At 63.7% G+C, this 52,401-nt stretch carries 54 protein-coding genes, 1 tRNA gene and 1 pseudogene; 27 read left to right on the top strand and 29 right to left on the bottom strand.

All coding sequences use genetic code 11. The features are described from left to right. The 5 genes and pseudogenes from ACFPWW_RS11330 to ACFPWW_RS11310 form a co-directional block, all read left to right on the top strand. Positions 1 to 178: pseudogene (locus ACFPWW_RS11330) on the top strand (gfo/Idh/MocA family oxidoreductase); the annotation flags it as partial. A gap of 207 nt (positions 179 to 385) precedes the next feature. After that, positions 386 to 1,225, top strand: a complete 840-nt coding sequence (locus tag ACFPWW_RS11325; protein WP_377311688.1) for an aspartyl/asparaginyl beta-hydroxylase domain-containing protein — start codon at positions 386 to 388, stop codon at positions 1,223 to 1,225. A 220-nt stretch (positions 1,226 to 1,445) separates the two neighbouring features. After that, positions 1,446 to 1,958: an RrF2 family transcriptional regulator gene (locus ACFPWW_RS11320; protein ID WP_112706004.1), complete on the top strand. Its 513-nt coding sequence runs from the start codon at positions 1,446 to 1,448 to the stop codon at positions 1,956 to 1,958. 12 nt (positions 1,959 to 1,970) lie between these two features. Continuing rightward, positions 1,971 to 2,753, top strand: coding sequence for an SDR family oxidoreductase (locus ACFPWW_RS11315; RefSeq protein WP_112757194.1), 783 nt, complete (start codon positions 1,971 to 1,973; stop codon positions 2,751 to 2,753). Then, the gene (locus ACFPWW_RS11310) at positions 2,750 to 3,190 is read left to right on the top strand and encodes a cupin domain-containing protein (protein ID WP_377311689.1); all 441 of its coding nucleotides are present in this window, start codon (positions 2,750 to 2,752) and stop codon (positions 3,188 to 3,190) included. The genes ACFPWW_RS11315 and ACFPWW_RS11310 overlap by 4 nt, the downstream gene beginning before the upstream one ends. A 61-nt stretch (positions 3,191 to 3,251) precedes the next feature. On the opposite strand, the gene ACFPWW_RS11305 is transcribed toward ACFPWW_RS11310, so the two are convergent. From ACFPWW_RS11305 to ACFPWW_RS11280, 6 genes are all read right to left on the bottom strand, one after another. Beyond that, positions 3,252 to 3,647 (bottom strand): DUF1236 domain-containing protein, encoded by a 396-nt coding sequence (locus ACFPWW_RS11305; RefSeq protein WP_112706065.1) that lies wholly within the window; start codon positions 3,645 to 3,647, stop codon positions 3,252 to 3,254. 215 nt (positions 3,648 to 3,862) lie between these two features. Further along, complete coding sequence (locus tag ACFPWW_RS11300) at positions 3,863 to 4,975, bottom strand: ABC transporter permease (protein ID WP_112572760.1); 1,113 nt, start codon at positions 4,973 to 4,975, stop codon at positions 3,863 to 3,865. A 1-nt stretch (position 4,976) separates the two neighbouring features. Further along, a complete protein-coding gene (locus tag ACFPWW_RS11295) occupies positions 4,977 to 6,101 on the bottom strand; it encodes an ABC transporter permease (protein ID WP_112572758.1) in 1,125 nt (374 codons plus the stop codon). After that, positions 6,098 to 7,840 (bottom strand): ATP-binding cassette domain-containing protein, encoded by a 1,743-nt coding sequence (locus tag ACFPWW_RS11290; protein WP_377311687.1) that lies wholly within the window; start codon positions 7,838 to 7,840, stop codon positions 6,098 to 6,100. Before ACFPWW_RS11290 ends, ACFPWW_RS11295 begins: the two co-directional genes overlap by 4 nt. Further along, positions 7,837 to 8,844 carry a secretion protein HlyD gene (hlyD, locus tag ACFPWW_RS11285; protein ID WP_112758992.1) on the bottom strand — a complete coding sequence of 336 codons (1,008 nt, stop codon included), beginning with the start codon at positions 8,842 to 8,844 and terminating at the stop codon, positions 7,837 to 7,839. The genes ACFPWW_RS11290 and hlyD overlap by 4 nt, the downstream gene beginning before the upstream one ends. Then, positions 8,841 to 9,530 carry a CerR family C-terminal domain-containing protein gene (locus tag ACFPWW_RS11280; RefSeq protein WP_112758991.1) on the bottom strand — a complete coding sequence of 230 codons (690 nt, stop codon included), beginning with the start codon at positions 9,528 to 9,530 and terminating at the stop codon, positions 8,841 to 8,843. The genes hlyD and ACFPWW_RS11280 overlap by 4 nt, the downstream gene beginning before the upstream one ends. Before the next feature lie 131 nt (positions 9,531 to 9,661). Here ACFPWW_RS11280 and ACFPWW_RS11275 point away from each other — a divergent pair, with 131 nt between their 5' ends. Further along, entirely contained in the window at positions 9,662 to 9,943 is a 282-nt protein-coding gene (locus ACFPWW_RS11275) for a hypothetical protein (RefSeq protein WP_377311686.1), read from the top strand. A 12-nt stretch (positions 9,944 to 9,955) separates the two neighbouring features. On the opposite strand, the gene ACFPWW_RS11270 is transcribed toward ACFPWW_RS11275, so the two are convergent. The 6 genes from ACFPWW_RS11270 to ACFPWW_RS11245 form a co-directional block, all read right to left on the bottom strand. Then, complete coding sequence (locus ACFPWW_RS11270; RefSeq protein ID WP_377311685.1) at positions 9,956 to 10,789, bottom strand: SDR family NAD(P)-dependent oxidoreductase; 834 nt, start codon at positions 10,787 to 10,789, stop codon at positions 9,956 to 9,958. Continuing rightward, positions 10,786 to 11,571: a hypothetical protein gene (locus ACFPWW_RS11265; protein WP_112572745.1), complete on the bottom strand. Its 786-nt coding sequence runs from the start codon at positions 11,569 to 11,571 to the stop codon at positions 10,786 to 10,788. The genes ACFPWW_RS11270 and ACFPWW_RS11265 overlap by 4 nt, the downstream gene beginning before the upstream one ends. 10 nt (positions 11,572 to 11,581) lie before the next feature. Next, positions 11,582 to 12,169: a protein-S-isoprenylcysteine O-methyltransferase gene (locus ACFPWW_RS11260; RefSeq protein ID WP_112572743.1), complete on the bottom strand. Its 588-nt coding sequence runs from the start codon at positions 12,167 to 12,169 to the stop codon at positions 11,582 to 11,584. Between the two features lie 58 nt (positions 12,170 to 12,227). Beyond that, complete coding sequence (locus tag ACFPWW_RS11255; protein WP_112757181.1) at positions 12,228 to 12,812, bottom strand: hypothetical protein; 585 nt, start codon at positions 12,810 to 12,812, stop codon at positions 12,228 to 12,230. A 153-nt stretch (positions 12,813 to 12,965) separates the two neighbouring features. Beyond that, complete coding sequence (locus ACFPWW_RS11250; protein ID WP_112572739.1) at positions 12,966 to 13,088, bottom strand: ABC transporter; 123 nt, start codon at positions 13,086 to 13,088, stop codon at positions 12,966 to 12,968. A 223-nt stretch (positions 13,089 to 13,311) separates the two neighbouring features. Next, a complete protein-coding gene (locus ACFPWW_RS11245) occupies positions 13,312 to 13,908 on the bottom strand; it encodes a L,D-transpeptidase (protein WP_112706066.1) in 597 nt (198 codons plus the stop codon). A 186-nt stretch (positions 13,909 to 14,094) separates the two neighbouring features. Here ACFPWW_RS11245 and ACFPWW_RS11240 point away from each other — a divergent pair, with 186 nt between their 5' ends. The 6 genes from ACFPWW_RS11240 (at position 14,095) to ACFPWW_RS11215 (ending at position 22,044) form a co-directional block, all read left to right on the top strand. Continuing rightward, positions 14,095 to 14,850 (top strand): SDR family NAD(P)-dependent oxidoreductase, encoded by a 756-nt coding sequence (locus ACFPWW_RS11240; RefSeq protein WP_112572737.1) that lies wholly within the window; start codon positions 14,095 to 14,097, stop codon positions 14,848 to 14,850. A gap of 201 nt (positions 14,851 to 15,051) precedes the next feature. After that, positions 15,052 to 16,251: a succinylglutamate desuccinylase/aspartoacylase domain-containing protein gene (locus ACFPWW_RS11235; protein WP_377311684.1), complete on the top strand. Its 1,200-nt coding sequence runs from the start codon at positions 15,052 to 15,054 to the stop codon at positions 16,249 to 16,251. A gap of 176 nt (positions 16,252 to 16,427) precedes the next feature. After that, positions 16,428 to 17,510, top strand: coding sequence for a substrate-binding domain-containing protein (locus tag ACFPWW_RS11230; RefSeq protein WP_112706013.1), 1,083 nt, complete (start codon positions 16,428 to 16,430; stop codon positions 17,508 to 17,510). Between the two features lie 91 nt (positions 17,511 to 17,601). Continuing rightward, positions 17,602 to 19,857: an ABC transporter permease gene (locus tag ACFPWW_RS11225; protein WP_112706014.1), complete on the top strand. Its 2,256-nt coding sequence runs from the start codon at positions 17,602 to 17,604 to the stop codon at positions 19,855 to 19,857. After that, positions 19,850 to 20,632, top strand: a complete 783-nt coding sequence (locus ACFPWW_RS11220) for an ATP-binding cassette domain-containing protein (RefSeq protein WP_112572729.1) — start codon at positions 19,850 to 19,852, stop codon at positions 20,630 to 20,632. The genes ACFPWW_RS11225 and ACFPWW_RS11220 overlap by 8 nt, the downstream gene beginning before the upstream one ends. Positions 20,633 to 20,721: 89 nt before the next feature. Beyond that, positions 20,722 to 22,044, top strand: coding sequence for a VapE domain-containing protein (locus ACFPWW_RS11215; protein WP_377311683.1), 1,323 nt, complete (start codon positions 20,722 to 20,724; stop codon positions 22,042 to 22,044). Positions 22,045 to 22,415: 371 nt separating this feature from the next. Here ACFPWW_RS11215 and ACFPWW_RS11210 read toward each other — a convergent pair whose 3' ends face one another. The 3 genes from ACFPWW_RS11210 to ACFPWW_RS11200 form a co-directional block, all read right to left on the bottom strand. Continuing rightward, the gene (locus ACFPWW_RS11210; RefSeq protein WP_112572725.1) at positions 22,416 to 22,679 is read right to left on the bottom strand and encodes a DUF982 domain-containing protein; all 264 of its coding nucleotides are present in this window, start codon (positions 22,677 to 22,679) and stop codon (positions 22,416 to 22,418) included. Between the two features lie 310 nt (positions 22,680 to 22,989). Beyond that, positions 22,990 to 23,241 carry a type II toxin-antitoxin system ParD family antitoxin gene (locus tag ACFPWW_RS11205; RefSeq protein ID WP_112757164.1) on the bottom strand — a complete coding sequence of 84 codons (252 nt, stop codon included), beginning with the start codon at positions 23,239 to 23,241 and terminating at the stop codon, positions 22,990 to 22,992. A 61-nt stretch (positions 23,242 to 23,302) separates the two neighbouring features. After that, the gene (locus tag ACFPWW_RS11200; protein ID WP_377311682.1) at positions 23,303 to 23,704 is read right to left on the bottom strand and encodes a winged helix-turn-helix transcriptional regulator; all 402 of its coding nucleotides are present in this window, start codon (positions 23,702 to 23,704) and stop codon (positions 23,303 to 23,305) included. Between the two features lie 87 nt (positions 23,705 to 23,791). Between ACFPWW_RS11200 and ACFPWW_RS11195 the strand changes: the two genes are divergently transcribed. The 4 genes from ACFPWW_RS11195 (at position 23,792) to ACFPWW_RS11180 (ending at position 26,404) form a co-directional block, all read left to right on the top strand. Further along, entirely contained in the window at positions 23,792 to 24,526 is a 735-nt protein-coding gene (locus ACFPWW_RS11195) for an SDR family NAD(P)-dependent oxidoreductase (protein WP_377311681.1), read from the top strand. Between the two features lie 61 nt (positions 24,527 to 24,587). Then, a complete protein-coding gene (locus ACFPWW_RS11190; protein WP_377311680.1) occupies positions 24,588 to 24,740 on the top strand; it encodes a hypothetical protein in 153 nt (50 codons plus the stop codon). 239 nt (positions 24,741 to 24,979) lie between these two features. After that, positions 24,980 to 25,993, top strand: a complete 1,014-nt coding sequence (locus ACFPWW_RS11185) for a hypothetical protein (protein WP_377311679.1) — start codon at positions 24,980 to 24,982, stop codon at positions 25,991 to 25,993. A gap of 60 nt (positions 25,994 to 26,053) precedes the next feature. Next, positions 26,054 to 26,404 (top strand): GIY-YIG nuclease family protein, encoded by a 351-nt coding sequence (locus ACFPWW_RS11180; RefSeq protein ID WP_377311678.1) that lies wholly within the window; start codon positions 26,054 to 26,056, stop codon positions 26,402 to 26,404. Positions 26,405 to 27,081: 677 nt separating this feature from the next. On the opposite strand, the gene ACFPWW_RS11175 is transcribed toward ACFPWW_RS11180, so the two are convergent. Further along, a tRNA-Arg gene (locus tag ACFPWW_RS11175) sits at positions 27,082 to 27,158 on the bottom strand. 169 nt (positions 27,159 to 27,327) lie between these two features. Between ACFPWW_RS11175 and ACFPWW_RS11170 the strand changes: the two genes are divergently transcribed. Further along, positions 27,328 to 28,098, top strand: a complete 771-nt coding sequence (locus tag ACFPWW_RS11170; protein ID WP_377311676.1) for a tetratricopeptide repeat protein — start codon at positions 27,328 to 27,330, stop codon at positions 28,096 to 28,098. A 66-nt stretch (positions 28,099 to 28,164) separates the two neighbouring features. Here ACFPWW_RS11170 and ACFPWW_RS11165 read toward each other — a convergent pair whose 3' ends face one another. The 3 genes from ACFPWW_RS11165 to xylF all read right to left on the bottom strand — a co-directional run bounded on the left by ACFPWW_RS11165 (position 28,165) and on the right by xylF (position 31,564). Continuing rightward, complete coding sequence (locus ACFPWW_RS11165) at positions 28,165 to 28,947, bottom strand: ATP-binding cassette domain-containing protein (protein WP_112572712.1); 783 nt, start codon at positions 28,945 to 28,947, stop codon at positions 28,165 to 28,167. 14 nt (positions 28,948 to 28,961) lie between these two features. Further along, on the bottom strand, positions 28,962 to 30,272 hold the full coding sequence (locus ACFPWW_RS11160; RefSeq protein WP_112572775.1) for a sugar ABC transporter permease: 1,311 nt from the start codon (positions 30,270 to 30,272) through the stop codon (positions 28,962 to 28,964). Positions 30,273 to 30,523: 251 nt separating this feature from the next. After that, entirely contained in the window at positions 30,524 to 31,564 is a 1,041-nt protein-coding gene (gene xylF / locus ACFPWW_RS11155; RefSeq protein WP_112572773.1) for a D-xylose ABC transporter substrate-binding protein, read from the bottom strand. A gap of 228 nt (positions 31,565 to 31,792) precedes the next feature. On the opposite strand from xylF, the gene ACFPWW_RS11150 reads away from it, so the two are divergent. Beyond that, positions 31,793 to 33,016 carry an ROK family transcriptional regulator gene (locus ACFPWW_RS11150; RefSeq protein ID WP_112706021.1) on the top strand — a complete coding sequence of 408 codons (1,224 nt, stop codon included), beginning with the start codon at positions 31,793 to 31,795 and terminating at the stop codon, positions 33,014 to 33,016. Positions 33,017 to 33,285: 269 nt separating this feature from the next. Here ACFPWW_RS11150 and iolG read toward each other — a convergent pair whose 3' ends face one another. Further along, on the bottom strand, positions 33,286 to 34,278 hold the full coding sequence (gene iolG / locus ACFPWW_RS11145) for an inositol 2-dehydrogenase (protein ID WP_377311674.1): 993 nt from the start codon (positions 34,276 to 34,278) through the stop codon (positions 33,286 to 33,288). A 154-nt stretch (positions 34,279 to 34,432) separates the two neighbouring features. Between iolG and ACFPWW_RS11140 the strand changes: the two genes are divergently transcribed. Then, the gene (locus tag ACFPWW_RS11140; protein WP_377311673.1) at positions 34,433 to 34,699 is read left to right on the top strand and encodes a hypothetical protein; all 267 of its coding nucleotides are present in this window, start codon (positions 34,433 to 34,435) and stop codon (positions 34,697 to 34,699) included. A 93-nt stretch (positions 34,700 to 34,792) separates the two neighbouring features. On the opposite strand, the gene ACFPWW_RS11135 is transcribed toward ACFPWW_RS11140, so the two are convergent. The 3 genes from ACFPWW_RS11135 to ACFPWW_RS11125 form a co-directional block, all read right to left on the bottom strand. Next, positions 34,793 to 35,671: a Hint domain-containing protein gene (locus ACFPWW_RS11135; protein ID WP_377311672.1), complete on the bottom strand. Its 879-nt coding sequence runs from the start codon at positions 35,669 to 35,671 to the stop codon at positions 34,793 to 34,795. A 246-nt stretch (positions 35,672 to 35,917) separates the two neighbouring features. After that, the gene (locus ACFPWW_RS11130; protein WP_112706025.1) at positions 35,918 to 36,385 is read right to left on the bottom strand and encodes a hypothetical protein; all 468 of its coding nucleotides are present in this window, start codon (positions 36,383 to 36,385) and stop codon (positions 35,918 to 35,920) included. A gap of 57 nt (positions 36,386 to 36,442) precedes the next feature. Further along, positions 36,443 to 37,453, bottom strand: a complete 1,011-nt coding sequence (locus ACFPWW_RS11125) for a LysR family transcriptional regulator (RefSeq protein ID WP_112572699.1) — start codon at positions 37,451 to 37,453, stop codon at positions 36,443 to 36,445. Between the two features lie 270 nt (positions 37,454 to 37,723). Between ACFPWW_RS11125 and chvE the strand changes: the two genes are divergently transcribed. From chvE to ACFPWW_RS11085, 8 genes are all read left to right on the top strand, one after another. Further along, on the top strand, positions 37,724 to 38,788 hold the full coding sequence (gene chvE / locus ACFPWW_RS11120; protein WP_377311671.1) for a multiple monosaccharide ABC transporter substrate-binding protein: 1,065 nt from the start codon (positions 37,724 to 37,726) through the stop codon (positions 38,786 to 38,788). A gap of 93 nt (positions 38,789 to 38,881) precedes the next feature. Beyond that, positions 38,882 to 40,420 carry a multiple monosaccharide ABC transporter ATP-binding protein gene (gene mmsA, locus ACFPWW_RS11115; RefSeq protein WP_377311669.1) on the top strand — a complete coding sequence of 513 codons (1,539 nt, stop codon included), beginning with the start codon at positions 38,882 to 38,884 and terminating at the stop codon, positions 40,418 to 40,420. Next, positions 40,417 to 41,625: a multiple monosaccharide ABC transporter permease gene (gene mmsB, locus ACFPWW_RS11110; RefSeq protein WP_112572695.1), complete on the top strand. Its 1,209-nt coding sequence runs from the start codon at positions 40,417 to 40,419 to the stop codon at positions 41,623 to 41,625. Before mmsA ends, mmsB begins: the two co-directional genes overlap by 4 nt. Positions 41,626 to 41,731: 106 nt before the next feature. Continuing rightward, positions 41,732 to 42,727 carry an AraD1 family protein gene (gene araD1 / locus ACFPWW_RS11105; protein ID WP_377311668.1) on the top strand — a complete coding sequence of 332 codons (996 nt, stop codon included), beginning with the start codon at positions 41,732 to 41,734 and terminating at the stop codon, positions 42,725 to 42,727. Positions 42,728 to 42,800: 73 nt separating this feature from the next. Continuing rightward, complete coding sequence (locus ACFPWW_RS11100) at positions 42,801 to 44,234, top strand: aldehyde dehydrogenase family protein (RefSeq protein WP_377311667.1); 1,434 nt, start codon at positions 42,801 to 42,803, stop codon at positions 44,232 to 44,234. A 62-nt stretch (positions 44,235 to 44,296) separates the two neighbouring features. After that, positions 44,297 to 46,036: an L-arabinonate dehydratase gene (gene araD / locus ACFPWW_RS11095; RefSeq protein ID WP_112572689.1), complete on the top strand. Its 1,740-nt coding sequence runs from the start codon at positions 44,297 to 44,299 to the stop codon at positions 46,034 to 46,036. 141 nt (positions 46,037 to 46,177) lie between these two features. Beyond that, a complete protein-coding gene (locus tag ACFPWW_RS11090; protein ID WP_112755772.1) occupies positions 46,178 to 46,420 on the top strand; it encodes a type II toxin-antitoxin system Phd/YefM family antitoxin in 243 nt (80 codons plus the stop codon). Next, entirely contained in the window at positions 46,417 to 46,854 is a 438-nt protein-coding gene (locus tag ACFPWW_RS11085) for a type II toxin-antitoxin system VapC family toxin (protein ID WP_377311665.1), read from the top strand. The genes ACFPWW_RS11090 and ACFPWW_RS11085 overlap by 4 nt, the downstream gene beginning before the upstream one ends. Here the strand turns inward: ACFPWW_RS11085 and ACFPWW_RS11080 are convergent. The 6 genes from ACFPWW_RS11080 to ACFPWW_RS11055 all read right to left on the bottom strand — a co-directional run. Then, positions 46,851 to 47,327 (bottom strand): cupin domain-containing protein, encoded by a 477-nt coding sequence (locus tag ACFPWW_RS11080; protein ID WP_377311663.1) that lies wholly within the window; start codon positions 47,325 to 47,327, stop codon positions 46,851 to 46,853. The genes ACFPWW_RS11085 and ACFPWW_RS11080 overlap by 4 nt on opposite strands. 224 nt (positions 47,328 to 47,551) lie before the next feature. Then, on the bottom strand, positions 47,552 to 48,610 hold the full coding sequence (locus ACFPWW_RS11075; RefSeq protein WP_377311661.1) for an HD domain-containing phosphohydrolase: 1,059 nt from the start codon (positions 48,608 to 48,610) through the stop codon (positions 47,552 to 47,554). Between the two features lie 195 nt (positions 48,611 to 48,805). Then, complete coding sequence (locus ACFPWW_RS11070; RefSeq protein WP_112572678.1) at positions 48,806 to 49,630, bottom strand: transglutaminase family protein; 825 nt, start codon at positions 49,628 to 49,630, stop codon at positions 48,806 to 48,808. 12 nt (positions 49,631 to 49,642) lie between these two features. Then, positions 49,643 to 50,584, bottom strand: coding sequence for an alpha-E domain-containing protein (locus ACFPWW_RS11065; RefSeq protein ID WP_112572676.1), 942 nt, complete (start codon positions 50,582 to 50,584; stop codon positions 49,643 to 49,645). Further along, positions 50,584 to 51,993, bottom strand: a complete 1,410-nt coding sequence (locus ACFPWW_RS11060) for a circularly permuted type 2 ATP-grasp protein (protein WP_112572674.1) — start codon at positions 51,991 to 51,993, stop codon at positions 50,584 to 50,586. The genes ACFPWW_RS11065 and ACFPWW_RS11060 overlap by 1 nt, the downstream gene beginning before the upstream one ends. A gap of 174 nt (positions 51,994 to 52,167) precedes the next feature. After that, a partial coding sequence (locus ACFPWW_RS11055) for a hypothetical protein (RefSeq protein WP_377311659.1) occupies positions 52,168 to 52,401 on the bottom strand: 234 nt, incomplete at its 5' end.

Below are 52,401 nucleotides of genomic sequence, written 5' to 3'. Positions count from 1 at the left end.
AAGCGCCACCTGGCGCGACATCGCGGTGCCGGCCGTGCCGACCAACTACCAGCGCTTTGCCGAAGCGGTCAGGACCGGCAAGCAGGACGACCCCACTTTCCGCCATGCCGCCAACCTGCAGAAGGTGCTCGACCTTGCCATGGTGACGGAGCGCGACCGCCGCGAACTGGAGATCTGATCTTCCTCCCGATAGCTTTCGAGATCGTTGCCGCCGCCCGGCAAGGCGGCGGTAACATGCGGCAATTCATCGCTAAAACCTGTACTTAAGTGTACTTGAGCGACGCCCGGCACTATCCATATTTGCTCAATGGTCAACGCGTAACCCTCGTGTCGGCTCTTGCGCGGCAGGCCATGCAATTTCCTTGAGCCCCCCAATGGAAAGCCCATGACTGACGTTATCTCCAACTCCACCCTTCCCGAAAAACCAGTCGCCACAGCCCAGACGCAGGAGTTCGCCACGGCCGGCATTGCCCCGATGGACCGGCCGAGCGCGATCACGCGCTTCTTCATGAGCATTGTTGCCTGGGCGGAGGGCCTGAATTTCAAATATGCCAAGCTCGGCAATCCGCCTGTTTACGACAATGCGGTGTTTCCCTGGGCGAAGGAGGTCGAAAAGGCCTGGCCGCAGATCCGCGCCGAGCTCGACCGCGTGCTCCTGCGCCAGAGCGAGCTGCCGAGCTTCCAGGACATCTCCACCGACGTGCAGACGATTTCCAAGGACAACCGCTGGAAGACCTTCTTCCTCCTCGGCTTCGGGGTGAAATCGGAGCAGAATATCCAGGCCTGCCCGGAGACCTGGAAGGCGGTGCAGAAGATCCCCGGCCTGAAGACGGCGATGTTTTCGATCTTCGAGCCCGGCAAACACCTGCCGGCCCATCGCGGCCCCTATAACGGCGTGCTGCGCCTGCATCTCGGCATGATCGTTCCGGAACCGGCCGACAAGCTCGCCATCCGCGTCAAGGACCAGATCTGCCACTGGCAGGAGGGCAAGGCGCTGATCTTCGACGATGCCTACGAGCACGAGGCCTGGAACCACACGGACAAGACGCGCGTCGTCCTCTTCGTCGATTTCGTCAAGCCGCTGAAATTCCCGGCGCGGCTGATCAACTGGACCCTGCTCAACCTTGCGATTTTCACGCCGTTCATCCGCGAAGGGCTCGACAATCACAAGGAGTGGGAGAAGAAGTTTTATGCGCAGGCCGAAGCGCTGCGCAATCGCGGCTGAGGCGGGGCTGCGCCGCCCCAGCCCCAGCATAATCCTCCGAACAGGCCGCACACGAGGGAAGAGAGGTTGAGGCTCCGCAATCGCGGGGCCTTTTCTTTATGCGGCGCGCCGAACTGCACGGCGGACCTGCGTGGAACGATCGCTGAACGCATCGTTCACCGAAGCGATATTGACCGCTGCGATAATCACGGATAAAGTTTATCCATGATTGGAGACGGCGATGAAACTCAGCGAAGGCGTGGAACAGGCAATTCATTGCATGACCTTCCTCAGCGGATTGTCCGAGCAGGGCGTGCTATCGGCGGCGGCCCTTGCCGAGCTTCACGGCGTTTCGGCAAGCTACTTGCTGAAGCACCTGCAGGCTCTTTCCGGCGCGGGGCTTCTTCTCACGGTGCCGGGGCCGAAGGGCGGCTACAGGCTGGCGAAGGCGCCTCACGAGATCAGCCTGCTCGATATCGTGCTTGCGGTGGAGGGACCGGCGCCGGCCTTCCGCTGCGCCGAGATCCGCCGGCGCGGTCCCAATCCCCTGCCGGCACGCTATTTCACCAGACCATGCCAGATCAACGCCGCGATGCTGAGGGCCGAGAAGGCCTACCGCGCCGAACTGGCCAAGGTGACGATCGCCGATCTTGCGGCGGAGGTCGCTGCAGACGACGACGGCAGCATCGCCGCGCGCGGCTGCGCTTTTCTTGAACGCAACGAACGGAAGACGGGCAACCGCGCCGCGTCATAGGAGAAGGATAACATGAGCACATCAAAGAAGGTCGTCGTCATCGGCGGCACGGGCCTCGTCGGTTCGAAAGCAGTCGCCATTCTGCGCAATGCCGGTCACGAGGCCGTCGCCGCCAGTTCGCGAAACGGGATCAACGCCTTCACCGGCGAGGGCCTGCAGGCCGCGCTTGCCGGGGCCGATGCGGTGATCGACGTTTCCAACCTCATGTCCTTCGACGAACCGGTGATCCGCAATTTCTTCGCGACGTCCAGCCGCAACCTGACCGAAGCGGAAAAATCCGCCGGCGTGCGCCATCACGTCGTTCTTTCCATCGTCGGGACCAGCGGGCTTTCGGGCAATCCCTATGTCGGCGGCAAGCAGGCGCAGGAGGAGGCGGTGAAGGCGTCCGGGCAGGACTATACGATCGTGCGCGCCACGCAGTTCTATGAATTCCTGGATGCGCTGGCCGATGCCTATGCCGATGGCGCCGGGCTGAAGGTTCCCGATATCGCCTTTCAACCGATCGCCGCCGCCGATGTCGCCGCTGCCCTGGTCAAGGTGGCGCTCGAAAATCCGCGTAACGGCATCGTCGATCTTGCCGGTCCCGATCGCGGCGCGTTCGCGCAGGTAATGCGCAGCTATCTCGCCGCAAAGGGCGACGGGCGCGCCGTGGGGGTGGATGCCTCGCTCGGCTATTTCGGGGCGCCGGTCACGGCCACCTCGCTCGTTCCGACCGGTGATTTCATCCAGGGCCGGATCACGCTGGCGGACTGGCTCCGTCAACAGAACAATGAAACGAAAGTGGAGAAATCCTGATGAAGACCATGCTTTATGCCCTGGCTGCGCTCGTGCTTCCGGTCACAACCGCCTCGGCGCACGACGTCGCCAAGGGTGAACTCGTCTATGAGACGAAGGGCGCCAGGGTGACGGAAGTCTATGCTCACGTGTTGCCGGACAATCCGGGCAAGAGCGTCAAGGGCGTGCTCGTCGAATATGAGCCCGGCGGCTACAGCTCTGCGCATACCCATGCCAAGTCGGCTCTCATCTACGCGACCGTTCTCGAAGGAGCGATCCTGAGCGGGGTGAACGGCGGGGAGGTGAAGACCTTCACCAAGGGAATGAATTTCACCGAGCTTCCCGGCGACCGGCACGATGTCAGCGCCAATGCCAGCAAGACGGAACCGGCAAAACTGCTCGCCGTGTTCGTGGTCGATACCGACGACAAGGTGCTGACGACGCCGCGCAAGCCCTGATTCCCGGCAGGACGCATGGAAACGGCCCCGGGAGCGGGGCCGTTTGCCGTTGTTCGATATCTTATTCGATCACCTGGACCACGCGATGGGTCTGCGGCTCGACGATCACATGGCGGTCGTTGACGACCGTATAGGCGTAGCGCGGATTATCCGGCACGGGGATCACCTGCACGTCGGCCGGAAGCGGCTTGCCGACGACGATCGGCTGCTGCACGACGACGGCGGACGGCGGGGCCGGCTGTTGCTGCACGTAGGTGACGACCTCGCGCGGCGGCGGATCGATCACGGCGCCGGTGACGGCACCGGCCACGCCGCCGATGGCAGCGCCCACAGGGCCGCCGACGATCGCGCCGGTGATGGCGCCGCCGGCCGCGCCGGTTACGGCGCCGTCGGCCAGCGCATTGGTGGCGACAGAGGAGAGCGCCAGCGCGCCGGATACGAGAATGATCTTGTACATGTCGTTTTCTCCTTCGCTATAGAGCATTTGCGTTTTTCGAAGGAAAGACGGAAATGCTCTATCTCATTGTTTAAACGCGCAATTCCGGACGCAAAACCGTTTCACACTTTTGCTGGAATTGCTCTGGTTTGCGCTGAGGAAACGGGCCGGGCATTTCGTTGTTCCGGCCTGCCGGAGTCACGGATCGGCAATGGCGGTTACAGTGCGTGAGGCCGTCATTCCAGCCGACGGCGGAACAGCCAGGCGGCGGCGCTGAGGGTCGCGGTCGCGATCAGCGCCAGCGGAACCGTCTGGTTCAGCACTTCCTCGGCGGGGATATCCTTGAGGAAAACGCCTTTGACGATGATGAGGAAATAGCGCAGCGGGTTGACCGTCGTCACCGGCTGCAGCCAGTCCGGCATGTTCTCGATCGGGGTGGCGAAACCCGACAGCAGCATGGCCGGCACCATGAAGAGGAAGGCGCCGAGGATTGCCTGCTGCTGGGTCATCGACAGCGCCGAGATGAACAGGCCGAGGCCGGCGACGGAGCCGAGATAGAAGATCGAGCTGCCGTAGAGCAGGAGAAGCGAGCCGCGCAGCGGCACGCCGAAGATGAAGATCGCCGCCAGCAGATAGAGCGTCATGTGGAAGAGGCCGATCATGACAGGCGGAATGAGCTTGCCGATCAGGATTTCGTGGACGCGCAGCGGCGAGACCATCAGCTGGTCGAAGGTGCCGAGTTCCCTCTCGCGGGCAATCGACAGCGCGGTCACGATGAGGCCGATCAGCAGCGCGATGCTGGCGATCAGGTTCGGCACCATGAACCATTGGTAGGTGAGGTTGGCGTTGAACCAGTTGCGCGGCACGGTCGCGACGGTGCGCGCCACCATGCGCCGTCCGGCCGGCGTTTCGGCCGAAAGCGTCATGCCGATCTCGGTGAGATAGCCGGAGACGATCTGCGAGGCGTTGGAGCGGCGCCCGTCGAGCACGATCTGCAGGTCGGCCGGGATGCCGGCCTCGATATTACGGGAGAAATCCGGGCCGATCTCGATGGCGGCGATCACCGACTGGTCGTCGATGCCCTGGCGGATGTCGGCCTGGTTTTCGGCTGTTTCGATGCGCCGGAAGGTGGGCGAGCCCTGGATGCGCTGGACCAGCTCCTGTCCCCAATGGCCGCTGTCGCGGTTCAGCACCATGACATCGACATTGCGCACTTCGAGCGTGGCCGCATAGGAGAAGACGAGGAGCTGCATGACGGGCGGCACGATGAGCACGAAACGGCCCTTCGGGTCGCGCAGCACGGCCAGCAGTTCCTTCACGATCAGCGCTTTCAGCCGCGTCCACCACATCTCAGCCGATCCTCTTTCTGGTGCTGCGGGCGGCAAGCACGAACATGACGGCGCCGATCAGGAGCATGACGGCGATGGCGCGGGCAAACATCGGCCAGATATCCCCGGCAAGGAACACCGTCTGCAGGCTGGGGATGAGATAGCGGGCGGGCACGATGATGGTGATCCACTGGATGATCTCAGGCATGGAATTGATCTCGAAGAGGAAACCCGAGAGCAGGAAGGCCGGCAGGAAGGCGGTGATGAGCGCGATCTGCGAGGCGAGGAACTGGTTCTTGGTCGCCGTCGAGATCAGCAGGCCCTGGCCGAGTGCGGGGATCAGGAAGGCGGAGGAGAGCGCATAGAGCGCTGCGACCGAGCCGCGGAACGGCACGCCGAAGAGGAAGACGGCCAGCAGCACGCAGAGCGTCATCGAGGCAAGGCCGAGCAGGAAATAGGGCAGGATCTTGCCGGCCAGCAGTTCGGCCGAGGTCACGGGTGTCGCCATCATCGCCTCCATCGTGCCGCGCTCCCATTCGCGGGCGACGACCAGCGAGGTGAGCAGCGTGCCGACCAGCGTCATGACGATGGCGATCGAGCCGGGGACGAGGAAGTTGCGGCTGGTCAGCTCCGGATTGAACCAGAAGCGCTGTTCGATGGCGATGGGCGGGCCGGCGGCGACCGTTTCGGACTGGCGCTGCCGCTCCCAGTTGGCGACGGTGCCCTGCACGTAGTTCTGCACGAAATTGGCGGTGTTCGGGTCGGAACCGTCGACGAGGACCTGCACCTGCGGATGGTTGCCGGCGGCGTAATCGGTGGCGAAATCGGCTGAAATCACCACGATGCCGCGCACCTTGCCGCGCACGAGATCCTCTTCGAACATGCGCCGGTCCCGCCCGAGCGTGACGGAGAAATAACGCGACGCCTGGAAGCTTGCCGCAAGGTCCTGCGTCAGCGGCGTTGCCTGTTCCAGCACGAGGCCGATGCGGGTGCGGGTGGCATCCAGCGACACGCCGTAGCCGAAGAGGAAAAGCAGGATGAGCGGCAGGACGAAGGCGATGAGGATGCTGCTCGGGTCGCGGATCGCCTGATAGCTTTCCTTGCGCACGAGGGCGGCAAAGCGGCGCATGCGGGAGGAGGTGCTCATGCGGCCTCCTCCTTTTCCGACTCTTGAACGAGCGCGATGAAGGCATCCTCCATCGTCGGGTCCGGCTGTTCCCTGGTCGCCACCTGCGCCTTCAGCGCGTCGGGCGAGCCGAGCGCGATCGAGCGGCCGCGATAGATGAGCGAGATGCGGTCGCAATATTCGGCCTCGTCCATGAAATGCGTCGTCACCAGCACGGTGACGCCTTTTTCGACGAGCGCGTTGATATGCGTCCAGAATTCGCGCCGGGTGATCGGGTCGACGCCCGAGGTCGGCTCGTCGAGGAAGAGGGCGCGCGGCTCGTGCATGACGGCGCAGGCAAGCGCCAGGCGCTGTTTCAGGCCGAGCGGCAGGTCTTTGGCCGAATAGCGGGCATGGCGGCCGAAATCGAAGATCTCGCTCATCAGCTCGATGCGCTCGCGCTTGCGGCTGCCGGAAAGGCCGTAGACGCCGGCGAAGAATTCGAGGTTCTGCATGACGGTGAGATCGCCGTAGAGCGAGAATTTCTGCGCCATGTAGCCGAGCTGGTTGCGGGCTTCGGCGGCGTCCCTGCGCAGGTCGAAGCCGGCCACGCGGCCTTGCCCGCCCGTCGGCTTCAGCAGGCCGCAGAGCATCTTGAAAGTGGTGGATTTGCCGGCGCCGTTCGGCCCGAGCAGGCCGAAGATTTCGCCGCGGCCGATATCGAAGGTGATGTTGTCGGCGGCGGTGAAATCGCCGAAACGCTTGGTCAGGCCGTGCGCCTCGATGACCGGGCGGTCGTCCGTGCGGCTGGGCGCGCCCTGGGCTTCGGCCAGTTTCGAGCGGCCGCCGGGGCCGCCGCCCAGCATGTCGATGAAGGCGTCCTCGAAGCGGGCAGGGGTGGGGCTGAGCTTGGCCCCGCCGGCGGCGGCGGCGATATCGGGCGTGCCGTCCCTGCCGGTGACGAGGCGGATGGCATCGCCCTGGATGACGCCGTCGATCACGCCTTTGGTCTGCAGCAGTTCGGCCAGCACCCTGCGCCTGCGGCCGGAAACGCCGGAGACCTTGAAGACGCGGTCCTCGACGCGGCCGGTCAGGTCGTGCGGACGGCCGGAAAAGAGCAGCTTGCCCTGGTTGAGCAGCAGAACGTGGTCGCAGGCTTCGGCCTCGTCCAGATAGGCGGTGGACCAGAGCACGCCGATGCCTTCCTGCGTCAGGTTCTCCACCATCTTCCAGAGGTCGCGGCGCGAGATCGGATCGACGCCGACGCCGGGCTCGTCGAGCAGCAGCAGGCGCGGCTTCTTCAGGAGCGCGCAGGCAAGGCCGAGCTTCTGCTTCATGCCGCCCGAAAGTTTGCCGGCAAGGCGCGTGGTGAAGCGCTTGAGGTCGGTGAAGGTCAGGAGTTCCTCGAACGTGCTCGTGCGCTCGGCCTTCGGCAGGCCGCGCAGATCGGCATAGAGATCGAGATTTTCCTGGACCGAGAGGTCTTCGTAGAGGCCGAAGCGCTGCGGCATGTAGCCGATCGAGGCCTGGATGGCGGCCGGGTTCCGGTGCGTGTCGAAGCCCAGCACCTCGACCGTGCCGCCGTCGGGCAGCATCAGGCCGGTCATCAGCCGGATCAGCGTCGTCTTGCCGGCACCGTCGGGGCCGACAAGGCCGGTGATGGCGCCGCCGCGGATCTCGCCGGAGACGGCATCGAGGGCAGGCGGGCCGTCGCCGAAGCGCCTGGTGACGTCGCTCAGCCGCACCAGCACGTCGCCGGTTCTGTAAGGGGAGGCGCTCATTGGCCGGCCAGCGCGGGAAAGCGCACGGTGACCGGCATGCCCTGGCGCAGGTCCGGGCCGGGCTTGTCGATGACGATGCGCAGGCGATAGACGAGATCGGTGCGCAGCTCGGGCGTCTCGACCGATTTCGGGGTGAATTCGGCGACCGGCGAAATGAAGCCGATCGTGCCGTCATAGGGCTTGTCGGGCCGGGTATCGGAAGAGACCTGAACCTTCATGCCGGGATGCAGGCGGCCGAGATCGCCTTCCGCCACGTAGCTTCGCACCCAGACCGGCTCGGTCAGCGACAGGACATAGACGGTATCGGCGGGCGAGACGATGGCGCCGGGTTCACGCACGCGCGAGAGGATGACGCCGTCATTGGGCGCGCGCAGTTCGGTATCGGCAAGCGAGATGCGGGCGGTGGCGAGCGCGGATTGCGCGGCCTGCAGCTGGGCCTCGGCATTGGCGATATCCTCCACGCGGCTGCCTTCCTGCAGCAGTTTCAGCGCTTCGTTGGCGGATTCGGCGCGTGCGGCGGCCATTGCCCGGTTGGCGGTCGCCAGGTCGAGATTGGCTTCGGAAATCGTGCCCTGCGGGCGCAGCTGGCGGGCGCGCTCATAGCTGAGATTGGCGTTGTTGAGCGAGGCGAGGCTTTCGTCATAGGCGGCGCGGGCCTGGGCGATTTCCGTCTGGCGCGGGCCGGCCCGCAGCTTGTCGAGCGTGGCCTGCAGGGCGGCGACATTGGCTTCGGCGGAGGCGACGGCGGCCTCGAAGGGGGCGGCGTCGAGCCTGCCCAGCACGTCGCCGGTCCTGACCATGTCGCCCTCGTCGACGGCAAGCGCGGCCAGCCGTCCGTCGACCCGGAAGCCGAGCGAGACCTGGCGGATATCGACATTGCCGTAGAGCGCGAATTCCTTCGCGCGCCCCGGCAGCCAGCCGAGCTGCTGCGGCAGGCCGTACCACCAGGCGGCCGCGCCGGCGGCAACGAGGATGACGATGGCAAGGGGGAGGATGCGTTTCATCTTGTGTTTCCTTTCGCCGGCTGAAGCTGGCCGACAAGTTCCGCGGCGAGGTTGTGCAGGGTCTGGAGCTGTTCCGGGCCGACCGACTGCCATTCCATCTGGGCGAGAACGGCCGCATGGGCGACACGGAAGATCATGATGTTGCCGACGAAGGAGAGCGTGCGCAGCCGCACGTGCTCGCTGGCCGGGTCTTCCCGCAGGATGGCGCCGATCAGCCGCCGCGCCATCTCGATCATCGGCCCCATCAGGCCCTGATAGACGCGGGCGAAGGCTTCGGTCGGCTCCATCTGCTCGCGGATGATGAAGCGCGCCCAGGGCTCGGATTCCTTGCTGACGAACAGGCCGACCATGGTCGTGGCCACATCCGTCAGGAAGGAGCGCGCCTCCTCTTCGCCCAGTGCCTCGCCGGCAGCGGCGAGCGCCATCAGGCGGCCGCCGATCCGCTGCCGGAGCGTGCCGACATGGCGCTCGATGCGCGACACCAGATATTCGGCGGTTGCGACATAGAGGCCTTCCTTGCCGCCGAAATAATAGGGAATGGCCTGCAGGTTGACGCCGGCCGCCTCGCTCAGCTGCCGCGTCGAGGTGCCGTCGAAACCGTAGCGGCCGAAGACGTCGAGCGCTGCGGACAACAATTTTTCCCGCGTGATCTCGGCGCGGTTCGGCTGGGATTGTTCATCAGTCATGGCTCACATATAACCCCAACGAAAGTTTCAGTCAATCGAATGAATATATTTTCGTGGCGGCGGTCGCAGTTTCTGCACCTGCGGGCGAAATTGCACTTTCGCAAAGTCTAATATTCTGGCTGAATAGGGGCATGGGAAACGAGCGGGTCATCGCAGGACATGCCCTTAGAGCGCTTGCCGGCGGCGCCGCGTTCTGTCTTTTGGCGAGCGCGGTCTGCGCCGACGATACGGTGCTGGCAAAGGGCAGCCGCCTGCAGCCGAGCGAGGTTCTGAAACCCGCGCCGCACGAGGGGCGCTTGGCGCCGCCGCATCTGAGCTCCGACTGGTGGCTGCGCCTGACGCATGAGGAGGCCTCGGCCGGCACGCCGGACGGTTCCCGGCAGGGTTTCGTGCGCGAAGACGCCGAGCGGTGACGGCCGCTCCGGCTATTTCACGCCGGTTTGCGACGGGTAGGGGCGCGGGTCCTTGCTCCTGCGCTGGACGAGGCCGATCAGCGAGAGGGCGGCCGCAGTCGGCAACAGCCGGGCGACGATGGCGGTCAGTTTCGACGACAGGCCGGGAATGACGAGGCGGCGGCCGGACTTGAAGCCGCGCCACGCCTGCTCGGCCACGTAATCGGCATCGAGCTTCGGCAGGACCTTGAAGAGCGCTGCCCGGTCGGCGCCGGATTTTTCCAGGAAATCGGTCGAGACCGGGCCGGGTGCCACGCAGGTGACGGTGACGCCGAAGCCGCGGACCTCCTTGTGAAGGGCGGCCGAGAAGGAGCGCACGAAATTCTTGCTGGCATAGTAGAAGGTCATGTACGGCCCCGGCGTGAAACCGGCGATGGAGCCGAGATTGATGATGCCGCCGCTGCGGCGCGCCACCATGCCCGGCAGGAAACGGAGCGTCATATCGGCGAGCGCGCGGATATTGACGTCGATGATGCCGAGCTGGTCCTCGGCGGAAAGCGCGGTCACGGCGCCGCGCAGGCCGTAGCCGGCGCTGTTGACGAGAATGCCGCAGGCAAGGCCGCTTTCCGCCAGGAACGCTTCCAGCCGCAAGGAGGCTTCCGGCGCGGCAAGGTCGAGCGCCATCGTCAGGGCCTTTCCGCCGCTTGCGGTGATTTCGGCCGCCGCCGCGGCAAGATCGTCGGCGGAGCGGGCGACCAGCACGACCGGATAACCGTCGCGCGCCGCCACCCTGGCAATGGCCCGTCCGATGCCGCGCGAGGCGCCCAGTACGACGACGGCGAGAGAGGGCTCGGCGGCTGATGTCATGGCGTGGCTCCTGCGATCGGCATGCCGGCAGGTCTTGCGCCCTGCGCCAGCGCTGCTGTTTCGGCTGCGACCTCGCCGTTCAGGATGCGCTCGAAACGCTCCAGGGCGCGGGCAACGCTTGCCCCGTCCATGACCCGGTGGTCGTAATGGATGCGCACCAGCACCGATCCCTGCGCATCGATCGGGCCGTAGTTCAGAAGCGTGGTCAGCGGCGTCAGCGGGTTGAGGGATTCGGCGCCGAGGCCGGAATAGACCGACAGCTGGAACGTGCCGAAATAGCGCGCCCGCTTGCGCCCGAGATTGAGCCCCAGCCACATCAGCGACCAGCGCAGCAGGGCCGGCGCGCGGGCAAGCTTGAGCGAGCGGCGGAATTCCTTGATCTCGGCAATCGGCAGCGAGCGCGCCTCGCGGATCAGCGCTTCCAGCTGCGGGATGGGGCGCTGTTCGGGGCCCTTGATGGTGCTGAGCAGCACGATCCGCTCGCCCTCGTGCTCGCGCTCATGGGCAATGGAGGCCACGCTTTCGGGATATTCGTAGAGCTGGTGGCGCGGAAACTTGACATAGGCGCGCCTGAGATCCGGGATCTCCTTCGACAGAAGCGCATAGCCTTTCAGAAACAGCACGGTCCATGACGGGCGCGGATCGCAGCCGCCTCTCGCATCGAGCAGCGGCCGCAGGTTCATCTGCCGCTGCACGGTGACGCGCGGAATGCCGATCGAAAACCGCATGAGGTCTCCGACGAGCCGCCTTGCCGGCGATAGCCTGACCGTTTTTCCCCTCATCCTGCTCCCCCTAATACAGATAAGGGATGATCCGCTTGGTTTTGTCCATATAGGCGCGGTATTCAGGGCCGAAAACGTCGAGCATCATGCGCTCCTCCTTGTCCACCCGCAGGAAGAACAGCACGGCAAAACCGGCGAGCCCGGCCAGCCCCGCCACCCAGTTGGCGAGCAGGAAGGCCTGCGCCAGCCCCATCAGCATGAAGGAGGTGTACATGGGGTGGCGCACCAGCGCGTAAGGCCCGGCGCAGATCAGCTCGTGCTTCTGGCGGATTTCCAGCGTGATGGACCAGTTGCGCCCGAGCTGCTTGTGCGTGCGCCGGAAGACCCACATGGCGAGGCAGAAGAGGATGGCGCCGACGATCACGGCCCAGAGCCTGGCCGGGTAATCGGCGGCCTGCGGAAAACCCGTCGCGACGTAAAGGCCCGGCAGGATGGCAAGCCCGGCAAAACCGGCGGCCAGCGCCACGCGCTCGGAGAGCGTGCGCCGGCTGCTGACCACGGGCACGCGCTTGCCGCGGCGCTCGAACGGATATCGAATGACGTACCATGCGATAATCCCGACGACCCAGACGATCTCGCCAATTGCACCCACCGACATGTTCAAACCGGCACCAGAACCTTTCCCCGATCCGGCTCCGCGGATCGCCCTCTTTGTCTCAACCCGTATTCATCTCCCGCAGGCTGGTGATGAACTGCTGCGGGCGCAGCCAGATGCCCGGCGTCTTGTAGCCCATGTGCCGGGCGATATCCGCCACGAAGGCGTTGCAATTGTAGACCGTCGCCTCCCAGAGCCGGCTTCGCGCCTGCAGGCCCCTGATATAGGCCACCGTGTCGTTATATTCGTCGTCCGTCAACATCACCCGCCAGCTTGCCGAGCGGTATTCCTCTTCCAGGTCGCCGTCCGTGGCGCCCGTCGTGGCGGGCACGGGGATGAAATGGCCGAGCACGTAGGGGGCGGCATCGTTGGAGGCCGGGGCAAGGCCGGCGACCTCGGGATTGATCATGCGCCCGTTCCTGTCGGCGCGGCCGAAGACGACATAGGTGTGGCCGTAGGTCAGCGCGTAACGCGAGCGGAATTCGATGAAATGGCGGTTGGACTGGTCCTGGGCGGTGGCCGGCCTTTTCAGGTCACGCGCGTCGGATGTGTAATGCGGCTGGGGGGCCTTGTCTTCCGTCTGGCAGGAGGAGGCCAGGGCCGCCACAATAGCGAGCAGGAACAAGCGGCTTCTCAGAGGCGCCATCAGCAAGCTCCATGTGCAAGCTCCCGAAAATGCGAGCTTGATGCCGGATAACCAACCGCGCCCGCCTTATGAACGGCAGCGGATCGATCCTGGCCGGTTTCGGATGTCGGGGAGGGGAAGGGCTGCGCGAGCCCTTCCTAGTCATTGCGAATTTTACTTGTAGACGGCCGTTGCCGCCGGCGGCGGAGCTTTCCCCTTGCCTTTGCCAACCGACCCGCAGGCACTCAGATTGGCCACCGCAAGCGTTGCGAGGATCACGAATAAAATTCTGCTCATCAAGAAGTCCTCTCCTCATCCTGGCCCAGGCCGTGACGGCCTGCACCTTAAAGTTTGACGATATCGGCACTTTGAACAGTGCGGGTATGATGCAACGTGCAACGAATCTACATTAGCAGATACTAACCATTGTGACCAACCCCGCAATTTCGCTTGGTAAACGGGATCGACGAATGGTTTTGCCGCTGTTGCAAAACCGCCTCACACCGATACGCAGCCGGCTTCAGATCACAACCACGCGCGTTCCGATGCGCGTGCGCGCGTAAAGATCGACGATATTGGCGTTGGTGAGCCGGATACAGCCGTTCGAAACGGCATGGCCGATCGACCAGGGGGCGTTGGTTCCGTGCAGCCGGAAGAGCGTGTCGCGGCCGCCCTGGTAGAGATAGAGGGCGGCGGCCCCCAGCGGGTTGTCCGGCCCGCCCGGCACGCCGTCGGCATATTGGGCAAGCCGCGGTTTGCGCGCGATCATGTCGTCTGTGGGCTTCCAGGAGGGCCATTCCGCCTTGCGGCCGATCGTGGCCTCGCCCTTGAAGCTCAGGCCTTCCTCGCCGACGGCGACGCCGTAGCGGGTGGCAATGCCGCCGGATTCGACGAAATAGAGGTAACGCGCGCCGGTATCGACGACGATGGTTCCCGGCGGCTCGCCGCCGTCATAGGCCACTTCCTGGCGCCGGTAGCGCGGATCGGAATCCGGGTCCCGTCCCAGAACCCGGTAGCCCAGCGGCGGGCCGTCCGAGGTCGTCGTGCATGCCTGAAGCGTCAGTGCCAGGCTACCCAGAACGAAAGCCCGGCGTGTCACAGCTGCCCGTTTGCGCATCTTCACCGGCCCACCCTTTCGACCGGCTTGGACATTGCGGCCCTCGATCGCTCCTGTGGACCGATTTGCCTGACGGGCGGACAAGCTGCGCAACTTGCAATAGTATGCATTTCGACCATTCACGAATCTCCTTGCCTCAACCACTCGTTTTGAAAGAATATTAGAAGACAAGAATGGAAGGAAGCGATGAAACTTGGCCTGGAAGGAAAAGTCGCAATCGTGACGGGGGCGGGCTCGGGGATCGGGGCGGCCGTTGCCCGGCAGCTGGCCGGCGAGGGGGTCGAGGTCGTCATTGCCGATCTCAACGAGCAGGCGGCGCATGAGACCGTGGCGGCGATCCGCGCCGATGGCGGGCGGGCGCGCGCCTTCGTCGTCGACGTGGCCGATTTCGAGGGCGTGCAGCGGCTGGTCGATTTCACCGTGGAGCGCTGCGGCAGCCTCGATCTCGCGGTCAACAATGCCGGCATAGACGGGGTGAGGGCGGCGGTGGCCGACTATCCGCTCGACGACTGGCACCGGCTGATGAACGTCAACCTCAACAGCGTCTTCTACTGCATGAAATGCGAGCTCGGGGCGATGCTGAAGGCCGGCGGCGGCGCCATCGTCAACATGTCCTCCGCACTCGGCGAGGTCGGCCTGCCGACGGCGGCCGCCTATACGACGGCCAAGCACGGGCTCGTCGGGCTGACGAAAGTGGCGGCGATCGAATATGCGCGCTACGGCATCCGCATCAACGCGGTCGGCCCCGGCTGGATCGACACGCCGCTTCTGTCGGAGCATCAGGAGGCGGCAAGCACCCGGCGCATGGCCGCCCTGCAGCCGATGTGCCGGCGCGGCACGCCAGACGAGGTCGCCAATCTCGTCTCTTTCCTCTTGTCCGGGCAGGCGAGTTTCATCACCGGCGCGCACTATCTGGTGGACGGGGCCTATACGGCCCATTGAGGGCGGCGGGAGGCTGCCGCCCGCGGAACCGAAACGGAGCGGCCGGATAGGCCCGAGCGGCACCGCGCTTTCGCGCGCCCGGCAAGGGCCTGCGCACACCGGGCAACCTTGCCGGTTTGCCGTCATACCCTAGATTGAAGCTGGGCGGATTTTTCGCGCCCGACGTCCATGCCGTTGTTGCGGATGCGGAGGGCTTCCATCATGTCGGACAAGTCGAAGACGGGTATCGATCGCCGCGACCTGCTGATTGCGTCGCTTGCGACGGTCGGCGCCTCGGCCGCCCTTGCCGCCGGCACGGGGCCTGCGCAGGCGCAGGCGCAGGCGACAACGGCAGCCGCAGCCGATCCGACGCCGGGAACGGTCTATACCGGCGATGTCATCCAGGGAAAAAAGGTCGTCAGCGCGCTCGACGTCGACGACCTGGAGCCGGGGCAGAAGCACCATCTCTATTTCCAGGGCGTGCAGATGCCCACGGGGCAGCACTGGTATGCGTCCGTCATCGTCGCCAAGGGGGCGAGGCCCGGCAAGCGCGGCGTGCTGACCAGCGGTGTGCATGGCGACGAAATGAGCAATATCCACACGGTCCAGACCGTGATGAACCAGCTCGATCCGGCGCAGATGTCGGGCACTGTCATGGCGGTCACCGACGTGGCGCGGCCGGCCGTCGAAAGCATGCAGCGCCGGTGGCCCAACCAGGGCAGGGGCGCAGACCTGATCGACATGAACCGGGAATGGCCGGGCAACGAGAACGGTCTAACCGCGCCCAGCCGCCACGCCGGGCTGATGTTCAACCGGCTGCTGCGGCCGAACGCCGACTTCGCGATCGATTTCCACACCGGAACGACCGGGTTCGAAGTCACCGCATTCAATATCGGCGGCATGGATGTGCCCGAGGTCAAGGCCATGCTGGAGCTCTATCCCGTCGGCCAGATCTTCGACAACCATGTCTATCCCGGTGTGCTGCACAACGCCTTCATGGACGTGGGCATCCCCTCCTTCACGCCGGAGATCGGCGCTGCCCGCGTTCTGGATATCGAGATGATCTCGCTGTTCGTGGAAGGCACGATGAACGTCCTCAAGCATTACGGCATCGTTGCCGGGCCGATGGGCCGGACCGGCAAGGACGTGAACGTCTTCGTCGGCAACAGCGCCTTTCCGATCCTGGCAACCGAGGGCGGGATCGTCGAGCATCTGGTCAGGCTCAACGACAAGGTCGAGGCCGGACAGAAGGTGGCCATCCAGCGCAACAGTTTCGGCGAAGTGGTCGCGGAATATACAAGCGGCGTGGCCGGAGAGATAACGGGCCAGCGCAGCGACGCAATGGCCGAGCCCGGCAACCCTCTGGTCTTCATCCTCTTCCACAAGGCGGCGCCTGGCGGTGGCGAGGCCTATCCCGAGTAAGAACCGGTTATCGGTGCCTCGAAAACGAACAAATTCACAGAGATCGTCAACTTATCCGTTTACTTGGCCCGGAATTGCGCAGAATATTAGCAAGTGGGAGAATAAGCCTCCGGCCCCACTCTCGTTACATTGCGCCCGCTAGGCTTTTCTCCCCTGGTTGCAAGGGAGGACCAATCATGAGGCGTGTATTGTTCTATGCGGCTTCGGCCGCAATACTGTCGATCGGTGTCCCGCAGGCATTCGCGCAGTCGGGCAGCGTCGAAAAGGCGGTCGGCGGCTATAATTTCGAGGAGGCGGCCAAGGAAGCCCCCGGCACGAAGGATTTCCATTCGGCCGACGGTCATCTGACGTTTGCGATCGTCACGCACACGGCAGGCAACGGTTTCTTCGATCCTGTCTATGTCGGCGCCACCGTGGCCGGCAACATGATCGGCGCCAAGATATTGCTGCTCGGTTCGGAATCGCCGGTGGACGACCCGGCCCGCGAGATCGAGATCCTGAACCAGATCGTGCAGGACCCGACGATCGACGGCATCATCATGACGACGCCGCAGGTCGGCGCCTATAACGATATCGTCAAGGCGGCCGAGGCGGCGGGCATTCCGGTGGCGACGACCAATTCGTTCGACGGCACTATCCTGCACCGCAGCGCCATCAGCCATACCGGCCAGGATGCCTCGGCTGCGGCGATCGGCGGCGAGGCGCTGGCCAATTGCGTGCTGGCGAGCGGGGCCACCGGCGGCTCGATCCTGCTGCCGTCCTCCACCGCGATGGGCAATATCGAGGTGAACAACCGTGTCACCGCCGCCTTCAACGCCATCGTCAAGACGCTGAAGGATGCCGGCAAGCTCGATGCCTTCAAGGTTGACGCCGGCCCGGAAAACGTCGGCATCGACACGAACCCGAACGACCCCGTCAACGCGCTGGTTTCGCTCTTCGAATCCCGCGGCGACGTGGTGGGCGCCTTCACGGCCAACAACGTCTTCACGCCGCCGCTCGTCAAGGCGGTTGCGCAGATGGGCAAGACCGGCAAGTTCTGCGCCTTCGGCTTCGATCTCGGCCCGGCACAGCAGGAAGGCATTGCGGCGGGCAACCTGACCGGCTCGCTCGGCCAGCAGCCCTTCCTGCAGGGGTTCTGGCCGGTCATGCAGCTCTACCTGCAGATCGACCGCGGCATTGCTGCGGCCAATCTCGATACGCGCGCCCAGCTGGTGACGAAGGACACGGTCGCCAATGTCGGCAAGCGCTTCGAGAACTGATTGCGGCTCGAAACGCCTGAAACAGCGGCGGGAGGGCGCAGGCCGTCCCGCCGCGCCAAAGCCAAAGCCAGGGACCGCTCGGTAGAAATTCATGGAGCCCGCCACGACGACATCGCTCGGCCGTGCGCCGCCCCAGCTCGTCGGCGGCTGGGAGGCGGGGCTCGTGCTGTTCCTTGCGCTGCTCTATCTCGGCGGGGCCGTCGTCAACCCGGCCTTCTTCGGATCGACGGAGGCCCTCCACGCGCTGCTGCGCGATACGTCGCGCGTCGGCATCATCGCGGTCGGCATGACCTTCGTCATCGTCAACCGGGATCTCGACCTTTCGGTCGGCTCGACCTACGGCCTCGTCGCCGTGGTCTTCGCCAGGCTTTTCGCCGCGAGCTTCCTCGATTTCGGCGTGGTCGCGTCGGCGCTGCTCTGCCTGCTGCTCGGCACGGCGATCGGCCTGACCAACGGCGTGCTCGTCACCCTCCTGAAAGTGCCGGCCTTCATCGCCACGCTGACGATGCTCTTCATCGGCCGCGGCTTCGTGCTGGCGCTGACGCACGGGCAGGCGATCTACTATTCCGACAAGGCGAGGGACTATCCGCTGTTCTTCCATCTCGGCGAGACGAACCTCTTCGGCTTCAACAACCAGATCGCGATCTTCTTCCTCGTCGCCGTCGCGGGCGCCGTCGTGCTTGCCAAGACGCGCTGGGGCTACGAGACCTTTTCCACCGGCGGCAACGAGCAGGCGGCCGTCTATGCCGGCATCCGCACGCGCTGGGTGCGCATCCGCGCCTATCTCATCTCCTCGCTCGCGGCCACGCTTGCGGCCCTGCTCTCGGCCGCGCAGGACAAGGGTGTGACGCCGCTTTACGGCGTCAGCTGGGAACTCACCGTCATCGCCTCCGTCGTCATCGGCGGCGCGTCGATCCTCGGCGGGCGCGGGCGGGTGATCGGCTCGTGCCTGGGGGCCGCGGTCGTGGTGCTGATCGACAAGGTGCTTCGCGAGGGCTGGCCGATCACGCGCATCGTCGTCATCGACGGCGAGAATGTCGCCGTCGGCGCCAAGTTCACCCTGCCGGCAGGGGCGGTGCTGGTCTTCCTCGGCCTGCTTCTCGTCGCCGCGGTGCTGATCGAGCCGGTGCTCATCCGCCGCCAGCTCGCCGCCCGGTTCTGGGCGTGGCTCCGCGGCCGGCCGCCGCCGCCGGCCTACGAGACGGGCGGCGTGGCGATCGAGGGCGTGCAGACCAAGGGGGCCGCGGCGGCGGACGCGGCGCTGTCGGCCGGCGGGCTCGGCCGGTTTCTCGCCCGGCGCGACGCGCTCGCCATCATCCTGACCGCGCTCCTGTGGCTGACGGGCCTGGCGCTCAGGCCGGACTACTGGTGGAACCTGCCCAACACCTTTGCCATCCTGCTCAACTATACGGAGCTTGCCCTCATCGCCGTCGGGCTCACCTATGTCATCGCGGCCGGCGATATCGACCTTTCGGTCGGCGCCGTGCTTGCCCTTGCCGGCAGCACGGCGGCCTATTGCCTGAAAGTGCTCGGGGCCGACCCGCTGACCGCCGTGGCGATGGGCCTGCTGGCCGGCATGGCGGCCGGTGCCGTCAACGCCACGGTCGTCGTCGGCTTCAGGCTGCCGGCCTTCATCGCCACGCTCGGCATGTTCTACATCGCCCGCGGGCTTGCCGCCTGGTTCGTGGCGGGCCAGCAGCTGACCGGCTGGCCGGAAGCCTATAACCTGCTCGGGCGCAAGGTGAACGACGTTCTTCTGCATTTCGGCCTCGCATTGCCGCCCGGCATGTTGCGCACCGTGGCCGAGGCCGTCAGCGTGCAGACGATCTGGATGTTCCTTGTCGCCCTCATTGCCGGCATCATGCTGGCCTATACGCCGTTCGGGCTGAAAGTGTGCGCGGCCGGCGGCAACGTGCGCGCGGCCGCCTATGCCGGCATCGACACCAACCGCGTGCGCTTCCTCTCGCTCATGCTGTCGGCGCTCTGCGCCACGATGGCCGGGATCATCAACGTCGCCTATTTCCGCAGCTTCAACCCGGTGGCCGGCCAGTTCCGCGAGCTGGACGCCATCGCCTCCGTCATCATCGGCGGCGGTTCGATCTTCGGCGGCTACGGCACGATGATCGGCTCGCTGGCGGGGGCGGCGGTCATCACGCTCGTGCGCGCGCTGCTGCAGCTCAACGTGCAGGGCTTCAGCATGCCGCAGCACTGGATCAACGTCTTCGTCGGCGTCATCCTCATCGTCGCGGTGCTGATCGACATCTGGGTGCGCCAGGCCAATATTTTCGGGCGGCTGCGGGCGCGGCTGAGGCCGGCGGCGCCGGCAGGGGAGAGCGGTCATGGCTGAGGCGGCACCATCCGTCCCGATCGTGGAAATGCGCGGCATCGAAAAGGCCTTCGGGGCGGTGCAGGCGCTGCGCAAGGTGGATCTGACGCTCTATCCCGGCGAGATCCTCGGCCTTGTCGGCGACAATTCGGCCGGCAAATCGACGCTGATGAAGATCCTGACCGGCGCCTACCAGCGCGATGCCGGCGATATTCTCGTGGCCGGCCGGCCGGTGCGCTTCAGGAGCCCGCACGAGAGCCGCGATGCCGGCATCGAGATGATCTACCAGGATTTCGCGCTCTGCGGCAACATGGATGTCGGCCAGAACATCTTCCTCGGCCGCTGGCCGCTGATCGGCCCCTTCGTCAACCGGCGCAAGATGTATGCGCAGGCCGACAGCGTGCTGAAACGGCTGAAGGTGGACGTCAACTCCGTCTACCAGAAGGTGGAGAGCCTGTCGGGCGGGCGCCAGCAATCCGTGGCGATCGCCCGCGCCATCTCCTTCGATCCGCGCGTCGTCATCCTCGACGAGCCGACCGCCAACCTTTCGGTCATGGCGACCGAACGGCTGCTCGAAACCATGCTGGAACTGAAGCGGCAGGGTGTTGCCCAGATCATCATCTCGCACCGGCTGGTCGATATTTTCGCCGTCGGCGACCGTGTGATGGTGCTCAAGCGCGGCGAATATGTCGGCGACCGCTATATCCGCAATACCGACGAGCACGAGGTGCTGGAGATCATCGTGTCCGGCACGCGCGAGAGCGCGCGGACCGCCGACGAGGCGCGGCGGGGCTGAGCGGGCGGGGCGATTCCATCCGCCAACCTTTTTCCGGATAGGCCTGGCGGGGTCCGAAGCCTCTTCCTCCACCCCGCACGGAAAATCCCATGCCGCCTGTGACCGCCCAAGCCCCGCAAAACGACTGGCTCGCCATGCTCATGACGAACGACAAGGGCAATCCGCTTCCTGCCCTCACGCTCAACTGGACGGTGATGCTGGAACAGCATCCCGACGCGCAGGGAATGCTCGCGCTCGACGAATTCAGCGGCCAGACGATGCTGCTGCGCCGGCCGCCGTGGGATCTGCGGCAGGGCGCCTGGAGCCCGCGGCCCGTCGGCAACAACGACCTTGCCGAAGCGGTGGAATGGCTGGAAGGCTTCGGCCTGACGCCGAAGGTTTCCAGCATCAATTCCGTCATCGACAAGGTCGCCGGCCGGCATCCCTATCATCCGGTGCGGGGCTGGCTGTCGTCGCTGCCGGCATGGGACGGGCTGCGGCGCGTCGATACGTTCCTGACCTATTATCTCGGCGCCGAGGACACGGCGCTGAACCGCGCCTTTGCGCGCAAGTGGCTCTCGGCGCTCGCCCGGCGCGTCTTCCAGCCGGGCTGCCAGTTCGACCATGTGCTGACCCTGCAGGGCCGGCAGGGGCTTGGAAAATCGTCGTTCGGCCGGGCGCTGGTGCCGATCGAGGAATGGGTGACGGACGGCGTGACGGTGGGCGACGGGGCGCGCGAGGTGATCGAGAACACGCGCGGGCGCTGGATCGTCGAGCTTGCGGAACTTGCCGGCCGGACGAACCGGGAGGTGGAGGCGATCAAGAAATTCATCACGGTCCGCGAGGATACGGCACGCGGCGCCTACCAGCAGCGGGTCGAGGCCGTGCCGCGCCAGTTCGTGTTCTACGCCACGACCAATGCCGACGAATTCCTGACCGATACGACCGGCAACCGCCGCTGGTGGCCGGTCAAGCCGACCTCGATCGACATCGAGGCCATCCGCGCCGACCGCGACCAGATCTGGGCCGAGGTCATGACCATCTACAAGCACGAGCCGCTGTGGCTGGAGGACGAGGCCCTGCAGGCCGATCTTGAAGCGCTGCACAAGGGTGTGACGGATTTCGGCCCCACCTACGAGATCATCCGCGACCTCATCCCTGCCGGCAACATGATGGTGCCCTGCGCCGACATCCGCCGGCTGCTGACCGGCGGCAGCGCCGATGCCAGCCGCCTGCCGGCAGGATGGCGCGCCAACCTGCACAGGGCGCTTGTCGGGCTCGGCTTCGAACCGCAGGCGGTGGTTTCCAATCGCGGCCGCGATTCCGTGCGCGCCTATATTCGCGGCGATATCAGCGGCAAGCCCTGGGCGCGCTGGGAGGACGGCCGCATCGCATTCGAGTCCGGCTGGCAAAGGCGCGGGCGCGACTATTAGATTTTTCAGCCGCACCGCCGCCGGGCCGCCTGCCTGCTTACGGCGCTTACGATTGCACACGCAAACTTCGTAAGCGCATTTGCCTAACGGTTTCAACGGTTTGTCGAAGCGCTTACGCACTTACGAAGATATGGCGAAACACAGGTGGAGATCTGTTATTCCTATGGGAGTGGGGAGACGGGGCGCAATTTCGTAAGTTCGTAAGCGCGAGCGTCAAGATGCTGAATTCGTTCGGCAAACGCGCTTACGAAACGGGCGGGCGAAGGCCGGCGCTTACGAAATCCGGGCGTTGGGCCGCAGCGGGCGCGGAGACCAAGGCCCGGCAAGGGGGCGGTTCCCGCCCCCGGTGGTCCGGGGACCGGCCGGGCAGATCAATGAAGCACGGCGATGGCGGTAATGCCGGCCTCGGCGGCGGCGCGAATGATCGCCGCTCTCAGGTCTTCCGGGTCGGCCTTGCCCTGCACGACATCCAGGCAGATCTTGATCGCCGCCAGAAACTCCTCCCCGTCATCGCAGGGGAATTCCGTCATCAGCACATTGGCCGCCCCGATCGCCGTGCGCACGGACAGGACCCTGTCCGGATTGTGAAACATCAGGATCACGGGATCGAATTCGATTGGAGTGTCCCATTCCATGACACAATACTCCCGAGGGGATGGCGTATTGTTAACCACGCAAGAGGCGTGCCACGGGGAGGGTGGGGCGCGGAATGGGTGTGGTGCTTGCCGGGCGGGGGTGGAGAGGGATCGCCGGCGCCCGGATTGTTCGGCCAGTGGCCGGGGGCATCGAGGAAGGCGTTCACGCTGTCAGCCGTGCCGAACAGAAGCTTCGCTGAAATCACATGCCTTCGCCGCGCGGCGAGCGGCTGGGAGCGGACTTGCAAGATCGCGCCGGTCCTAGCCGAAAAGACTTTGCCAGGCCTGCCGGCGTGCTGGACGCGGGCGATCAGGATGCCCGGCCGGCGGCCAGGCGTTCACGCGCGGCCTGGAGAATATCTTCCTTCGAGCGGTCGCTGACGCCGCTCGCCAGACCTTCCGCGACAAGCCGCTGCAGGTCCGCCAGCTTGTCCGCGCGCTCCTGATCGCGCCGGATCAGATCGCGGACATAATCGCTTGCGTTGCTGTAACGCCCGGTCTTCGTCTGGGCTTCCACCCATTCCTTCATCGGGTCGGGCAGGGAGACGTTCATGGTTGCCATATCGATCACCTCATGTGGAAAGTATGGCATAAATTGGCAAAGATTGGCAATAACCCCGCGCTCATCCGGCATCCTGCGCAAGCTGGGCGTCGCGCCCGGCAAAGATGAGCTGCACTTGCGCCATGTTCTGGGTTCCCCAGGTGCAGAGCGGCACGATCGCGGCGGCCAGGCTGCGGCCGAGCGGGGTCAGCGTGTAGTCCACGCGCGGCGGCACTTCGTGATAGTCGGTGCGCATCAGCACGCAGTCGGCCTCCAGCTCCTTCAGCTGCTGGATCAGCACCTTGTCGCTGACGCCCTCGATCGCGCGCTTCAGCTCGCCGTACCGCTTCGGACCGTCGAGAAGGAAATAGAGGATCAGCGGCTTCCACTTGCCGGCGATGATGCGAAGCGTGACGGCGAGGCCGTGGGAATAGCCGAGGCCGCAGTTGGGAGAGGTTTCGCAGTTGTCCGAGGATTCGCTCATTTTTTTCCATACTTACCAAATGGTGCATACTTGTGGCTAGGTAATCACCCTCTTAGGTCAGTGCAACCCCAACAGAGGAAGCACAGCATGACCAGACTGAATGGAAAGACAGCCGTGATTACTGGCGGCGCGACCGGCATCGGCCGCGCGGCGGCGAAGCGTTTCATCGAGGAGGGCGCCTTCGTCTATATTTTCGGCCGGCGGCAGGAAGCGCTCGATGCCGCTGTCGCCGAACTCGGGCCGAAAGCCCGCGCGGTGAAGGGTTCGGTCTCCGATCCTGATGACCTCGACCGGCTCTATGCGGCGGTGAAGGCCGAGCGCGGAACGCTCGACATCGTCTTTGCCAATGCCGGGGCGGGAAGCCCGCTGCCGCTCGGCCAGATCACCGCCGAGCATATCGACGAGACCTTCGACACCAATGTGAAGGGTACGATCTTCACCGTCCAGAAGGCGTTGCCGCTGATGGGTGCTGGCGGTTCCGTCATCCTGACGGGATCGAGCGCCGGCACCACGGGCGCGCCGGCGTTCAGCGCCTATAGCGCGAGCAAGGCGGCGGTGCGCAACCTCGCGCGAAGCTGGGCGGAGGACCTGAAGGGCACCGGCATCCGCGTCAACGTGCTGTCGCCCGGAGCGACGGCGACCGAACTCGCCAAGGAGGCGCTGGGCGAGGAGGGCCAGAAGGTCTTCGCCGCGATGACGCCGCTCCAGCGCATGGCCGATCCGGCCGAGATCGGCGCGGCGGCCGCCTTTCTCGCCTCGCCGGACAGCAGCTTCATGACCGCCAGCGAAGTCGCCGTCGACGGCGGCCTTGCCCAGCTCTGAGGCGCTGCGCCCTGCCGCACCTGGCGGCGCGGCAGGGCTGGCGGACTGAAGGAGAAAATCGATGCGCTACGCAATTATCGGCTTCGGCAGGATCGGCCACGCCATTGCCGGGGCCAGCCTTGGCGCACGCGCTTGGCCGTTTCGACCAGCAATCATCTTTTCCCGCGCACGCTGCACGGATCGACGGTTGCGCGAACTGGAACTGTGGAGGTGAGCTTGAGAGCCTTGAGGTGAGACATGCTGTGATCCTTCCCGAAACCGTTGAAGGTAAGTCCCGCATACAGCCAGCCACCAAAAGTGCAAGCGCAATTTTTGATTGGTCTGGGCCTTGATCTACACAGAGCGGTTACGAGAAACTACTGCAACAAGATTCGTTCAAGGTCATCGAGAACAATCTTCGAACGAATAATGGAATTGCTAGGCCCGAAAAGTGGCCGCAAATGAGATGGCTCAATGTCGAGAGTGTCCTATTTTCAGCGTTTCTCCCAACGGGAGAACCATGCCACCAACAACACGTTACTGCTACTGCGGTATTTTTATGAAGAGAGCCCTAGAAAGCTTCAGCAAGTCCTGAACACCTGGTTGGACGAAGCGCCGGTAGAAATAGGATTGACGTTTGAGCAGCAGATTAGAATGTCAGACAGCGTGCCTGATGGCTTTATAAAGCAGGCGCCGCTTCAGATTTACTTCGAAAGCAAGCATGGTGGCGGCCTTTGGGAAGACCAAATCGAGCGTCACATGAACAGCATCACCAATGATATCGGTGGTGCCGCAACTCGACTTTTGATAGGTCTTACGCGAGAACCTTCCCCCGAGGCGCTCAATGCAAAGTTGATCGCAAAGGCAGCGGACAAGAAAATAATCTATCGTGGGCTTACCTATTCCAGAATAATCAACGATCTGCGGCAAACGTGCGAACGTCACGATGAAAGCCTGCATCGCATATTGGACGACTACCAAGATTTTCTCGCGCATGACGGGCTTCTTGATAACCGAGACAACCGCATGGTGGTTTTCCGGTGTGGCACGTCCCTGACGGAAAACCTGAAATTTGGCCTGTACTATGAGCCTCCCTCACGCTCTTGTCGTAGCAGCGCGGGGTTCCTTGGTGTCTACAAAAGCAAGCAAGTTCATGCAATTGGCAGGCTGCAAACGATCGCTGTTTTTTCGTTCAACAACGGCCAGGTTGCCGTGGTTGAAAACGAGTTTGGAACCGCTTCGCAAGAGCAGATTGATCGCGTGAGGGAAGTTGTGAAGGAGACCAGCTACTATGCGTTGGGGCAGGATGATTTGAGGGTGTATTTTGTCGAAAAGTTTGTCCCAACACTGATAACGAAAACCTCCCCGGGTGGGATGATGGGAACGAGGTATCTCAATCTCGGTGAGTTGTCGCCAAAGCTGCTTTCGCCATCAACGCAAACCACTGATGAAATCGCTGCGAGGCTGCACGGAACCAATTTCATATGAACCCGTGTCACGCATGGTTCGCGGTGTAGTTTGCGGCAGCGATATTGAAATTGAGAGCATATGCACGAAAAATCCCGACACTACACCGAAGCTCTTCACCCAAAGTTCGAAGCCCTTGTGAGCCAGCCGTCCGTAACGACCGGGATTCTCCCTCCTGAAATTAAGGGATCGGGCGTATACATGTTCAGCGAGGGAGGGACAAACCTTTATGTGGGACGAACGCGCAATATTCGCGCTCGCTACGGTCAACATACCCGGCTTTCCAGTGGTCACAACAGCGCGTCATTCGCTTTCAAGCTAGCGCGTCAGATGACAGGCTACATCAAAGCAGAATACAAGGCCGGTGAAATGTTGCTTGCTCTTGAACGCCGAATTCGCGGCGGCCTTCCAGCAGTCGCTCGAACGCATTAAGCGCATAGACTTTCGCTTTGTGGAGGAGGCCGGTCCCACACGGCAATGCTTGCTCGAGGCCTATGCTAGCGTCGTTTGCGGCTCGCCATACAACGATTTCAGCACTACCTAAGGCCGACGGTCTTACACATCTGACAAGAAAGGCCGCCGATCTATACAGCAAGATCGATTACCGGCGCACCGCTTTACGATTTGTCGCTCCGTGGACCCGTCCTTGCTGCCACGCTTCAACTCTTCGATGCGCTTTTCGAGAAGCTTGATTTCAGCGTAGGCATCATCATCGAGCAGAACAGGCTCATTGGCATACTCCTCCTATCCGGGCCGGAGGAAGTCCTTGATCTGCTCTGTATTCATCTGCGCATAGTGCTTGTCGATCATCGCAAGCGACGTGCGGGTACTGGGGGCAACGTGGTGGACAGAGACGTTGTTTGCGAGCATCTGCGAAATGTAGAAGTGTTCGGAACGAATAGGACGTGCGACGAACGCCGCGATTGTCCTTTTCCAGCCCAGCGGCGATTAGCAGCGCGTTGAGGCTTTTCTTGAACGAGAGGATTCGATTGGCCTCGTCCGCGAAGTAGGCGACGGGAAAGCGGCGAGTTATAGGGGGCTAGAAAGTCGGGTGATAATGGCTGTGTTCGCCGCGCTCGGCTTCCGCGCACAATGCATTAGGAAATCGGTGGCGCACCCGACAGGATTCGAACCTGTGACCTTTGGAATCGGAATCCAACACTCTATCCAGCTGAGCTACGGGTGCATGCCTGACGATGTGACTCGTCGTCCGATGTCGTGGTTCTTAGCCTAGCTTTGGCTCTGCTTCAATCGCCAAGTTGGCGAAATTCGGCCTTGCGGCGTGCTGCGGTGTTTTCATGGGGATGGGCCGGGGGTAAAGCTTCCTCGTTTGGTTTAGTTTTATCGGGGGATTCGTGGGCGAGGCGGTTTTCGATCTGGCGCGGCGGGCGCGGTTTGCGGGGCTTTCGGGGAATTTTGCCCTGGGGCATGAGATTTTGGACGGGGCGGTTGCCGAGGCCGGGGCGGAGGAGGGGGCGCGGGCCTGGATTGCGATCGAGCGGGGGCGGCTTTTCAACAGTGCCGGGGAGGCTTCACGGGCGCTGCCGTTTTTCGGCGAGGCATGGGAGCTGGCGCAGCGGGCGGGGGATCACAATCTGGCGGTCGATGCGGCGCATATGCTGGCGATCGCTTCCGATGTCGAGGCGGCCGAGCGCTGGGTGGCCGTGGCGCTCGACTATATCGACGCGCATGGGGCGAGCCCGCATTGGCGGGGCATGCTGCACCACAATCTCGGCTGGACCTATTTCGAGGCGGGGCGGTTCGACGATGCGCTCGGCGCCTTCCGGCGCGACGAGGCGATCCGCGAGGCTTCCGGCAATGCGCAGACGCTGAAGGTGGCGCGTTATGCCGTCGTGCGCACGCTCCGGGCGCTGGGGCGGCTGGACGAGGCGATTGCGCTCGCGGAGGAGGTCGTGCGGCTTGCGGATGCGGCCAATGACGGCGCGCCCTACGTCTGTGAGGAACTGGCGGAATGCCATGCGCTCAAGGGCGCGATGGCGCAGGCGCGGCACTTTGCGGCGCGGGCGCATGGCATCCTGTCCGGCAATGCGGCCTTCGTGAAGGAGGAGCCTGCGCGGCTGGCGCGGCTTGCCGCCCTTGCCGGTGATGCGGCGGGCGCGGGCTGAGGCGGACATGAAAACTCCGCCGGCCCTTGCGGGCGGCGGAGCTTCCTGCCGGACAGCTGCCGGATATCAGAGCTGCATGGCGCCGGGGCCGGGAATGGCTTTCGGCGGCACCTTGCCGAGGATGATCATGCCGAGCACCTCGTCCTTGGTCACGTCCTCGGTGCGGGCGTGGCCGACGACCTGGCCGTTCTTCATCACCGAGACGCGGTCGGCGAGGTCGAAGACGTCGTGGATGTCGTGGCTGATCAAGAAGATGCCGATGCCTTCCTTCTTCAGCTGCTTGATGAGCTCGCCCACCTGCGCCGTTTCCTGCGGGCCGAGCGCTGCCGTCGGCTCGTCCATGATGAGGATGCGGGCGTTGAACAGGATGGCGCGGGCAATGGCCACAGACTGGCGCTGGCCGCCGGACAATGCTTTGACCGGCTCCTTGAAGCGCTTGAAGTTGGGGTTCAGGCGGCCCATCACCTCGCGCGCGGAGGCTTCCATCGCCACGTCGTCGAGCGTGCCCCAGCGGGTCTTCAGCTCGCGGCCGAGATAGAGGTTGGCGGCGGCATCGACATTATCGGCGACGGCGAGCGTCTGGTAGATCGTCTCGATGCCGAATTTCTTGGCGTCGCGCGGATTGCGGATGTCGGCCGGTTCGCCGTTGATCAGGATTTCGCCCGAGTCGCGCTTGTAGGCGCCGGAGAGGATCTTGATCAGCGTCGACTTGCCGGCGCCGTTATGGCCGAGAAGGGCCACGACTTCGCCGGGATAGAGATCGACCGAGGCATTGTCGACCGCGTGGATGCCGCCGAAGGAGATCGAGATGTTTTTCAGTTCCACAAGGGGAGTGCGTTGTTCAGCCATGGTTCGTACTCCTCTTACTTCGCACGGGAGCGATAGACGGTGTCGAGCCAGACGGCAATGACGAGCACCGCGCCGACGACGACGTTCTGGATGGGTGTGTCGACATTGGCGAGACCCATGCCCGACTGCAGCGACTGCATGACGAGCGCGCCGAGCATGGCGCCGGCGATCGTGCCGGTGCCGCCGGCAAGCGACGTGCCGCCGATGACGGCTGCCGCGATCGTGTAGAGTTCGTAGGTCGTGCCCTGCGAATTGGCGGCGGCGTTGAGGCGGGCCGTCGAGATCGCGGCGGCGACGGCTGCGAGGAAGCCCATCAGCGCGAAGATGCGCACCGTGACCCAGCGGGTCTTGATGCCGGCAAGCTCGGCCGCTTCCGGATTGCCGCCGATGGCGAAGACATAGCGGCCGAAGCGCAGGCGGGTGGCGATGAAGGTCATGACGATGCCGACGAGGATGGCGATCAGCACCGGCACGGCAATGCCGTAGGGGATCATCAGGCCGCCTTCCGGCACGGGAATGTTGTTGGCTTCGGCGTAACGCTTGGCAATTGCCGGCGGCCAGTAATAGATGGTGGAGACCCAGATGGCGCCGAGCACCATGGCGCAGCCGAGAACGCCGAGGAAATATTCGGCCCAGAGCGGGCGGCGCGGGAAGTTGAAGCGGCGGCGCTGGTGGCGCGAGCCGATGATGGACACGACGATCAGCACGCAGGCGACCGCGCCGATGACCCAGCTCCAGGTGGCGCCGATGGCGCCTTCGGCGCCGCCGCCCATGATGCGGAAGGTGGTGTCCAGCGGCGCGACCGTCTGGCCGCTCGTGACATACCAGGCAAGGCCGCGCCAGGCGAGGAAGCCGCCGAGGGTGACGATGAAGGAGGGCACGCCCATGAAGGCGATGATGACGCCCTGGAACAGGCCGATCGCGGTGCCGACGAGAAGGCCGCAGACGAGCGTGATCACCCAGGTGAAGGAATTGTCGAAGCCCAGATATTGCGGCAGGAACTGCGCCTGGACCACGCCCATGATCATGGCGACGAAGCCGAGGATCGAGCCGATCGACAGGTCGATATTGCGGGTGACGATGACCAGCACCATGCCGGTCGCCAGAACCGCGATTTCCGTCGTCTGGACCGAGAGGTTCCAGAGGTTTCTGGGGGTGAGGAACAGGCCGCCGGTGTAAAAATGGAAGCCGACCCAGATGACCAGCAGCGCGCCGATCATGCCGAGAAGGCGGGTATCTATTTCCGTCGCCCGCAGAAAGCGCGTGAAGGGGCCTTCCACTGCCGTGCGCGGGCCTGACGTTGTCGATTGGGTGATGTCTGCCATGGGTTTGCCGTTTCCCCCATTTGTTTGGGCGCGGGCCTGCTTGCGAAAGCTGCCGGCGATCGCCCTGTTCTTGATGTGACCACCGGGACGCTTCCGAAAATAGCCGATCACGACGGCACTATTCTGGCAGGGAATCAAAGCATCCGCGGTGCGCGCGAGGACGGAGAAGCATGCACAGGCGGGCTTCATCCGCATCCGGCGCCGCAGCGGAGGCCGCTGCGGCGCCGGTCTTTCCAGTCAGCCGGCGAGGATCAGTCGCAAGCCTTGACGGTGCCGGCCTTGACGCCCTGGCAGGCTTCGGCCTTGGAGATCCAGCCTGCGTCGATGACGACGTTCAGGTTGTCCTTGGTGATGGCCTGCGGCTTGAGGAAGATGGATTCCATCTTGACCTTCTTCGGGCCGCCTTCGAAGGTCTGGACTCCTTCGATCTTGTCCATGGTCGTGCCGCCGGCGAGTTCGAGGGCGATCTCGGCAGCGCGCTTGCCGAGCTCGCGGCTGTCCTTCCAGACGGAGACCGTCTGCGTGCCGAGAGCGATGCGGTTGAGAGCCGCCTTGTCGGCGTCCTGGCCGGAAACCGGAACGGAGCCGGCCATGCCCTGGGCGTCGAGAGCGGCAACGGCGCCGCCGGCCGTGCCGTCGTTGGAGGCGACGACCGCGTCAACCTTGTTGTTGTTGGCGGTCAGGAACTGCTCCATGTTGCGCTGGGCGTTCTGCGGCAGCCAGCCGTCGGTATAGGCTTCGCCGACATTCTTGATCTTGCCGGCGTCGATTGCCGCCTTCAGCACTTCCATCTGGCCCGAGAAGAGGAAGTCGGCGTTCGGATCGGAAGAGGAGCCCTTGATGAAGACGTAGTTGCCTTCCGGCTTGGCCTTGAAGACTTCCTCGGCCTGCAGGCGGCCGACTTCCTTGTTGTCGAAGGTGATGTAGAAGGCAGCCGGATTTTCGATCAGGCGGTCGTAGCCGACGACCGGGATGCCTTCGCTGGCGGCCTTTTCAACGGCCGGGCCGATCGCGTCGGAATCCTGGGCGAGGATGATGAGGGCGTTGGCGCCCTGGGAGATCAGCGATTCGACGTCGGTCAGCTGCTTTGCGGCCGAAGACTGCGCGTCAGCGGAAATATACTTTGCGCCCTTGGCTTCGAGGGCCTTCTTGATGGCGGCTTCGTCCGTCTTCCAGCGCTCTTCCTGGAAGTTCGACCAGGAAACGCCGACGACGAGGTCGGCTGCCATGGCTGCGGACTGCAGCGAAACGAGAATGGCAGCGCCTGCCATCAGCTTGTAAATAGACTTCATAATGTCCTCCCGAGTGAAATGCAGCCGGCCCAGCATCAGCCTCCTCCGGCCACCGCGAAAGCCTGTCCAGAAAGGTTCGGATTTTTTTCTCGACAGTCGAGAAATTTAGTGTCAGAGATTTTTTCAACTGTCAACACCGCACTACCGGCTTAATTTCCTTTGACGAAAGGCCCCCGGAGATGCTGTGGCAATAAGGGGCGGAACGAACGGGGAAGAGGCGGCCGACAGATGCTGACCAAGTCGAGCACGGAGCTCGTGCGGCAGAGAAACAGCGTGCTTGTGCTCGCCACCCTTCGCCGTCACGGAGCGCTGGCTCATACCGAGATATCCGATTTCACGCGGCTGTCCTCCGCGACCGTTTCTGCGATCACCGCCGATCTGGAAAAGGCGCAGATCATCGAGAAATCCGAGCAGCAGGCGGCCAGCGGGCGCGGGCGCCCGCGCGTGCTTCTGCGCCAGCGGCGCGACTGCGGCTATCTCATCGTCGTCATCATCTCGTCCGATGCCGTGCAATATTCGCTCGTCGATTATGCCGGCAAGCTGATCGACCGGTTCAGCGAGGAGCGCTCGCACGATCCGGATGGCGCCGCCCGCTTCGTGAACGGGGTGCGGGAGGGCTTGAACCGCATCTTGTCGCGCTCGCGCATCGAACGCGAAAAGGTGCTGCTCATCTCCATCAGCAGCAAGGGGCTGGTCAATTCCACCGAGCCGGTTCTCGTCTGGTCGCCGATCTTCGGCAGCGACCAGATCGATTTCGAATCGGCGCTGAAGCCGGAATGGCCGGCCAAGGTCATCCTCGACAACGAGACGCTGCTGGTGGCGGCCGCGCTCGGCGCGCATGAGGAAAACGTCAAGGGCGGCGATTTCCGCGCGCTGGCGGCCCTTTCGCTCGGCCACAGCATCGGGCTCGGCATCGTCCGGCGCGGCAGCCACGGCGGGCACGAGGTCTCCGCGCCCAATTTCGGGCATATGCTGCACATGGCCAATGGCGGCCTCTGCCGCTGCGGCTCGCGCGGCTGCATCGAAGCTCATGCCGGTTTCTACGCCATCCTGCGCACCGCCTTCGAAGTGCCGCTCGACACGATCCCGGCGAAGTTCGTGCCGGTGGCGGAGCTCGACAAGATCGCCGCAAGGGCGCGGCAGGGCCACCGCATCTCCGGCTTCGCCTTCCGGCAGGCGGGGCTGGCGCTCGGCAACGGCCTGTCGCGCATGCTGAGCCTGACGGAGCGCATGCCGATCGCCATTACCGGGCCGGGAACCCGCTATTACGACCTGCTGCGGCAGGGGATCGAGGAAGGGCTCGGCCAGTCGCATATCGTGCGCATGGAGGGCATGCCGGAATTGCGGGTGGTGGCCGACGAGCAGAACCTGGTGTTCGAGGGGCACCTGAACCGGGCGCTGTCGGTGATCGACGAGGATATCGTGGTGGCGGGGATTCAGGGGACGGATTGAGGGCGTGTGTTTCCCGGAAAATGAAGACCCCGCCCCAAACCCCTCCCCACAAGGGGGAGGGGCTTAAATTGCCGCACCCGCTTTCCAAACTTTCGATGTTTCGGAAGAAGCGAGGCGGTCCGGCCGGGTTAGTCCCTCCCCCTTGTGGGGAGGGGTTGGGGAGGGGTTGGGGAGGGGCCTTTTTAAGGTTCGCCCTCACACGCATCAAACGAGAAATGGCCGGGCAGGGACCCGGCCATCTCATGGTGGCGACCGTCGGGAGAGGGCGGTCAGCCGATCTTGACGAGCTTGCCTTCCCTGACGGACTGCACGGCGGCATCGGCCAGCGCCAGCGCCGCAAGGCCGTCTGCGCCGGAGGGCGAAATCTTCGAGCCCTTCTCGATTGCCGAAATGAAGCTGGCGATCTCGTTGGCATAGGCTTCGGTATAGCGGGTCATGAAGAAATCGTGCAGCGGTGGGCGGGTGTAGCCGTCGGCATTGGCGACTTCGATGGAGACCGGGCGCTGGTTTTCGGCCGAGACGACGCCCTTGGAGCCGTGCGCCTCGATGCGCTGGTCGTAGCCGTAGGTGGCGCGGCGCGAATTGGAGATGATCGCCTGCTTGCCGGAAGCGGTCTGCAGGATGACGGAGACGCTGTCGTAATCACCGGCCTGCCCGATCGCCTTGTCGACGAGCACGGCGGCGGTCGCGACCACCGAGACCGGCTCTTCGCCGAGCAGGAAGCGGGCCATGTCGAAATCGTGGATCGTCATGTCGCGGAAGATGCCGCCCGAGCGCTTGATGTAATCGACCGGCGGGGCGCCGGGATCGCGCGAGGTGATCGTCACCATCTCGACATCGCCGATGCGGCCTTCGTCGATGACCTTGCGCACCGCCATGAAATGCGGGTCGAAGCGGCGGTTGAAGCCGACCATCAGCTTGGCGCCGGTCTCTTCGACCACCTTGATGCAGGCCTTGACGCGGGCAACGTCGAGATCAATGGGCTTTTCGCAGAAGATCGCCTTGCCGGCACGCGCGAAGCGCTCGATCAGGTCGGCATGGGTATCGGTCGGCGTGCAGATGACGACGGCGTCGATATCCTTGGCGGGCTCGATCGCCTCGATGCTGCGCACTTCGCAGCCATAGGCGGACGCGATTGCTTCGGCAGCCTGGGGGAAGGCGTCGGCGACGGCCACGAGCTTTGCATTGGCATCGCCGCTGACGGCTTTCGCATGGACCTTGCCGATGCGGCCGGCGCCGAGAAGACCAAATCTCACTGTCATTACTGCCTCCCTGTATTCGGAACAAATAAACCGAATTGATATAAGTTTGGAATTTTCATTCCATTTTCCAATGGCCGCGTCAAGTCCGCGGGCCTTTCACATTTGTGAAATCCATCCTAAAGACAAGTGACCGAATTGCGACAATGGACATGAGATGCAGCTGATCGATCCCAACCATCCGGCCTACCGGCGCCTCTGGGTGCGCGTTGCCATCGTCGTGGTCTGTTTCGGCTGGGGCATCTTCGAATTCATCGGCGGCGACCCGTTCTGGGGCGTGCTGGCGCTCGGCGCCGGCGCCTATTCCTTCTATATGCTGATCTGGACTTTCGATCCGAAGCCGCCGGAGACGGCGGCCGCCGTCACGCCCGACGAGGAGGACGCGGACGGGCCGGAAAACGAAGGGGAAAAGAAGGCCGAATAGGCGAGAGGCGGCGCGATCCAGGGGGATGCGCGCCGCGCTGCGGCAGAAGTAACCGGCACCTGCGCTGCGAAGGCGGGCAAGGCCCGCGCTGTGTCAGCGCGACAGTTCGCTTGCCTGCGCGTCGATCTTTTCGCAGGCATCGGCGAACGGATCGCGCATCGGCACCAGCGGCGAAGCGCCGAGCAGGAGCAGCGCCTTCAGGTGCTTCCAGCCGCCTTCCTCGCCCAGAACCGGCGCAAAGGAGGCCATCGCGGCGGGTTCCCGGCCGTAGAGGCGCCGGTATTGCGCGAAATTGGCGAAGGCTTCGAGGCTGCTTTCCAGAAGGCGGTAGCTTTCGGCGGCGGCCCCTTCGGCCAGGATGACGTCATGCGCGTCGAGCAGGACGCCGTAATATTCCACCGAAGCCCCGTCTGCCGGGACGACCGGGGCGATGGTGGTGCCGTTGACGAGATCCTTCACGCGGATCAGCACGCCGTTCAGGAACAGCGCGTGGTCGGGCGACAGGTAGAGATCGGCATGGGGCGTGCGGGCGTCCAGCGCATGGCGGCGGATGCGGACCGGCACGACGCCCTGCTGCCAGCGCTGGCCGCTTTTCCTGAAGACCTGGCGGCCGACCCACCGGACCGGGCGGGTGCCGCCGCCGGCAAGGGCGACACGGTCGCCGATGCGCAGGTCCTCGACCGGCTTTTCACCGCGATCGGTGAGGATCGCCGTGCCGCGCAGGAAACATTGCGCATTGTCGCCGCCGCCGGGGCCGCCATGCCCGCCCGAGCCGCCGTTGCCGCCCGAACCGCCATGCCCGCCGGAGCCGCCGTGCCCCCAAAGCCGACCCAGCGCATGGGCGGGCGAGGTGGAAATGGCCGTCGCCAGGGCCGCCACGCCGGCAAGCCTCGTACCGGCGGCCGCAACGACGCCCAGAAAGTGCCTGCGCGCGCTGTTGCGCGGCAGTTTCGGATCTTGTGAGGATGTCATGACGCAGGTCCCTTCGATAACATTTTTATCCGCCTATGTTACAAGGGGTTGCATTGCGTTCAATTTCGCTAAACTGCGCTGGTATCTACCAATAAGGGAGTAGGCAGGGGCTATCGTGCTGGAAAAATGACGCCGCTGCCGACACCAAAAGCTGATGAACTATCTGCCATCGACGCGTGAAACTCTGGAATCGGACACGTTTAAGGTGCGGGCCGGAACCGCCCGCGCGCTGCGGCCCGAAAGGCGCTAATTGCGCGGCAGGCGGCGCATGGCCTCGTCGATCAGCAGGTTGGCGATCATCATGCGCCGGTTGGCATTGTCGCGGAAAGGCGGGGCGACGCGATCGGGGTGGTTGGCCCTGGCGAAGGCGCGCCGCTTCTCGTTGAGGACCTGCTGGCTGTCGGCCGGAGAGAGCGCCAGTTCGGCGGCGATCTCCTCCGGAGCGATGCGGGCGAGATGTTCCGGCATGACCGGTTCGGGCGAGGGGGCGGGCGCCGGCGGCGCCTCGGCTGAAGGCTCGGGGCCGAGATTGTCGAAATAGGCTTCGCCGACACGCTGCGAGGCGGCCGAGACGCCTTCCATCACGTCGAAGGCAAGGCCGGTCGGAAAGCCGGAGACGCGGTGGACGGCCGGTTCTTCCGTCTCGCCGGCGGCGTCCTCTTCCGCTTTCAGCCGTTCGAGAACGGATTGGAATATCGATTGTCCGAACAGCATGCGCCTTCCTTTTCGAGCGGCGCATTAGACGGCGCCAAGGTGGCGCCGGGCTGGATTTCAGGTTTCGGACTGGCGCACGCTCTCCTGCAGGATGAGGTCGTAGAGCAGCCGCGCGCTCGGGGGCAGGGCGCGTTCGCGCACGGTGATCATGCTGTAGGGTTTGACGTTGATCTCGAAATCGATCGGCAGGATGCGCACGTCGGAAGCGTTTGAACTCTGCGAGGCGAGGAAATGGGCGACATCGACGGCAACCGGGGCGATCGCGTCCGTCTCGCAGACGATGGCGCAGGTCAGAAGCAGGGACGAGGTGTTGACGACGTTCTGCGGCAGCTCCACGGCGCGCGACAGGAAGATATCCTCGATCGTGCGGCGCAGCAGCGTGCCGGGCGGCTGGAACACCCAGTCGTAATTCCTGACCTCTTCGAGGCCGCTCGGCTCCTTCCTCTTTAACAGGGGGTGGCCGCTGCGCACGATGAGGCAGGCCTTCTCGATGCCGATCTCGCGCACTTCGAAGAGGCGCGGATTGAGGTCGTCGGGAATGCGGCTGATGATGAAATCGTGGCGGGCGGCCAGAAGCTCGCGCGCGAGCACGTTGCTCGTCTCCACCTGGATGGAGACCTCGATGCCGGGAAAGGTCTTGCGCACCGTGTGGATGGCGGGCACGACGAGGCTCATGGCGGGGGCCGTGACGGCGCCGATGAAGACCGAGCCGCCCTTGCCGCTCTTCAATTCGCCGATCTCGCGGCTGGCCTCGCGAAGCTCCAGAAGGATCTTGCGCGCGCGCCTGGCGAGCGCCTCTCCGAAGGTCGTCAGCGTCACGCCGCGGGCCACCCGCTCGTAGAGCGAAGCCTTCACGATCGATTCCATATCCGACAGCATTCGGGAGGCCGCCGGCTGCGATATGTTCAGCACCTCGGCGGCGGCCGAAATCTGCCCGCTATCTTCGATTGCGACAATCATACGCAGGTGATTCAGCTTAAGTCCCGCACGCAAAAGGCCGTCATCGCCAAAATTGTCGCTGTTAATGTCGACATGATCCAACGAAAGGGGCTCCGAGATGATCGTCATGGTTGCAGCCTCCCCACTGCGCTCCATCAAAAGTAATACTTTTTAACGATATACCAAATTTGTTATGCATATTACCAGTTATTCTATTTGACAGTTATAGGAATCCATACCAGTTTGCCGCCGTGTGCTGGTTGGCACTCAACACGTGTGAGATCGTGGAGGAGACCTACTTCGTTTCTCACCATCTGAAGTAACTATCCAATACGGAACCTGCCACAGTTTCGGGGCGGGCGATTTTTCGTCCGCCAATCTTTAACAAGGGAGAGAGAAATGAAATCCATTATCTCATTGATGGCTGCGGCTGCCTTCGGCGTCGCATCGTTCGTTATGCCGGCAATGGCACAGGACAAGGGTCTGGTCGGTATCGCCATGCCGACGAAGTCCTCCGCCCGCTGGATCGACGACGGCAACAACATCGTCAAGCAGCTCCAGGCCGCCGGCTACCAGACCGACCTGCAGTATGCCGACGACGATATTCCGAACCAGCTTTCGCAGATCGAAAACATGGTTACGAAGGGCGCAAAGGTTCTCGTCATCGCTTCGATCGACGGCACGACCCTTTCGGACGTTCTCCAGAAGGCTCATGACGCCGGCATCAAGGTCATCGCTTACGACCGCCTGATCCGCGACTCGGCCAATGTCGACTACTACGCCACGTTCGACAACTTCCAGGTTGGCGTTCTCCAGGCCGGTACGATCGTCGACAAGCTCGGCCTCAAGGACGGCAAGGGCCCGTTCAACATCGAACTCTTCGGCGGTTCGCCTGACGACAACAACGCCTTCTTCTTCTATGACGGCGCAATGTCTGTCCTGCAGCCCTACATCGACTCGGGCAAGCTCGTCGTGAAGTCCGGCCAGACCGGCATGGACAAGGTCGGCACGCTGCGCTGGGACCCGGCAACGGCCCAGGCCCGCATGGACAACCTGCTCTCGGCTAACTACACCGACGCCAAGGTCGACGCCGTCCTGTCTCCGTATGACGGCCTGTCCATCGGCATCATCTCGTCGCTGAAGGGCGTCGGCTACGGCACGGCCGACCAGCCGCTCCCGGTCGTCTCCGGCCAGGACTCGGAAGTTCCGTCGATCAAGTCGATCATCGCCGGCGAACAGTATTCGTCGATCTTCAAGGACACCCGCGACCTCGCAAAGGTCACCGTGCAGATGGTTGACGCCGTCATGTCCGGCAAGGAGCCTGAAGTCAACGACACGAAGACCTACGACAACGGCGTCAAGGTCGTTCCGTCCTACCTGCTGAAGCCGGTTGCCGTCACCAAGGACAACTACAAGACCGTCCTGGTCGACAGCGGTTACTACACCGAAGACCAGCTGAAGTAATTATGAATGGCCGGGACCCGCGTGATTGCGGGTTCCGGTCTTCGATTCTATGATCGCCGGGCCATTTCCGGTCGCGGCGTTGGGTTTTTAGTCATGGAAAATACAATCCTCGAAATGCGGAACATCACCAAGACGTTCCCGGGCGTAAAGGCGCTCGAGAATGTGAACCTCAAGGTTCGTCAGGGTGAGATCCACGCATTGGTGGGCGAAAACGGGGCCGGCAAGTCGACCCTGATGAAAGTGCTCTCCGGCGTCTATCCGGCAGGAAGCTATGATGGCGACATCGTCTACGAAGGCGAAGTGCGCAACTTCAAGGTCCTGAAGGATTCCGAAGAAATCGGGATCGTCATCATCCATCAGGAACTGGCGCTCGTGCCGCTCCTGTCGATCGGCGAAAACATCTTTCTCGGCAACGAGAACGCCAAGAAGGGCGTCATCAGCTGGGAAGAGACATTCAACCGCACCAAGCAGCTTCTGGCCAAGGTGGGCCTGCGCGAATCTCCGAACACGCTTGTCACCGACATCGGCGTCGGCAAGCAGCAGCTCGTCGAGATCGCCAAGGCGCTGTCGAAGAGCGTCAAGCTGCTCATCCTCGACGAGCCGACCGCATCGCTGAACGAAAGCGATTCAGACGCGCTGCTCAACCTGCTCATGGAATTCCGCCGGCAGGGCATCACCTCGATCATCATTTCCCACAAGCTGAACGAGATCCGCAAGGTCGCCGACCAGATCACGGTCCTGCGCGACGGCATGACCGTCAAGACGCTCGACTGTCACAAGGATGAGATCAGCGAAGACATCATCATCAAGAACATGGTGGGCCGCGATCTCGCCGACCGCTACCCGCCGCGCTCCGTGCCGATCGGCGAGACGATCTTCGAAGTCAGGAACTGGAACGCCTTCCACCAGCACCATCGCGACCGCCAGGTCCTGCACGACATCAACGTCACCGTCCGCAAGGGCGAAGTCGTCGGCATTGCCGGCCTGATGGGTGCGGGCCGCACCGAATTCGCCATGAGCGTCTTCGGCAAGTCCTACGGCCACAAGATCACCGGCGACGTCTTCGTCGACAGCCAGAAGGTGGACACCTCGACGGTGCGCAAGGCGATCGATGCCGGTCTCGCCTATGTGACGGAAGACCGCAAACATCTCGGCCTCGTGCTGAACGACAATATCCTGCACAACACCACGCTCGCCAACCTGCTCGGCATCTCGAAGAATACCGTCATCGACGACATCAGGGAGATGAAGGTCGCGACGGACTATCGCTCGAAGCTGCGCATCCGCTCGTCGGGCATCTTCCAGGAAACGGTCAATCTTTCGGGCGGCAACCAGCAGAAGGTGGTGCTGTCGAAGTGGCTGTTCTCCGATCCGGACGTCTTGATCCTGGACGAGCCGACACGCGGCATCGACGTTGGCGCGAAATACGAAATCTATACTATCATCAACCAGCTTGCCGCCGATGGAAAGGGCGTTCTGATGATCTCGTCGGAAATGCCGGAACTGCTTGGCACATGTGACCGCATCTATGTGATGAACGAAGGACGCATCGTCGCCGAACTGCCGAAAGGAGAAGCAAGCCAGGAAACCATCATGCGCGCTATCATGCGCTCAGGGGAGAAGAAACAATGACTCCTGTCAACCCGACAACCTCAGAGGAAAGCAACGTCGTTTCGATTGGCGACTATATCCGCGGCAATATCCGCGAATATGGCATGCTGATTGCGCTCGTCGCGATCATGGTATTCTTCCAGTTCTATACGGGCGGCATCCTGTTCAAGCCGGTCAATATCACGAACCTGGTACTGCAGAATTCCTTCATCATCATCATGGCGCTCGGCATGCTGCTGGTGATCGTGGCCGGACATATCGACCTGTCGGTCGGCTCGATCGTCGCCTTCGTCGGCGCCCTGGCGGCCATCTTCACCGTTTCCTGGGGCATGAATTTCTGGCTGGCGGGCCTGCTCTGCCTGATCGTCGGCGGCGTCATCGGCGCCGCGCAGGGCTATTTCATCGCCTATCACCGCATTCCGTCCTTCATCGTGACGCTCGCCGGCATGCTGGTCTTCCGCGGCCTGACGCTGACCGTGCTCGGCGGCAAGAACATCGGCCCGTTCCCGAAGGAATTCCAGGTCATCAGCACCGGCTTCCTGCCGGGCGACATGGTCGACGTTTTCGGCGTTCCGACCCAGCTCACCTCGCTGGTGCTGACGGTCATCCTGCCGGTCGTTCTGTTCTATCTCGCCTGGCGCCGCCGCAAGGTCAACGAAAGCCACGGCATCGATGTCGAGCCGATGGGCTTCTTCATCGGTCAGAACCTCCTGATTTCGCTGGCCATCGTCTGGCTGGGCTGGCTGCTGTCGACCTATAAGGGCCTGCCGAACGTCCTCATCGTCATGCTGGTGCTCATTGCCGTCTACAGCTTCGTCACCCGCCGCACGACGATCGGCCGCCGTATCTACGCGATGGGCGGCAACGAGAAAGCGACCAAGCTTTCGGGTATCAATACCGAGCGGCTGAGCTTCTTCACTTTCGTCAACATGGGTGTTCTGGCCGGTCTCGCCGGCATGATCGTGGCGCTGCGCCTCAACTCGGCGACGCCGAAGGCCGGCGTCGGCTTCGAGCTCGACGTCATCGCGGCCTGCTTCATCGGCGGTGCCTCGGCTTCGGGCGGCGTCGGCAAGATCACCGGTGCAGTCATCGGCGCATTCATCATGGGCGTCATGAACAACGGCATGTCGATCGTCGGTCTCGGCATCGACTTCCAGCAGATGGTCAAGGGCGCGGTTCTGCTCGCCGCCGTCTTCTTCGACGTCTACAACAAGAACAAGGGCTGAGCTTCGGCCCAGCCCCCGCATCGCAGTCATATGAAAACTGAATTCCGGCTCCTGTTGGAGCCGGAGCGGCGAAGCTTTGCCATCGCCAAACGAAAGGATTAGGACCGTGCTTATCTCGCAGATCAAGGGCGCCAGCGGAGAAATCATCGTCGCCGTGCGCGAACCGGGTGCCGCCGCCAAGGCCGTCAAGGGTGCCACGAGCGTCTACGCCCTGGCGATGGAGGCCGCAGACAGCGGCAAGTCTCTCGTCTCCGTCATCGAGGCGCATGGATATGGCGACGCCATCGATCTCGAAAAGGTCTATGAGGAAGGCCGCTTCCTGCCGCCGATCACGCATCCGGATGCCGCGCACCTGCATCTGACGGGCACCGGCCTGACGCATCTGGGATCGGCCGCGACGCGCGATTCCATGCACAAGAAGACGACCGAGGCGGCAGAGGAAACGCTGACCGACTCCATGAAGATGTTCAGGATGGGCCTCGAAGGCGGCAAGCCGGCGGCCGGCCAGAAGGGCGTGCAGCCCGAATGGTTCTACAAGGGCAACGGTTACGGTGCGGCAGCACCCGGCGCCCCGCTCGTCTCTCCCTCCTTCGCGCTCGACGGCGGCGAAGAGCCTGAAATGGCCGGCATCTACGTGATCGGCAAGGACGGCACGCCGTTCCGCATCGGCTTTGCGCTGTCGAACGAGTTTTCCGATCACGTCACCGAGCGGATCAACTATCTCTTCCTCGCCCATTCCAAGCTGCGCCCGGCAAGCTTCGGCCCGGAAATCCGCATCGGCGCGGCGCCGGAGGATATTCGCGGCACCTCGCGCATCAAGCGCGGCAACCATGTGATCTTCGAAAAGCCGTTCCTGTCCGGCGAGGCGAACATGTCCCACACTTTCGCCAATCTGGAATATCACCATTTCAAATATGGCCTCTTCCGCGTGCCGGGTGATGTGCATGTACATATGTTCGGCACGGCGACGCTTTCCTTTGCCGAAGGCATCAAGACGGAAGAGGGGGACGTTTTTGAAATCGAGGTGGCCGAATTCGGCCTGCCGCTGCGCAACCCGCTGAAGGTTGCCGCCGAGGAAGCGATCGCCGTCAAGCAGCTCTGATTTCAACTGTGGTCTCAAGGGCCGGCCGCCCCGCGGGCCGCCGGTCGCTTGTCATAGAGGAGGCTTTAGGCCCATGACCATCCATCAGAATCTCATTGCCGGCGAATGGACCGGCACCAATGCCGCCGAAAACATCAACCCGTCCGATACGAACGAGGTCGTCGGCCTCTACGCCCAGGCGAGCGCCGAGGATGCGAAGGCGGCGATCGCCGCCGCCAAGGCGGCTTTCCCGGCCTGGTCGCGTTCCGGCATCTGGGAGCGCCACGTCATCCTGAAAAAGGCCGGCGACGAGATCATGGCGCGCAAGGACGAGCTTGGCGCGCTTCTCGCCCGCGAGGAAGGCAAGACCCTTCCGGAAGCGATCGGCGAAACCATCCGCGCCTCGCAGATCTTCGAATTCTTCGCGGGCGAAGCGCTGCGCCTTGCCGGCGAGGTCGTTCCCTCGGTGCGCCCGAATATCGGCATCGAGATCACCCGCGAGCCGCTCGGCGTCATCGGCATCATCACGCCCTGGAACTTCCCGATCGCCATTCCGGCCTGGAAGATCGCGCCCGCACTCTGCTACGGCAACACGGTCGTCTTCAAGCCGGCCGATCTCGTTCCCGGCTGTTCCTGGGCGATTGCCGATATCCTGCACCGCGCCGGCCTGCCGAAGGGCGTTCTCAACCTCGTCATGGGCAAGGGCTCGGTCGTCGGCCAGGCCATGCTCGACAGCCCCGACATTGCCGGCATCACCTTTACCGGCTCGACCGGCACGGGCAAGCGCGTCGCCACGTCCTCCATCGAGCATAACCGCAAGTTCCAGCTGGAAATGGGCGGCAAGAACCCGATGGTCGTGCTCGACGACGCGGACCTGACCGTCGCCGTCGAAGCGGCCGCCAATTCCGGCTTCTTCTCCACCGGCCAGCGCTGCACCGCCTCGTCGCGCCTGATCGTGACCGAAGGCATCCACGACAAGTTCGTGGCGGCGCTGACCGAAAAGCTGAAGACGATCGTGGTCGACAACGCCATGAAGCCCGGCACCCATATCGGCCCCGTCGTCGATGCCCGCCAGCTGCAGACCGATACCGATTACATCAGGATCGGCAAGGAAGAGGGCGCCAAGCTCGCCTTCGGCGGCGAGCTCATCTCGCGCGAGACGCCCGGCTTCTACCTGCAGCCGACGCTGTTTACCGAAGCGACCAACCAGATGCGCATCTCGCGCGAGGAAATCTTCGGACCCGTCGTCTCCGTCATCCGCGTCAAGGATTACGAAGAGGCGCTGGCGACCGCCATCGACACGCCGTTCGGCCTGTCTGCCGGCATCGCCACGACCAGCCTCAAGCACGCGACGCATTTCAAGCGCAATTCCGAGGCCGGCATGGTGATGGTGAACCTGCCGACCGCCGGCGTCGATTTCCACGTTCCCTTCGGCGGCCGCAAGGGCTCGTCCTACGGCCCGCGCGAGCAGGGCAAGTACGCCGTCGAGTTCTACACAACCGTCAAGACCGCTTACACGCTGGCCTGAGACACAGCGCGATGACCCTGGCCGTGCGAGGCGGTCAGGGGATATCCTGAAGGACAGAGACTATGAAGAAGAAAGCAGAATGGCCGCGTAAGCTGAGGTCGCAGGAATGGTACGGCGGCACGAGCCGCGACGTGATCTACCACCGCGGCTGGCTCAAGAACCAGGGTTATCCGCACGACCTGTTCGACGGGCGCCCGGTCATCGGCATCCTCAATACCTGGTCGGACATGACGCCGTGCAACGGCCACCTGCGCGAGCTCGCCGAAAAGGTGAAGGCGGGTGTCTGGGAAGCCGGCGGTTTCCCGCTGGAAGTGCCTGTGTTCTCGGCCTCCGAAAACACGTTCCGCCCGACCGCGATGATGTACCGCAACCTTGCGGCGCTCGCCGTCGAAGAAGCGATCCGGGGCCAGCCGATGGACGGCTGCGTGCTGCTCGTCGGCTGCGACAAGACCACGCCGTCGCTGCTCATGGGGGCGGCATCCTGCGACCTGCCGTCGATCGTCGTCACCGGCGGCCCGATGCTGAACGGCTATTTCCGCGGCGAGCGCGTCGGTTCCGGCACGCATCTGTGGAAATTCTCCGAAATGGTGAAGGCCGGCGAGATGACGCAGGCCGAATTCCTCGAGGCCGAAGCCTCGATGAGCCGTTCGTCCGGCACCTGCAACACGATGGGCACGGCCTCCACGATGGCCTCGATGGCCGAAGCGCTCGGCATGGCGCTGTCCGGCAACGCCGCCATCCCCGGCGTGGATTCCCGCCGCAAGGTGATGGCGCAGCTGACCGGCCGCCGCATCGTGCAGATGGTCAAGGACGACCTGAAGCCCTCCGACATCATGACCAAGCAGGCCTTCGAAAACGCCATCCGCACCAATGCGGCGATCGGCGGTTCGACCAATGCCGTCATCCACCTGCTGGCAATCGCCGGCCGCGTCGGCATCGACCTTTCGCTTGATGATTGGGACCGTTGCGGCCGCGACGTGCCGACCATCGTCAACCTGATGCCGTCGGGCAAATACCTGATGGAAGAGTTCTTCTATGCCGGCGGCCTGCCGGTCGTGCTCAAGCGCCTCGGCGAAGCCGGCCTGCTGCACAAGGATGCGCTGACCGTCTCCGGCGAAACCGTCTGGGACGAGGTCAAGGACGTCGTCAACTGGAACGAGGACGTGATCCTGCCGGCCGAAAAGGCGCTGACGCAGTCCGGCGGCATCGTCGTCCTGCGCGGCAATCTCGCGCCGAAGGGCGCCGTCCTGAAGCCGTCTGCCGCTTCGCCGCACTTGATGGTGCATCGCGGCCGCGCGGTCGTCTTCGAAGACATCGACGACTACAAGGCCAAGATCAACGACGACAGCCTCGATATCGACGAGACCTGCGTCATGGTCATGAAGAACTGCGGTCCGAAGGGCTATCCGGGCATGGCCGAAGTCGGCAATATGGGCCTGCCGCCGAAGGTGCTGAAGAAGGGCATCACCGACATGGTGCGCATTTCCGACGCGCGCATGTCCGGTACGGCCTACGGCACCGTCGTGCTGCACACCTCGCCGGAAGCCGCCGTCGGCGGCCCGCTCGCCGTCGTCAAGAACGGCGACATGATCGAGCTCGACGTGCCGAACCGCCGCCTGCATCTCGATATTTCCGAGGAAGAGCTGGCAAAGCGCCTCTCCGAATGGCAGCCGAGCCACGACGTGCCGACCTCGGGCTATGCCTACCTGCACCAGCAGCATGTCGAAGGGGCCGATACCGGCGCCGACCTCGACTTCCTCAAGGGTTGTCGCGGCAACGCTGTCGGCAAGGACAGCCACTAAGGCCTGTCGGGGACAGGAAAACGATGAAGAGGCGGGGCCAAGGTCCCGCTTTTTTGTTGGCCGGCGGGAGCGCCTGCGGGCGATCCTTGCGCGACAGGGATATGGCGCTATATTCTGTACATATGTACAGGAGATATGGTCATGTCGAAAACGGTCGGCGCAGCGGAGTTCAAGGCGAAATGCCTGAACCTCATCGATCAGATGGGCAGGGACCATGAACCTATCGTCATCACAAGGCGCGGCAAGCCGGTCGCGGTGTTATCGCCGGCGCGGCAGAGCGGCGTGCGCAAGAGCATTATCGGCGCGCTGAAGGGCAGCGTACAGCGTTACGACGATCCGCTGGCTCCGGTCGCCGAGCCCGAGGACTGGGACGCCGTCCGGTGATCGTCATCGACACGCATATCCTCGTCTGGGCCATGCAGGACGACGCGCGCCTTGGCGCAGAGGCCCGGCAGGTCATCGACGAGACGGCGCAGAAAAGCCGGATCCTGATTTCGGCGATCACGCCCTGGGAGATCGCAATGCTGGTCGAGAAGGGGCGCCTGGCGCTTGGCGACGATGTCGGGCGATGGATCGATCAGGCGCTGTCCCTGCCGGCGCTCCAGGTCGCGCCGATCGAGCCGTCCATCGCCGTCGACAGCGTCCGGCTGCCCGGCGAGTTCCACGCCGACCCCGCCGACCGCATCATCGTGGCGACCGCCCGCTTTCATCGCATACCGCTGCTGACCGCCGACCAGGCGATCCTTGCCTACGGCGCGCGCGGCCATGTTCAGGTTCTTGCGGCTGTCCAGGCCATGACCGGGCGCGCGTCGCCCTAGCGTCCGACGCTTTCGGCCACGAAGAGTTCGACGCCGTTGCGCCGGCCGACATCGACCAGGCGCTGAATGTCCGGCGGCTCGCCGGTCTGCGGCGGCAGTTCCCGCGTTCCCGGCGGCATCGGATCGCCGGCCTGCGAGAAGAAGGCGTCATGGACCTTGCCGGGCATGTTGATGATCAGCATGCGCGACGGCTTGTCGTCGATATTGGTGAAGGCGTGGACGGCGCCCGGCGGCACCTTGACGAACGTGCCGGGCGTGGCGACGCGCTTTTCGCCCTCGATCATGAACTCGTATCTGCCCTCCAGCACGTAGAAGGATTCGTCGTCTGCCGGATGCCTGTTGGGCGGCGCACCGGCGCCAGGCGCGGTAGTGGCCTCGACGAGGCTGAAGGCGCCGCCCGTATCGGGATTGCGGGCGATGAAGCGCACGAGAATACCGAATAGATGATAGGTATCGGTCTGGATTGCTGACATGGCATGTCCCCCGGACGTGATGCAATCGGCCCGAGATCGGAAACGATCTTCGGAAGGTCCGATGCGTCGTTTCAAAGAACCGGAGCGTCCCTTGTGCGTGCGAGTGGACGCGCGGCGCTCCGGAAGTGTCACGCTTGCAGCACCCTTATAACACATCCGCGGCGCCAGATGATGACGCCAAGTTGTATTATACGAATGGGGGTTGCGCCTAACCCGGGCGGGTGTCAGCCGTGCGAGCGCAGGGGCTCGTCCTTGCCGGCGGGCGGATCGAAAAGCGTGCGGATGGCCGGCCACTTGCGGCGGAAGGCGGCGACGCAGGCGGGGTCGAAATGCGTGCCGCTGCAGGCGATGATTTCGGCATAGGCGGTCTCGACCGGCCATGCCTGCTTGTAGGGGCGCTCGGAGCAGAGCGCGTCGAAGACATCGGCGACGGCGACGATGCGGGCTTCGAGCGGGATCTGCTCGCCGGCGAGGCCCTGCGGGTAGCCGGTGCCGTCCCATTTCTCGTGATGCGCGCCGATGATGGCGGTGGCGACGCGGGAAAGCTCGGCGGAACTGTTGCGCAGGATCGATACGCCGATCGGCACGTGTTCGCGCATCTTCTCGATCTCGTGCGGCTCCAGCTTGCCGGGCTTCTGCAGGATGGCGTCGGGAATGCCGATCTTGCCGATATCGTGCAGGGGGGCGGCGAGATAGATGTTGCGGCGCTGGATGCGGTCCATGCCGAGGCCCTCGGCGATCAGCTCGGAGATCGTGGCGACCCGTTCGATATGGTCGCCGGTATTGCCGTCGCGCGAGGCCATGGCCTGGGCCAGGCACCAGATGATTTCCTGTTCGCGCATGTCGGCGCGTTCGCTCTCGCGGCGGAAGGCCTGATCGAGCGAGCGGGCACGGTCGACGAGGGCGAGCTGGGCGCTGCGCAGGGCGAGGAGATTGACGATGCGGGCCTCGAGCTCCAGCGGATCGAAGGGCTTGGCCAGGAAGTCGGTGGCGCCCGCTTCCAGCGCCTCCAGGCGCACCGAGCGTTCCGTCTGGGAAGTAATCATCACCACGGGCACGGTTTCGTAGCCGCGCTGGCCGCGCAGGCGGCGGATCACGTCGATGCCGCTGAGCTCGGGCATCATGTAATCGACCAGCACGATGTCGAATTCGACAAGCTTCGTGCGTTCCAGGGCTTCCAGCGGATTGGCGAAGCTTTCGATATCGCAGCTGGCGAAGCGGCGGACGGCGGTTTCAAGGGCAAGCAGGCTGGATTTGCTGTCGTCGATAATAAGAAGAGACATAACGACCTACTGAAATCTCTCAATAAAACAGGCCGGCGCCCGCAACGCCGGTGCCCGCAGATGCGAGCGCTAACAGGCCCACAGCTTCCGCCTGCCGGTTTAACATCGGGTTAGTTCAAAGGGGAGAATTGGCTGCAATCGCAATTATTGCGTGTCTCACAGCGCAAAATCGCTGGGACGGACCGGCCTTGCCCGTCAGCTCTGGCTCTGGCTCTGCATCTGGCCGCCGTTTTCGACCTTGACCGTGACCGAAAGCTTCTCGCCCGGCGTGCCGATGCGCATGCCCGATACGGGTGCAGCGTCACGGTAGCAGAGGCCGGAGGCCATGCGCACATAGCGCTCGTCCGGGCAGATCTTGTTGGCGGGATCGAAGCCGACCCAGCCGAGGCCGGGAATATGGGCCTCGCCCCAGGCATGGGTTGCGGCCTGCTCGACCTTCTCGTCCATCATCAGATAGCCGGAAACGTAGCGCGAGGGGATATCGAGGGCGCGGGCGGCGGTGACGAAGATATGGGCGTGGTCCTGGCACACGCCGGCCTTCTTCTCCAGCGCCTGCTCGGCCGTGGTTTCCGTGCCGCTGGTGCCGGGCCTGTATTCCACCGCCTCGTGGATCGCCGCCATCAGGGCATGCATGCGGGCCAGTTCGTTCTCGCCCGTGATGCCCTTGACCAGCTCCTTCACCAGCTTGCCGCTCTTCGTCAGCGGCGTCTCGCGCAGGAAGAGCCAGAGGGGGCAGAAGCCGGTATGGGGGCCGGTAACGCCGTTGCGATCCTCGGTTTCGACCTCGCCTTCGGCGACGATGCGCGTCACCTGCTGTTCGCCTTCCAGCGAGACGAGGTTGACGTGGTTGCCGTACTGGTCGTCATATTCGACCTCGGGCTTGGCGCCCTCGACATTGAGCGACCAGTTGAGAACGGTCTGGCCGGCCACGGTCGGCGGCGTCAGGCGCAGGCGCTGCAGGGAAAACTGCGCCGGCTCGTCGTAGCGGTATTCGGTGAGGTGGCTGATCTTCAGTCTCATGATCTGACCCGCTTAAGCATAGAACCGGTAGCCGTCGGAGATTTCGTTGCCGAGCTTGTTGTTGCGGGCGACGAAATCCTCCAGGAATTCATGCAGGCCCTGATCCATGATGTCCTTGATCTTGAGGGTCTGCAGCGTGGCGCGGATGGCGTCCGCCGTATCGTGGGCCGGCAGCCGCTCGCCGTAGTCCTTGGCGATATAGCCGATGTTGCTGACGATCTTCTCGTAGCAATAGGCGAGCGAGCGCGGCATCTGGCCGTTCAGGATCAGGAAGTCGGCAATGTTCATGGCGCGGTATTCGCCGTCATAGGCCCAGCTGTAGGAGCGGTGGGCGGAGACCGAGCGCAGGATCGATTCCCACTGGATGTTGTCGACCGAGGAACCGACCTGCGAGACCGAGGGCAGCAGCACGTAATATTTCACGTCGAGGATGCGGCTCGTATTGTCGGCGCGCTCGATGAAGGTGCCGATACGGGCGAAATTATAGAGTTCGTTGCGCAGCATCGAGCCGTGGAAGGCGCCGCGGATGAGGCCGGCGCGATGCTTGATGACGTCGATGACCTCCGGCAGCTCGGCCGCCTTCAGCTTCTTCGACAGGAGTTCCTTGAGATCGATCCAGCATTCGTTGGTCGCTTCCCAGGTCTCGCGCGTCAGCGCCGTGCGCACCATGCGGGCATTGTTGCGGCCGAAATCGATGCAGGACATGACGCTCGACGCGTTGGACCGGTCGCGCAGCAGGTAGTCGATCGCATCGGCGCTCGTCAGCTTCGTATGCGTCTCGTCGTAGAGTTCGCGCACGCCGGCGCTTTGCAGCACGCCGTCCCAATTGTCGTCGCCGGAGCCGCTGCGGGTCAGCGACATGCGCAGGCCGGCATCGACGAGGCGCGCGATATTTTCGGCGCGCTCGATATACCGGAACATCCAGTAGAGCCCGTTTGCAGTTCTTCCGAGCATCAGTCCTCCAATACCCAGGTGTCTTTGGTGCCGCCGCCCTGGCTGGAGTTGACGACCAGCGAGCCCTGCTTCAGCGCCACGCGGGTCAGCCCGCCCGGAATGATCTGCACCTTGTCGGAAACAAGCACATAGGGGCGCAGGTCGACATGGCGGGGCGCGATGCCCTTGTTGACGAGGATCGGAACGGTCGACAGCGAAAGGGTCGGCTGGGCAATGTAGTTGCTGGGCTTGGCCTTCAGCTTCTCGGCGAAATCGGCGCGCTCCTTCTTCGACGCCGTCGGGCCGACGAGCATGCCGTAACCGCCCGAGCCGTGCACTTCCTTGACGACCAGTTCGTCCAGATGGTCCAGCACATATTTCAGGCTGGAGGCTTCCGAGCAGCGCCAGGTCGGCACGTTTTCGAGGATCGGCTTGCGGCCGGTGTAGAATTCGACGATCTCGGGCATGTAGGAATAGATCGCCTTGTCGTCGGAGATGCCGGTGCCCGGCGCGTTGGCGATGGTGATGTTGCCGGAGCGGTAGACATCCATGATGCCGGGAATGCCGAGGGCCGACTCCGGACGGAAGGTGAGGGGGTCGAGGAAGTCGTCGTCGACGCGGCGGTAGAGCACGTCGATCGCCTCGTAACCGCGCGTCGTGCGCATCTTCACCTTGCCGTCGATGACGCGCAGGTCCGAGCCTTCGACGAGTTCGACGCCCATCGTGTCGGCGAGGAAGGAATGTTCGTAATAGGCGGAATTGTAGATGCCGGGGGTCAGGACGGCGACACGCGGCTTGCCCTTGCAGCCGGGAGGGGCGAGCGAGGCCAGGCTCTGGCGCAGGAGATAGGGATAATCCTCGACGCGCTGCACCCGGTTCTCGTGGAAGAGTTCCGGGAACATCTGCATCATGGTTTCCCGGTTTTCCAGCATGTAGCTGACGCCCGAGGGCGTGCGGGCATTGTCCTCCAGCACGTAGAACTGGTCTTCGCCCGTGCGTACGATATCGGTGCCGACGATATGGGTATAGACGCCGCCCGGCGGCCGGAAGCCGATCATCTCGGGCAGGAAGGCGGTGTTCTTCTCGATCAGCTCGCGCGGGATGCGGCCGGCGCGGATGATTTCCTGCTTGTGATAGATGTCGTCGAGGAAGGCGTTGAGCGCAATCACCCGCTGCTCGATGCCCTGGGCGAGCTTGCGCCATTCGCGGCCGGAGATGATGCGGGGGATGATATCGAAGGGGATGAGCTTTTCGGAACTGTCGGCGTGGCCGTAAACCGCGAAGGTGATGCCGGTTTTCCGGAAGATGTTTTCCGCATCGCGGGACTTTGCAATCAGATGCGCCCGATCCTGGCTGTTGTACCACTCAAAGTATTTTTCATATGGCGCTCGGGGACTTTCGTCGCCCGTGATCATTTCATCAAATGCCAAAGGTGTGGCTCCCCTTTTTTGTTCATTTGAATACAACGCAAAGGGCAATGCAAGAACCATGCACAGTTCGCATGGAAGATTCATAAAATCTTCTGCAACGCAAAATCGGCTGAAAAACTGGGCATTTATCAGGAGCTGGAGCGGCATGGACCGATGTCAATCCAAGGATGCCGCTCAAAAGATGAGCAGGTGATTATTTCCTGTCCGGGCGGAGGGGCAAACTCTGTCCGGGCTGGCGACCGGAATGCCGGTCAAAAGACAAGGGCCGGATCGCTCCGGCCCTTCAGACCGCTGACAAACCCGTCGATTTTTTCGGCGGGTTTTGTTTTTGAAGGTTTGGTTGTTTCCGGTTTGGCCGTGAGGCAGACGAAGTTGGCGGCCTTTTGCCTTCATGTCATGGCTGGTTTG

Source organism: Rhizobium sp. GCM10022189 (assembly GCF_042656325.1).
Taxonomy (GTDB): Bacteria; Pseudomonadota; Alphaproteobacteria; order Rhizobiales; family Rhizobiaceae; genus Rhizobium.
Note: the sequence above shows the minus strand (reverse complement) of the source record. Positions and strands in the feature narration are given on the sequence as shown.

Coding starts and splice junctions, on each gene's coding strand:
- ACFPWW_RS11320 (WP_112706004.1), top strand. CDS start 1,446: ATGAAACTCAGCGAAGGCGTGGAACAGGCAATTCATTGCATGACCTTC.
- ACFPWW_RS11280 (WP_112758991.1), bottom strand. CDS start 9,530: ATGACTGATGAACAATCCCAGCCGAACCGCGCCGAGATCACGCGGGAA.
- ACFPWW_RS11205 (WP_112757164.1), bottom strand. CDS start 23,241: ATGGCAACCATGAACGTCTCCCTGCCCGACCCGATGAAGGAATGGGTG.
- mmsA (WP_377311669.1), top strand. CDS start 38,882: ATGGAAAATACAATCCTCGAAATGCGGAACATCACCAAGACGTTCCCG.
- ACFPWW_RS11260 (WP_112572743.1), bottom strand. CDS start 12,169: ATGTCGGTGGGTGCAATTGGCGAGATCGTCTGGGTCGTCGGGATTATC.
- ACFPWW_RS11250 (WP_112572739.1), bottom strand. CDS start 13,088: ATGAGCAGAATTTTATTCGTGATCCTCGCAACGCTTGCGGTGGCCAAT.
- ACFPWW_RS11130 (WP_112706025.1), bottom strand. CDS start 36,385: ATGCTGTTCGGACAATCGATATTCCAATCCGTTCTCGAACGGCTGAAA.
- ACFPWW_RS11325 (WP_377311688.1), top strand. CDS start 386: ATGACTGACGTTATCTCCAACTCCACCCTTCCCGAAAAACCAGTCGCC.
- ACFPWW_RS11295 (WP_112572758.1), bottom strand. CDS start 6,101: ATGAGCACCTCCTCCCGCATGCGCCGCTTTGCCGCCCTCGTGCGCAAG.
- ACFPWW_RS11135 (WP_377311672.1), bottom strand. CDS start 35,671: ATGACATCCTCACAAGATCCGAAACTGCCGCGCAACAGCGCGCGCAGG.
- ACFPWW_RS11210 (WP_112572725.1), bottom strand. CDS start 22,679: ATGGAATGGGACACTCCAATCGAATTCGATCCCGTGATCCTGATGTTT.
- ACFPWW_RS11225 (WP_112706014.1), top strand. CDS start 17,602: ATGGAGCCCGCCACGACGACATCGCTCGGCCGTGCGCCGCCCCAGCTC.
- ACFPWW_RS11290 (WP_377311687.1), bottom strand. CDS start 7,840: ATGAGCGCCTCCCCTTACAGAACCGGCGACGTGCTGGTGCGGCTGAGC.
- ACFPWW_RS11300 (WP_112572760.1), bottom strand. CDS start 4,975: ATGTGGTGGACGCGGCTGAAAGCGCTGATCGTGAAGGAACTGCTGGCC.
- ACFPWW_RS11265 (WP_112572745.1), bottom strand. CDS start 11,571: ATGAGGGGAAAAACGGTCAGGCTATCGCCGGCAAGGCGGCTCGTCGGA.
- ACFPWW_RS11270 (WP_377311685.1), bottom strand. CDS start 10,789: ATGACATCAGCCGCCGAGCCCTCTCTCGCCGTCGTCGTACTGGGCGCC.
- ACFPWW_RS11140 (WP_377311673.1), top strand. CDS start 34,433: ATGCAGCTGATCGATCCCAACCATCCGGCCTACCGGCGCCTCTGGGTG.
- ACFPWW_RS11255 (WP_112757181.1), bottom strand. CDS start 12,812: ATGGCGCCTCTGAGAAGCCGCTTGTTCCTGCTCGCTATTGTGGCGGCC.
- ACFPWW_RS11275 (WP_377311686.1), top strand. CDS start 9,662: ATGGGAAACGAGCGGGTCATCGCAGGACATGCCCTTAGAGCGCTTGCC.
- ACFPWW_RS11235 (WP_377311684.1), top strand. CDS start 15,052: ATGTCGGACAAGTCGAAGACGGGTATCGATCGCCGCGACCTGCTGATT.
- ACFPWW_RS11075 (WP_377311661.1), bottom strand. CDS start 48,610: ATGTCTCTTCTTATTATCGACGACAGCAAATCCAGCCTGCTTGCCCTT.
- araD (WP_112572689.1), top strand. CDS start 44,297: ATGAAGAAGAAAGCAGAATGGCCGCGTAAGCTGAGGTCGCAGGAATGG.
- hlyD (WP_112758992.1), bottom strand. CDS start 8,844: ATGAAACGCATCCTCCCCCTTGCCATCGTCATCCTCGTTGCCGCCGGC.
- ACFPWW_RS11315 (WP_112757194.1), top strand. CDS start 1,971: ATGAGCACATCAAAGAAGGTCGTCGTCATCGGCGGCACGGGCCTCGTC.
- ACFPWW_RS11195 (WP_377311681.1), top strand. CDS start 23,792: ATGACCAGACTGAATGGAAAGACAGCCGTGATTACTGGCGGCGCGACC.
- ACFPWW_RS11070 (WP_112572678.1), bottom strand. CDS start 49,630: ATGAGACTGAAGATCAGCCACCTCACCGAATACCGCTACGACGAGCCG.
- iolG (WP_377311674.1), bottom strand. CDS start 34,278: ATGACAGTGAGATTTGGTCTTCTCGGCGCCGGCCGCATCGGCAAGGTC.
- ACFPWW_RS11150 (WP_112706021.1), top strand. CDS start 31,793: ATGCTGACCAAGTCGAGCACGGAGCTCGTGCGGCAGAGAAACAGCGTG.
- ACFPWW_RS11220 (WP_112572729.1), top strand. CDS start 19,850: ATGGCTGAGGCGGCACCATCCGTCCCGATCGTGGAAATGCGCGGCATC.
- ACFPWW_RS11100 (WP_377311667.1), top strand. CDS start 42,801: ATGACCATCCATCAGAATCTCATTGCCGGCGAATGGACCGGCACCAAT.
- ACFPWW_RS11240 (WP_112572737.1), top strand. CDS start 14,095: ATGAAACTTGGCCTGGAAGGAAAAGTCGCAATCGTGACGGGGGCGGGC.
- xylF (WP_112572773.1), bottom strand. CDS start 31,564: ATGAAGTCTATTTACAAGCTGATGGCAGGCGCTGCCATTCTCGTTTCG.
- ACFPWW_RS11305 (WP_112706065.1), bottom strand. CDS start 3,647: ATGTACAAGATCATTCTCGTATCCGGCGCGCTGGCGCTCTCCTCTGTC.
- mmsB (WP_112572695.1), top strand. CDS start 40,417: ATGACTCCTGTCAACCCGACAACCTCAGAGGAAAGCAACGTCGTTTCG.
- ACFPWW_RS11065 (WP_112572676.1), bottom strand. CDS start 50,584: ATGCTCGGAAGAACTGCAAACGGGCTCTACTGGATGTTCCGGTATATC.
- ACFPWW_RS11190 (WP_377311680.1), top strand. CDS start 24,588: ATGCGCTACGCAATTATCGGCTTCGGCAGGATCGGCCACGCCATTGCC.
- ACFPWW_RS11160 (WP_112572775.1), bottom strand. CDS start 30,272: ATGGCAGACATCACCCAATCGACAACGTCAGGCCCGCGCACGGCAGTG.
- ACFPWW_RS11245 (WP_112706066.1), bottom strand. CDS start 13,908: ATGCGCAAACGGGCAGCTGTGACACGCCGGGCTTTCGTTCTGGGTAGC.
- ACFPWW_RS11200 (WP_377311682.1), bottom strand. CDS start 23,704: ATGAGCGAATCCTCGGACAACTGCGAAACCTCTCCCAACTGCGGCCTC.
- ACFPWW_RS11080 (WP_377311663.1), bottom strand. CDS start 47,327: ATGTCAGCAATCCAGACCGATACCTATCATCTATTCGGTATTCTCGTG.
- ACFPWW_RS11125 (WP_112572699.1), bottom strand. CDS start 37,453: ATGACGATCATCTCGGAGCCCCTTTCGTTGGATCATGTCGACATTAAC.
- ACFPWW_RS11215 (WP_377311683.1), top strand. CDS start 20,722: ATGCCGCCTGTGACCGCCCAAGCCCCGCAAAACGACTGGCTCGCCATG.
- ACFPWW_RS11090 (WP_112755772.1), top strand. CDS start 46,178: ATGTCGAAAACGGTCGGCGCAGCGGAGTTCAAGGCGAAATGCCTGAAC.
- ACFPWW_RS11230 (WP_112706013.1), top strand. CDS start 16,428: ATGAGGCGTGTATTGTTCTATGCGGCTTCGGCCGCAATACTGTCGATC.
- chvE (WP_377311671.1), top strand. CDS start 37,724: ATGAAATCCATTATCTCATTGATGGCTGCGGCTGCCTTCGGCGTCGCA.
- ACFPWW_RS11165 (WP_112572712.1), bottom strand. CDS start 28,947: ATGGCTGAACAACGCACTCCCCTTGTGGAACTGAAAAACATCTCGATC.
- ACFPWW_RS11180 (WP_377311678.1), top strand. CDS start 26,054: ATGCACGAAAAATCCCGACACTACACCGAAGCTCTTCACCCAAAGTTC.
- ACFPWW_RS11185 (WP_377311679.1), top strand. CDS start 24,980: ATGTCGAGAGTGTCCTATTTTCAGCGTTTCTCCCAACGGGAGAACCAT.